General features: G+C 31.7%; 48 protein-coding genes (1 of these 48 only partly in view). 25 read left to right on the plus strand and 23 right to left on the minus strand.

All coding sequences use genetic code 11. The features are described from left to right. The 4 genes from BC961_RS13480 to BC961_RS13495 all read left to right on the plus strand — a co-directional run. On the plus strand, positions 1 to 301 hold the end of the coding sequence (locus BC961_RS13480) for an Ig-like domain-containing protein (protein ID WP_121926385.1). Its footprint begins 1,478 nt before the window's first position; the window shows 301 of its 1,779 coding nt (coding positions 1,479–1,779); its start codon lies beyond the left edge, outside the window; it ends in the stop codon at positions 299 to 301. A gap of 69 nt (positions 302 to 370) precedes the next feature. After that, a complete protein-coding gene (locus BC961_RS13485) occupies positions 371 to 2,404 on the plus strand; it encodes an outer membrane beta-barrel protein (RefSeq protein ID WP_121926386.1) in 2,034 nt (677 codons plus the stop codon). Positions 2,405 to 2,628: 224 nt separating this feature from the next. Next, complete coding sequence (locus tag BC961_RS13490) at positions 2,629 to 3,099, plus strand: nuclear transport factor 2 family protein (RefSeq protein WP_121926387.1); 471 nt, start codon at positions 2,629 to 2,631, stop codon at positions 3,097 to 3,099. Continuing rightward, on the plus strand, positions 3,089 to 3,535 hold the full coding sequence (locus BC961_RS13495; RefSeq protein WP_121926388.1) for a DUF1572 family protein: 447 nt from the start codon (positions 3,089 to 3,091) through the stop codon (positions 3,533 to 3,535). The genes BC961_RS13490 and BC961_RS13495 overlap by 11 nt, the downstream gene beginning before the upstream one ends. Positions 3,536 to 3,600: 65 nt before the next feature. Here the strand turns inward: BC961_RS13495 and BC961_RS13500 are convergent, their stop codons facing one another. The 7 genes from BC961_RS13500 to BC961_RS13530 form a co-directional block, all read right to left on the minus strand. Next, a complete protein-coding gene (locus BC961_RS13500; protein ID WP_121926389.1) occupies positions 3,601 to 4,644 on the minus strand; it encodes an o-succinylbenzoate synthase in 1,044 nt (347 codons plus the stop codon). Between the two features lie 106 nt (positions 4,645 to 4,750). Next, the gene (locus tag BC961_RS13505; protein WP_121926390.1) at positions 4,751 to 5,956 is read right to left on the minus strand and encodes a tetratricopeptide repeat protein; all 1,206 of its coding nucleotides are present in this window, start codon (positions 5,954 to 5,956) and stop codon (positions 4,751 to 4,753) included. 125 nt (positions 5,957 to 6,081) lie between these two features. After that, on the minus strand, positions 6,082 to 6,759 hold the full coding sequence (locus BC961_RS13510; protein WP_121926391.1) for a metal-dependent hydrolase: 678 nt from the start codon (positions 6,757 to 6,759) through the stop codon (positions 6,082 to 6,084). Positions 6,760 to 6,909: 150 nt separating this feature from the next. Continuing rightward, positions 6,910 to 7,869 (minus strand): 1,4-dihydroxy-2-naphthoate octaprenyltransferase, encoded by a 960-nt coding sequence (gene menA / locus BC961_RS13515; protein WP_121926392.1) that lies wholly within the window; start codon positions 7,867 to 7,869, stop codon positions 6,910 to 6,912. Positions 7,870 to 7,982: 113 nt separating this feature from the next. Further along, entirely contained in the window at positions 7,983 to 9,485 is a 1,503-nt protein-coding gene (locus tag BC961_RS13520; RefSeq protein WP_121926393.1) for a PH domain-containing protein, read from the minus strand. After that, the gene (locus tag BC961_RS13525) at positions 9,485 to 10,006 is read right to left on the minus strand and encodes a PH domain-containing protein (protein ID WP_121926394.1); all 522 of its coding nucleotides are present in this window, start codon (positions 10,004 to 10,006) and stop codon (positions 9,485 to 9,487) included. Before BC961_RS13525 ends, BC961_RS13520 begins: the two co-directional genes overlap by 1 nt. A 161-nt stretch (positions 10,007 to 10,167) precedes the next feature. Then, complete coding sequence (locus BC961_RS13530) at positions 10,168 to 10,998, minus strand: 1,4-dihydroxy-2-naphthoyl-CoA synthase (protein ID WP_035671944.1); 831 nt, start codon at positions 10,996 to 10,998, stop codon at positions 10,168 to 10,170. Between the two features lie 259 nt (positions 10,999 to 11,257). Here BC961_RS13530 and BC961_RS14920 point away from each other — a divergent pair, with 259 nt between their 5' ends. Next, positions 11,258 to 11,383 carry a hypothetical protein gene (locus BC961_RS14920; RefSeq protein WP_262706569.1) on the plus strand — a complete coding sequence of 42 codons (126 nt, stop codon included), beginning with the start codon at positions 11,258 to 11,260 and terminating at the stop codon, positions 11,381 to 11,383. Between the two features lie 348 nt (positions 11,384 to 11,731). Here the strand turns inward: BC961_RS14920 and BC961_RS13535 are convergent, their stop codons facing one another. Beyond that, positions 11,732 to 12,586 (minus strand): CvfB family protein, encoded by an 855-nt coding sequence (locus BC961_RS13535; RefSeq protein WP_121926395.1) that lies wholly within the window; start codon positions 12,584 to 12,586, stop codon positions 11,732 to 11,734. A 213-nt stretch (positions 12,587 to 12,799) separates the two neighbouring features. On the opposite strand from BC961_RS13535, the gene BC961_RS13540 reads away from it, so the two are divergent. Further along, entirely contained in the window at positions 12,800 to 13,138 is a 339-nt protein-coding gene (locus tag BC961_RS13540; RefSeq protein WP_121926396.1) for a cupin domain-containing protein, read from the plus strand. A gap of 155 nt (positions 13,139 to 13,293) precedes the next feature. Further along, positions 13,294 to 14,646, plus strand: coding sequence for a M28 family metallopeptidase (locus tag BC961_RS13545; RefSeq protein WP_121926397.1), 1,353 nt, complete (start codon positions 13,294 to 13,296; stop codon positions 14,644 to 14,646). 100 nt (positions 14,647 to 14,746) lie between these two features. Here the strand turns inward: BC961_RS13545 and BC961_RS13550 are convergent, their stop codons facing one another. The 5 genes from BC961_RS13550 to menD all read right to left on the minus strand — a co-directional run bounded on the left by BC961_RS13550 (position 14,747) and on the right by menD (position 21,176). Further along, entirely contained in the window at positions 14,747 to 15,088 is a 342-nt protein-coding gene (locus BC961_RS13550; RefSeq protein ID WP_121926398.1) for a DUF2853 family protein, read from the minus strand. Positions 15,089 to 15,191: 103 nt separating this feature from the next. Further along, positions 15,192 to 15,431 (minus strand): hypothetical protein, encoded by a 240-nt coding sequence (locus tag BC961_RS13555; protein ID WP_147440546.1) that lies wholly within the window; start codon positions 15,429 to 15,431, stop codon positions 15,192 to 15,194. A 192-nt stretch (positions 15,432 to 15,623) separates the two neighbouring features. Next, a complete protein-coding gene (locus BC961_RS13560) occupies positions 15,624 to 18,614 on the minus strand; it encodes a sensor histidine kinase (RefSeq protein ID WP_121926400.1) in 2,991 nt (996 codons plus the stop codon). Next, a complete protein-coding gene (locus BC961_RS13565) occupies positions 18,598 to 19,350 on the minus strand; it encodes a LytR/AlgR family response regulator transcription factor (RefSeq protein WP_121926401.1) in 753 nt (250 codons plus the stop codon). Before BC961_RS13565 ends, BC961_RS13560 begins: the two co-directional genes overlap by 17 nt. Before the next feature lie 164 nt (positions 19,351 to 19,514). After that, positions 19,515 to 21,176, minus strand: a complete 1,662-nt coding sequence (menD, locus tag BC961_RS13570; protein WP_121926402.1) for a 2-succinyl-5-enolpyruvyl-6-hydroxy-3-cyclohexene-1-carboxylic-acid synthase — start codon at positions 21,174 to 21,176, stop codon at positions 19,515 to 19,517. 112 nt (positions 21,177 to 21,288) lie between these two features. Here menD and BC961_RS13575 point away from each other — a divergent pair, with 112 nt between their 5' ends. From BC961_RS13575 to BC961_RS13585, 3 genes are all read left to right on the plus strand, one after another. After that, a complete protein-coding gene (locus BC961_RS13575) occupies positions 21,289 to 22,464 on the plus strand; it encodes a thioredoxin family protein (RefSeq protein ID WP_170151323.1) in 1,176 nt (391 codons plus the stop codon). 5 nt (positions 22,465 to 22,469) lie between these two features. Then, the gene (locus tag BC961_RS13580; protein WP_121926404.1) at positions 22,470 to 22,967 is read left to right on the plus strand and encodes a GNAT family N-acetyltransferase; all 498 of its coding nucleotides are present in this window, start codon (positions 22,470 to 22,472) and stop codon (positions 22,965 to 22,967) included. 106 nt (positions 22,968 to 23,073) lie between these two features. Next, complete coding sequence (locus BC961_RS13585; RefSeq protein ID WP_121926405.1) at positions 23,074 to 24,024, plus strand: tRNA dihydrouridine synthase; 951 nt, start codon at positions 23,074 to 23,076, stop codon at positions 24,022 to 24,024. 77 nt (positions 24,025 to 24,101) lie between these two features. Here the strand turns inward: BC961_RS13585 and BC961_RS13590 are convergent, their stop codons facing one another. The 5 genes from BC961_RS13590 to BC961_RS13610 form a co-directional block, all read right to left on the minus strand. Next, positions 24,102 to 24,692, minus strand: a complete 591-nt coding sequence (locus tag BC961_RS13590; RefSeq protein WP_121926406.1) for a glutathione peroxidase — start codon at positions 24,690 to 24,692, stop codon at positions 24,102 to 24,104. 140 nt (positions 24,693 to 24,832) lie between these two features. Further along, positions 24,833 to 27,046, minus strand: a complete 2,214-nt coding sequence (locus BC961_RS13595; RefSeq protein WP_121926407.1) for a TonB-dependent receptor — start codon at positions 27,044 to 27,046, stop codon at positions 24,833 to 24,835. 7 nt (positions 27,047 to 27,053) lie between these two features. Beyond that, entirely contained in the window at positions 27,054 to 28,349 is a 1,296-nt protein-coding gene (locus BC961_RS13600; protein WP_121926408.1) for a tetratricopeptide repeat protein, read from the minus strand. Positions 28,350 to 28,446: 97 nt separating this feature from the next. Next, positions 28,447 to 29,001 carry a DUF4331 family protein gene (locus tag BC961_RS13605; protein WP_121926409.1) on the minus strand — a complete coding sequence of 185 codons (555 nt, stop codon included), beginning with the start codon at positions 28,999 to 29,001 and terminating at the stop codon, positions 28,447 to 28,449. Positions 29,002 to 29,073: 72 nt separating this feature from the next. Next, positions 29,074 to 29,724: a DUF4331 family protein gene (locus BC961_RS13610; RefSeq protein WP_121926410.1), complete on the minus strand. Its 651-nt coding sequence runs from the start codon at positions 29,722 to 29,724 to the stop codon at positions 29,074 to 29,076. Between the two features lie 230 nt (positions 29,725 to 29,954). Between BC961_RS13610 and BC961_RS13615 the strand changes: the two genes are divergently transcribed. Continuing rightward, the gene (locus tag BC961_RS13615) at positions 29,955 to 30,485 is read left to right on the plus strand and encodes an RNA polymerase sigma factor (RefSeq protein WP_121926411.1); all 531 of its coding nucleotides are present in this window, start codon (positions 29,955 to 29,957) and stop codon (positions 30,483 to 30,485) included. After that, positions 30,485 to 31,273, plus strand: a complete 789-nt coding sequence (locus BC961_RS13620) for an anti-sigma factor (protein WP_121926412.1) — start codon at positions 30,485 to 30,487, stop codon at positions 31,271 to 31,273. Before BC961_RS13615 ends, BC961_RS13620 begins: the two co-directional genes overlap by 1 nt. A gap of 136 nt (positions 31,274 to 31,409) precedes the next feature. Here the strand turns inward: BC961_RS13620 and BC961_RS13625 are convergent, their stop codons facing one another. From BC961_RS13625 to BC961_RS13640, 4 genes are read right to left on the minus strand one after another with little or no spacing between them, the layout of a single operon-like run. Next, a complete protein-coding gene (locus tag BC961_RS13625) occupies positions 31,410 to 34,112 on the minus strand; it encodes a hypothetical protein (RefSeq protein WP_147440547.1) in 2,703 nt (900 codons plus the stop codon). 37 nt (positions 34,113 to 34,149) lie between these two features. Further along, positions 34,150 to 38,043 carry a beta strand repeat-containing protein gene (locus BC961_RS13630; RefSeq protein WP_121926414.1) on the minus strand — a complete coding sequence of 1,298 codons (3,894 nt, stop codon included), beginning with the start codon at positions 38,041 to 38,043 and terminating at the stop codon, positions 34,150 to 34,152. A gap of 10 nt (positions 38,044 to 38,053) precedes the next feature. After that, positions 38,054 to 38,665, minus strand: a complete 612-nt coding sequence (locus tag BC961_RS13635; RefSeq protein ID WP_121926415.1) for an outer membrane beta-barrel protein — start codon at positions 38,663 to 38,665, stop codon at positions 38,054 to 38,056. After that, positions 38,662 to 39,138 carry a T9SS type A sorting domain-containing protein gene (locus BC961_RS13640; RefSeq protein ID WP_121926416.1) on the minus strand — a complete coding sequence of 159 codons (477 nt, stop codon included), beginning with the start codon at positions 39,136 to 39,138 and terminating at the stop codon, positions 38,662 to 38,664. Before BC961_RS13640 ends, BC961_RS13635 begins: the two co-directional genes overlap by 4 nt. A 266-nt stretch (positions 39,139 to 39,404) precedes the next feature. Between BC961_RS13640 and BC961_RS13645 the strand changes: the two genes are divergently transcribed. Then, the gene (locus tag BC961_RS13645) at positions 39,405 to 40,577 is read left to right on the plus strand and encodes a helix-turn-helix domain-containing protein (RefSeq protein ID WP_121926417.1); all 1,173 of its coding nucleotides are present in this window, start codon (positions 39,405 to 39,407) and stop codon (positions 40,575 to 40,577) included. Positions 40,578 to 40,628: 51 nt separating this feature from the next. Here the strand turns inward: BC961_RS13645 and ccsA are convergent, their stop codons facing one another. Next, a complete protein-coding gene (ccsA, locus tag BC961_RS13650; protein ID WP_121926418.1) occupies positions 40,629 to 43,850 on the minus strand; it encodes a cytochrome c biogenesis protein CcsA in 3,222 nt (1,073 codons plus the stop codon). Positions 43,851 to 44,048: 198 nt separating this feature from the next. On the opposite strand from ccsA, the gene BC961_RS13655 reads away from it, so the two are divergent. The 12 genes from BC961_RS13655 to BC961_RS13710 all read left to right on the plus strand — a co-directional run bounded on the left by BC961_RS13655 (position 44,049) and on the right by BC961_RS13710 (position 57,427). Continuing rightward, the gene (locus BC961_RS13655) at positions 44,049 to 44,822 is read left to right on the plus strand and encodes a Rossmann-like and DUF2520 domain-containing protein (protein WP_121926419.1); all 774 of its coding nucleotides are present in this window, start codon (positions 44,049 to 44,051) and stop codon (positions 44,820 to 44,822) included. Continuing rightward, positions 44,806 to 45,333, plus strand: a complete 528-nt coding sequence (locus tag BC961_RS13660) for a KdsC family phosphatase (protein ID WP_121926420.1) — start codon at positions 44,806 to 44,808, stop codon at positions 45,331 to 45,333. Before BC961_RS13655 ends, BC961_RS13660 begins: the two co-directional genes overlap by 17 nt. Positions 45,334 to 45,555: 222 nt before the next feature. Continuing rightward, positions 45,556 to 46,476: a geranylgeranylglycerol-phosphate geranylgeranyltransferase gene (locus BC961_RS13665; protein WP_121926421.1), complete on the plus strand. Its 921-nt coding sequence runs from the start codon at positions 45,556 to 45,558 to the stop codon at positions 46,474 to 46,476. After that, positions 46,469 to 47,053, plus strand: a complete 585-nt coding sequence (locus tag BC961_RS13670; RefSeq protein ID WP_121926422.1) for a Maf-like protein — start codon at positions 46,469 to 46,471, stop codon at positions 47,051 to 47,053. The genes BC961_RS13665 and BC961_RS13670 overlap by 8 nt, the downstream gene beginning before the upstream one ends. A gap of 1 nt (position 47,054) precedes the next feature. Continuing rightward, a complete protein-coding gene (locus tag BC961_RS13675; protein ID WP_394345454.1) occupies positions 47,055 to 47,591 on the plus strand; it encodes a mechanosensitive ion channel domain-containing protein in 537 nt (178 codons plus the stop codon). Positions 47,592 to 47,885: 294 nt separating this feature from the next. Next, the gene (locus BC961_RS13680) at positions 47,886 to 49,085 is read left to right on the plus strand and encodes an AI-2E family transporter (protein WP_121926423.1); all 1,200 of its coding nucleotides are present in this window, start codon (positions 47,886 to 47,888) and stop codon (positions 49,083 to 49,085) included. An 86-nt stretch (positions 49,086 to 49,171) separates the two neighbouring features. Next, positions 49,172 to 50,992 carry a BamA/TamA family outer membrane protein gene (locus BC961_RS13685; protein ID WP_121926424.1) on the plus strand — a complete coding sequence of 607 codons (1,821 nt, stop codon included), beginning with the start codon at positions 49,172 to 49,174 and terminating at the stop codon, positions 50,990 to 50,992. 166 nt (positions 50,993 to 51,158) lie between these two features. Further along, on the plus strand, positions 51,159 to 51,476 hold the full coding sequence (locus tag BC961_RS13690) for a hypothetical protein (RefSeq protein WP_121926425.1): 318 nt from the start codon (positions 51,159 to 51,161) through the stop codon (positions 51,474 to 51,476). Positions 51,477 to 51,684: 208 nt separating this feature from the next. Further along, entirely contained in the window at positions 51,685 to 52,170 is a 486-nt protein-coding gene (locus BC961_RS13695; protein WP_121926426.1) for a hypothetical protein, read from the plus strand. A gap of 179 nt (positions 52,171 to 52,349) precedes the next feature. Continuing rightward, entirely contained in the window at positions 52,350 to 52,874 is a 525-nt protein-coding gene (locus BC961_RS13700; protein WP_121926427.1) for a hypothetical protein, read from the plus strand. Positions 52,875 to 53,035: 161 nt separating this feature from the next. Beyond that, positions 53,036 to 55,567 (plus strand): PIG-L family deacetylase, encoded by a 2,532-nt coding sequence (locus BC961_RS13705; RefSeq protein ID WP_121926428.1) that lies wholly within the window; start codon positions 53,036 to 53,038, stop codon positions 55,565 to 55,567. A gap of 120 nt (positions 55,568 to 55,687) precedes the next feature. Continuing rightward, complete coding sequence (locus tag BC961_RS13710; protein WP_121926429.1) at positions 55,688 to 57,427, plus strand: sodium:solute symporter; 1,740 nt, start codon at positions 55,688 to 55,690, stop codon at positions 57,425 to 57,427. Positions 57,428 to 57,671 lie beyond the last annotated feature (244 nt).

Here is a 57,671-nt window from a genome sequence, read left to right on the forward strand (position 1 = left end):
TGCAACGTGGATATTTCAAACTGCAGCAGGACTTACGGTAGGAATTGCTGGACCAACAGGAGCGAAAAGCATTATAATGAAAAATGGAGCTTTGGCTAAAAATGTATTCTGGTATGTAGGTACTGCGGCAACTATCAACGGAGCTGGTGGCGGAGTTATGGTAGGAACTATAATCGCTAACGCAGGAGTTACATTCTCAACTGCAGGAAATGCTGCGCAAACTGTTCTAAATGGTAGAGCAATTTCTTTAGTTGCATCTGTAACAATGGTAAACACAACAGTAAACGTTCCAAATAATTAAAAAAAAGTAATAATCCATCCCACTCAAAGTTGGGATGGACTTCTTAAAACTTTATAAAAAATAAACGACATGAAAAATATAACAAAATACAAAAAGGCGCCGCGACAAGCATGGTCAGCTAATACTTTACCCATCAAAAGTCTATCATTAGCATTTTTGACAATTCTAAGTATTCAAAATGAAATAGTAGCACAACAAACGCAAGAGCTTAAGTATGCAAAACCTTCATGGTTCTTTGGTGTTGCTGGTGGTGCTAATTTTAATTTCTACCGCGGATCTACAAATCAGTTGAATGCTAGTTTCACACCTCCTGCAACATTTCACAATGGAGACGGTGTTGGTCTTTTCGTTGCACCTCTTTTAGAGTATCGCCCTGCTAATTCTAAATGGGGCGTGATGTTGCAAGCTGGTTATGATAGCCGTAAAGGTACTTTTGATCAAGTAAATACAGCATGTGACTGTCCTGCTGACCTGACCACTAAACTTAGTTACATCACTGTAGAACCTAGTTTGCGTTTCGCTCCATTTAAATCAAATTTATATCTTTATGGAGGTCCACGTTTAGCTTTCAACCTAGATAAATCTTTTGAATATCAATTAGGTATAAATCCTGCTTATCCAAATCAAACTCCCTCAGCAGCAGTGACGGGTGATTTAGACAACGTTGAAAAAACGCTTATTTCAATGCAAATTGGAGCAGGATATGATATTCCTCTTTCTACAGATGCTAAGAAAACACAATTTGTTCTTTCTCCTTTTGTTTCGTTTCAGCCTTATTTTGGTCAAAACCCTCGTTCAACTGAAACTTTGAACATTACGACAATTAGAGCCGGTGTAGCTCTTAAAATGGGACAAGGAAAAAACATTCAAGAAGCGACTGATATAGTTAAAGATCGTGAAGTTCAATTTACAGTAAACTCTCCGAGCAATGTTCCTGGCGAAAGTAGAATGACTGAAATTTTTCCACTAAGAAACTATGTTTTCTTTAACGAAGGATCTACTGAAATTCCAAATCGTTACGTAACTTTGAATAAAACTCAAGCCGCTAATTTTAAAGAGGATCAATTAGAATTGTTTGCTCCTAAAAACTTAGCAGATCGTTCTAAACGCCAAATGACTGTTTATTATAACGTTTTAAACATTCTTGGACAACGTATGCAACAGAATCCGTCAGCAACAATAACTTTGATAGGTTCTTCTAACAAAGGGAATTCGGATGGTATTGTAATGGCTGAATCAGTTAAAAGTTACCTAGTGAACGTTTTTGATATAAACTCTACTAGAATCGCGACTAAAGGTCAAGAAAAACCAAATATCCCATCAGAACAACCAGGAGCAACATTAGAATTAGTTTTATTGCGTGAAGGTGATCGTAGAGTCTCTATTGAAAGTAACTCTCCTGACTTATTAATGGAATTTCAAAGTGGTCCTGATGCACCATTAAAACCAGTACAAATCATGACATCGCAAGAAGCACCAGTTGAAAGTTATGTAACTTTTAACAATAAAGGAGCTGGAGAAGCATTATCTTCTTGGTCATTACAGATAGCAGACGAACACGGAAAAACAAAAGCTTTTGGACCTTACACTGAAGATGAAGTTAAAATTCCTGGAAAAGCAATTTTAGGAAGTCGTCCAGAAGGTGATTACTTAGTAAAAATGATTGGTCAGAACAAAAGTGGTAAAATTGTTGAGAAAGAAACTCCTGTTCACATGGTACTTTGGACTCCAGCAAAAACTGTAGAAGGTATGAGATACAGTATTATCTACGAGTTCAATACTTCAAAAGCAATTACGATTTATGAAAAATACCTTACTGAAGTAGTAACACCTAAAATTCCTGTTGGAGCTACAGTACTAATAAAAGGACATACTGATATAATTGGTGACGAAACATACAATCAAACACTATCTCTTTCTCGTGCAAACGATACAAGAAAAATTATTGAAAATGCTTTAGCTAAAACCGGGCGAAAAGATGTGAAATTTGAAGTTTCTGGTTATGGTGAAAATGAAAACAGTGCACCTTTTGAAAACAAAACTCCAGAGGAACGTTTTTACAACCGTACTGTAATTATTGATATAATTCCTGCTAATAAATAAATCTCTTATTTTAGCGTAAATTTTAAGAATGAATAAAAGGATAGAAATTTAAAAATCTATCCTTTTTTTTGTACCAAAAATTAAAATTAGAAACTACTCACTTCACAATACACATAATTCGTCGCATCTTCCTTTTCGAATAAAGTTATCTTTTTTAAATTTTATAACAAATATTTTACATTGCGATAAAAAGAGTATTTTTACTTTCTTCTTTATTTTAACATATGAATTCTAACGAAAAAATTCTCAGTAAATTCTACACTGCTTTTGCAAATGGTGATGCGAAATCTATGTGCAAATGTTATCATTCTAACATTAAATTTACCGATCCTATCTTTGGATTATTAGTTGGAAATGATGTTTGCCAAATGTGGAAAATGCTATTTGTAAAAAGCAAAGAGACTATCAAAGTTGAATTTTCAATTGGAAAAATAGATCAATACCGTGGTTCAGCTACATGGATAGCCACATATAAATTTGGCAAAAAGAATAGAAAAGTGATAAATAAAGTTTACTCTGAATTTCAGTTTAAGGATGGATTGATAATCAAGCAATTTGATCATTTTAATATATGGTTGTGGTCTAAGCAGGCTTTTGGAATTATAGGATATCTTTTTGGTTGGACGGGCTACTTCCAGCGAAAAATAGAAGAAAAAGCTTCGCTGTCATTAAAAAAATATCAAAATGCTAGTTGAGTCACTAAAAACTTTATTTAATAGAGATCTCAATAAACTTCAAGAGGAAATTGAGTTATATAAAAATGAGGCTAATCTTTGGAAGATTGAAAAAGGAATTAGTAATTCTGCGGGGAATCTTTGCTTACATCTAATAGGCAATCTCAATAGTTATATAGGATCTGAACTCGGAAAAACAGATTACATTAGGAACAGAGATCTTGAGTTTTCATTAATAAATGTTTCAAAAGCAGAATTATTAAATAGAATTGAAAAAACTAAAGTAGTAGTGAATAACGCACTAGAAGTAATAACTTCCAAAAAACTTGACGAAGAATATCCTCTTTTGGTATTCGAAAATAAGACAACAACAGCATTTTTTCTAATTCATTTGAGTACTCACCTTGCTTATCATTTAGGCCAAATAAATTACCACAGGCGCTTGCTAGATTCTTAAATAAATACAATTTTATTCAAGCAGTAAATGAATGAAAAATTTGCTACTTATAAATTTCAAATGAATTAAAAGTCATTAAAGTCAAACTGCCACTTTATAGTTTTATCATACCATAATTGCCCTTTAGAAACTGTCAAAGGACAATCAAAATTATTCGTATAAAGAGCTCCAGTTCCTAATCCTTGTGGCATCAAATTGTGCTGTAAAAAAGTCCATTGTGCAATTGCATTTAGACCAATATTACTCTCTAAAGCTGAGGTAATCCACCAACCAATATTGTGCTTTTCAGCTAAAGAAATCCATTCTTGGGTTCCTCTAAAACCACCTACAAAACTTGGTTTTAAAATGATATATTGAGGCTTAATTTTAAGTAATAATTCTTCCTTTTCAGCTAAATTAAAAACACCTATTAGCTCTTCATCTAGCGCAATGGGAAAAGGAGTGATTTTGCATAGCTCTGCCATCCTGTCAGTGTTGTTTTTTTCAATTGGTTGCTCAATACTATGTAATTTAAGTTCAGATAGTTGAAGTAATTTATCTAATGCTAAATTTGAAGTAAATGCACCGTTAGCATCTACTCTAATTTCGATTTGTTCTGGTGAAAAATACTGCCTAATAAAACGTAATAATTGCAACTCTGTATCAAAATCAATAGCTCCAATTTTCAATTTTATACAACGAAATCCAGTAGCTAATTTTTCCTCTATTTGCTCCTTCATATAAGTTTCTGTACCCATCCATACGAGTCCGTTTATATTGATAGATTTTTCACCTGAAGTAAATTCAGATGGAAAGAGTAAAAAAGGGTTTTCACTCCCTAGAGATTGAAACGCCATTTCAACACCAAACTGTATCGAAGGATACTCTAATAATGCTTCCCAAAGCTTATCCTTTCCTAAATTAATATTAGCACAAGTCCACTTTAATTTCTCTTCATAATCGGGTCTGTCGTCGATACTCAAGCCACGAAGAATTCCGCACTCCCCTATTCCCTTTTTACCATCCTTTTCTAAGATGATAAACCAGGTTTCTTTTTCATTCATTACACCTCGAGAAGTTCCTGATGGTCTTTTAAAATTCAATATGTATTTATGGTAGGATGCTTTCATATTATACTCAAACCCGAAGGATGTTTTAGATTACTTATAAGATTATAAAAACAATTTTTAATTACGCTATCGTCAATTTTAAAATAGACAACTTATCTATAAAGCGCTACTTCAAAAACTTTAAAACTCTATCAAAATCCTTGTTTTGAATTCCTAATTTTTTAAATGTTTCAAAGTCTTGTTTTATTTTTTCGCTCCAACTTAAATTATCACTTACATTTTGCGCCTCGTATTCTTTGTAGATAACTTTAGCAGAGGAATAATTATCGTTTAAGAGATAAGCATGCGCTAAGTTTAATTTTATTAATAATTCAGTGTCATCAAGCTTCTCACCTTCTTTAAGAAACTTAATTGCCTTTCCGTATTGCTTAGTTAAAATATAATTGCTGCCGATTGAATTGTAGTCTAAAGCCGTTGCCTTACCATCATTTATCACTACCATCAATTTAGTTATTGCCTCACCAATCTTACCCTCTTTTGAAAGTAATGCCGCTTGCTTGCGCAAATCTTCGTAAATAGCAGTTGAAAGATTGCTTTCGCTAAAACAACTAACACCAAAATCTTTAAAAGCTTTAGCACGCTCTACAGCTAACAATTTTTGAAATTCCTTAAACTTATATTTAGATTGAATTTTATCCAATACACAGACGCAAAAATCATCCGAATTAGCCATCTTTTGAGCTAAATTAGAAGTTTTACATTGATCAATTATATATTTTCTATTTTCAGTTGTCCATCCTCGACTGAGTTTATTATCGACCCACGGCACAACTTCCAGAACAATTTTCTGATTCATAATCCAATTCTTGCTTTCAAAACCAAACCATAAATTGCCGGAATTCGATTTCATACAAGATATTTTATCATCGGAAAGCAATTTTGCATCTTTGCTCACCGGCGTATCTTGCACGAAACAAGCATTCTCAGTTTTTCCATCTTCTTTATATTGTGCAGCGAGAACTGCAGACGAAAAAATGGCGTATTTACACTTATCCTCACCTGAGATTTTTGACAATATAAAGACAGCGCCAGCAGAACCTTGCGAAATACCCGTGTGATCAGGAATAGCTTTTAAAACTGAAACTAAACTACTCGCCATTTGTTGGTTTTTATCCAAGAGCGTAATTCTGAAAACAACTTCGGTGGTTCCTTCTGGGAAGTCTTGGGTTTTGACAACAATTCTATTTCTTGCAGAAACGGTTACTTCTTGGACTGTAGCTCGAGTTTTATCCCAGTAGCCATCTTTTTGCGCCAAACTCACTTGGAATGCAAGTGTTATCAAAAGTAGAAACAAAACTTTTGTAGTATTCATATCGTTTATTTACTTTTTTTTAGCCCAGATAGAAGTGGAAATCCTTTTATAAATCATCTAGCCATTTTAAGGCTAGATGATTTATAAAAGATTGAAACGGATAGCTGGAATAGCTCCATATAAAACTATAACTCAATTGAACTTCCTATTTCAAGTAGCATTAAATCTTTTCCTTTGTTAAAGAATTTTCGAATAGCGTCTTCATGATCTATTTCGATGTAACCAAAAGTATCATAATGATATCCTAGAATTTTGTCGCAATCAACAAAATCAGAAGCAATGATCGCATCTTCCACATCCATAGTAAAATTATCTCCTATAGGCAAGATCGCTAAATCAAGCTTAGTGCGCATAGGAATTAGTTTCATATCCATTGTCAATGCAGTATCACCAGCAATATAAATATTTTTGTGTTCGCCCTCGATAACAAATCCTCCTGGGTTTCCACCATAAGATCCATCAGGAAAAGAACTTGAATGTATTGCATTTACGTATTTTAGTTTACCAAAATCAAAGTTCCAACTTCCACCGTGATTCATAGGATGTGATTGAAATCCTTTAGCGCCATAATATCCCGCAATTTCAGCATTAGAAACAATTACCGCATTGGTTCGCGTAGCTATTGCTTCAACATCAAGAATGTGATCGCCGTGAGCATGCGTTAAAAGAATAAAGTCAGCTTTTAATGAATCAATATCGATATGTGCTGCCTTATCATTTGCAGAAATATAAGGATCTACTAAAATGTGCGTACCGTTAACTTCGATACCTAACGAGGCGTGACCATAAAATGTTATTTTCATTTGAATAATTTTTAAAATCCTTTTAATTTACATGTACCATGATATCATTTATATGAAAACGGTCTGAAATTAAAAAGGATGATTATATTTTATTTTAATTTTTGCTAGCAGTTTTTAAAATTGCGACTCATTTATTTCACAATAGAATCGTTATCTACCTCCCAAAAACAGATTTACGATTAAATCTGGAATTAATGAAACCATACATAAAGCTAATAAAATAGAAAGTGCAAATGTACTTAACGCTAATTTTTTTAACTCAGGATCAAGAGCTCTCGGATCTTCGTTTCGGTAAACCGTATTAAGATGCTTAACCAAAGGGATATAAGCTAATAAAAACAAATATTGATCTAAACGGTAATCACTTAATATTGCGAAAACTAAAACTAAAATCATTGCAGTAATGATTAAAAAGTAATGATATTTCTTAGCCTTTGCTCCACCTATTTGAACAACAATTGTATTTTTATTTGATTTTCTATCAGAGGATTCATCACGCATATTATTCAAGTTCAAAACCCCAGTACTCAGTAATCCTATTGCTGCAGCGGGCAAGAATAAGTCAAAATCTAGTTGCTCTGAGTATAAAAAATTAACTCCAAGTGTGCTTACCAAACCAAAAAACACAAACACGAATACATCACCAAATCCCCTATAACCATAAGCAGTATTCCCAACTGTATAGCGAATCGCCGAAGCGATAGATAAAATACCAAGCAAAAAGAAAAATAAAGAATACCAAATATTAGTATCGCTGAAAGCGAAGTATATCAAAGTAACAGCCGACATCAAAGTTAAAAATGAAGTTATCGCAATTCCAGTTTTCATCGCTTGAGGCGAGATTGCACCACTTTGTATCGCGCGTAACGGACCTACTCGATCTGCATTGTCAGTACCTTTTATTCCATCTCCATAATCATTTGCGAAATTTGAAAGTACTTGCAAACCCAGCGTTGTTAAGATTGCTAAACCAAAAATGGTCCAACTAAAAACTTCAGTCGGAGTTTCAATATTGTCTGTAGGTCGCAACGCATACATACTTCCCACAATAATTCCAGATACTGATAATGGCAAAGTTCTTAATCGCGCTGCTTCAATCCAATGTTTCATTTTATTCAATTTGTTTTATACCACGAAGGTAACTTTTATTTCTATTTTATTTTCTACCTAATATATCCTTCTACTCCCATTTTTAGGTCATAATTGTAACAACTTTTGAAACTTTACATCCAATTACTATCAGAAGTCTCAATTTTATACAACCACTCGTTTACATGGTGTTTTATAGTTGTAAAATTACCTAATTGAAAAGCTAAATCACCACCGGCAGTATGTATTATTATCGAACCAATGTCGGCATTTTTATGCCAAAAAAGTTGCGAAGTAGTTACTCCTTGTATTTTTGCAGTATCGATAATAGAATTATCAATATCCCACGCACCACTTTGTTTGATTACAAAATCATCACTAATATAAAGTCTGTTGTTTAGATATCCAAAAAATACAATTAGCCCGATAAAGACGACATAGATGGGAACTACAAAAACATAATCCAGCAAAGAAGAATCGACATAATTAGCTAGTGCAAAAAATAGTAACGCTGGAATGACAATAAAAAGGAAGAGTGAAAATACTAATTTTCTATAATTTGGCTTTAGCTGTATTCCTTTTTCAGGGATGTTTCGAAATAAAAACTTAAAAATAGCAGCTTTTTCATTTTCATCGCAACCAGGAATTTCGATAATAGACTTGTTATTTTGTCTATCCCCGCTTGTTGCTTGCTTAATCTTGATCTCCAATGTATCCATTTTCTTTTGGAAATAGTTTCTACTAATAGTTACAATTTGCACCTTTTCGGGTTTCACGATTGTACTTTTAGTACTCAATAATCCGAAGGAAAGCACAAGCGAGTCATTATGCTTAGTCACTTGGTAATCAAAGTACTTGAATATAACCCGAATTAAATTGATCATTAAAATCAAAGCGATTAAAACAAAGAATACAAAGCCAATAGATTTTAGAGCTAAACCTTGATCAATATAACTTTCAAGGTCTTCATCACTAAGATCATATTCTGGTATAATCTTTTTTACATTATCAAAAATTGTAATCAAAAAAGCTAAAACTAAGCCGAATGTTTTGACATAATTAGTTGTAATTCCGACCTTCAATAAACTTAAAAAACTAATTTTCACAAGTGGTTTGTCATCCTCTACTGAATTAACTAACGCTTCTTCGTGACTTGGTAATTGATCTTTACTAATTTCATTTACTAACAATCTTGTTTTTAAAGCGACTGCGAGAGCATGTGAAACGGCTTTAATTCTTCCCTCTTTCTTTGCACTTCCAGCTGTGTCAACATTAAGTTCATAAACACCAATTATTCTTTGAATTAAGGATTGATTAATGTCTACTTGCTGAATTCTATTCAGCTGAATAATAGTTCTTTTTTTATTTAGAACTCCTTCATTAATAATAAACTCATCATTATCGCTATCTAAGTAAAAAGTAAAAGTCAAGTACTTCAGATAAGCAATTAATGCAACAATTAATAGAAAAGCAGCTACGCCTAAAAAAAGATAAACTGAATTTAAATCTTTAAACTTAACAATATAAATAAGTAAAACCGGCCATAAACCGCGTGCCCAAAGCTGCAACGTATCAAAAAACATTACTAGTACGCCTATTGGTGATTGCCTTTGAGGAAGGTTAAATTGTTGATCCATTATAATTGCTTTTGAATTTTACCCATTAGCAATTGTTTAATTTTTTCCGCTTGCTCTTTTTCGATTCCAGGAATTTCGATATCGCTAGAGCTTCCACCAGCGGTAAATATTTGAATTTTGGCTAAATCAAAAATACGTGAAACAAGACTTTCATGTAATGCTACGTGCTGTATTCTATTATAAGGTATTACAACAGTATTATTCGAAATAAGTCCGAACTTATACAATACATCGTGTTCTCTAAATGCATATCCTTTTTTGTAGAATCCCGCTATTGACACGAATGTAACAAATAAGCAAAACATTGAAAGCATAATTCCAATTATCAACCAAATTCTTCCTGAAAATATTTCGTCATTATAATAAGAGAAAAAAACAAAAAATAGAATTAGAGATGCACAAAAGATCACTAAATTAATAATAACAACTCGAAGATATTTAGGATGTAAAGATGTAAAAACAACTTCCTCAAATTTAGGAAGTTGCTTCGTATCAATTGTGTCGTTTGTGAAATTTTCCATTTAGTTTTATTAATTTACTGATGCAGTATTTTTAGAATTCAAAAAAGTTTTGAAACTTTAAATATTTATATTAGTTCAGCTTTAAAAAATGACTGTGTTTCCTCAATATTAAAAATTTTTAATTTCGAATTGAAAAATGATTATTAAGAAAGCATATTATATTATGGCAACCATTTTTTTTCAAAATTCGGTTTTCTTTTTTCTAAAAAGGCATTTCGACCTTCTTTAGCCTCTTCAGTCATATACGCAAGACGAGTTGCTTCTCCAGCAAAAACTTGTTGGCCAACCATTCCATCATCAGTAAGGTTCATAGCAAATTTCAACATTTTTATAGCCATAGGCGATTTCTGCAAAATTTCTTGAGCCCATTCGTAAGCAGTGTCTTCCAGTTCTGCATGCGGAATAACAGCATTTACCATTCCCATATCCATAGCATCTTGCGCTGAATAATTGCGTCCCAAAAAGAAAATTTCGCGCGCTTTTTTCTGCCCGACCATTTTTGCTAAATATGCTGAACCGTATCCACCATCAAAACTTGTTACGTCAGCATCTGTTTGTTTAAAAATCGCATGCTCTTTACTTGCTAAAGTTAGATCGCACACGACATGCAAACTATGACCACCACCTACAGCCCATCCAGGAACAACAGCAATAACTACTTTTGGCATGAATCGAATCAAACGCTGTACCTCGAGTATATTCAAACGATGTTGTCCATCTTCGCCAACATATCCTTGGTGACCTCTTGCATTTTGATCACCACCACTGCAAAATGAATATACACCATCTTTTGAAGAAGGACCTTCAGCAGAAAGTAAAACTACTCCAATAGAAGTGTCTTCTTGCGCATCATAAAATGCATTGTACAATTCCGCAGTAGTTTTAGGACGAAAAGCATTTCGTACATCAGGTCTATTAAAAGCTATTCGAGCAACACCATTGCACTTCTTATAGGTTATATCTTCATATTCTTTAGCAGTAATCCAATCCATAATCGTTGATTTAAATTATTTTAGTGTAAAAATAAATCATTTTTTGCAGTATATCTATTCTATCGAAAGAAGCTTGTGGTACTATTTATCTGATGAATTATGCTAAAATGTTAAAAATCAACACTTAAAGACTAAATTAAAGTATTTGAATGTAAAAGTTTTTTATATTTATGGTAATCAAGATTGATAAATACAAATTATGTAATTCATTAATTTTTTTTAATTAACACTGATTTATTAACTCTAAAAAAAGAATGTATTGAGTACACTAAAAAATGTTGTCGCTCCTTTTTCTAAGGCAGTAATTAATCAATCGATTACAAATACTTGGAGAAATGAGATAATGAGAAAATCATATGTCATTTTAATAGATTCTGATAAGTAACTCCTACGGTTGAAACAAAGATTAATTTTTCTTGTTCTTGCATTAGCGAGACATTAATAAAAGAATGTTTAGAAAATAATCTTAAAATTTATATATAAACCAAAGGCTAACTGTGAACTTGGATATCAAATTACATAACTTTTGATTTCACATTTTAAGACATAAAAAAAATTAAGGTAAATTACGCTTAAGTTAATCTAGTAAAGGTAATATAAGTATATAGTATCGTTTTAAAGGCGCATAAATTTACTTTAAACTTCAAATTATTTTATTGCTGATCTAATTACAATTTTAAAAACAGCACTAAAAAGAGAAAGACTAATCGTTTTTGATTAGTCTTTCTTTTTATTATTCTTTTACAAGATAAATTCCATCTTCTTTTATTTCAATTAGTTTCTCTTTATAAAGAGAACCTATCGCTTTCTTAAAAGTTTTTTTACTCATTTTTAAAACGGTTTTAATATCTTCAGGATGCGAATTATCAGTGAGTCTTAAAAATCCTCTACTTGCTCTCAATTCATCCAGAATTTTTTCAGCATTCGGTTCAATGCTTTCATATCCCTGAACTTGCAACGCTACATCTATTTTATTGTCTGGACGAATGGTTTTTATAAAACCTCTCATACGATCACCAGTTCGAATGGCATCATCATAAACTTCGTCTTTATAAAGTAAGCCTTTGTGCTTTTCGTTTATGATTACATTAATTCCTATCTCTGTTATATGAGAAACGATCAAATCTACTTCCTCCCCTTTTTCGACAGTAAGTTCTTCATTTTTAAGAAATTGGTTTGTCTTACTTGAAGCAACTAAACGATTGGTTTTTTCGTCCATGTATAGATAAACTAAGTATCGTTTTCCTTTTTCCATCGGACGAGCTTGCTCTTTATAAGGAACTAAAATATCTTTTTCCATTCCCCAATCCATAAAAGCACCTATCTGATTTACGTAGTTCACACGCAATAATGCAAATTCATTTAACAAAATATAGGGTTCTAGAGTTGTAGCAACAGGACGCTCTTCGTGATCCAAATAAACAAAGACAATAAGCTCCTCACCTATTTCAAAATCATTTGGCACATATTTATTGGGTAAAAGTATATCATGTAATCCTTCTGGATCCGTATCCGGTGTCCCTAAGAACAAACCGACTTTAGTATCTCTTAATATTATAAGCGTATTGTATTTTCCTATTTCAATCATTATCTTAGAATTCTTAGTCTTTATCAACTATATAAGGCGTAAAGGTACAAAGATTTAATTATAAATTAATTTTGATTACCACTTATAAAACTCTAATTTTATAAATAATACGGTCTTCGACGATAACTATTATTACGAATTTTCCACTTAATAGTTCGAAATCGCTGTAGCAAATAAAAATTTTTAATTAATTCAAATACAATAGTCAAAATAATGAAAACAGCCTCATTAACAAAAGATCTTCAGTACAATGAAGAAAAAGTAGCAGTAAAAGTACTAATGGAAACAGAAATATCTAAGGAAATTAGAATCCTTTTTAGAAAAGGACAAGTGATGAAAGAGCACAAAGCTGGATTTCCAATAACGGTCGCAATTCATCAGGGAAATATTAATTTTGGAGTGAATGGTGAAAAAATGATCTTACAAGCTGGAGATTTAATTTCGCTAGATGCAAATGTACCACATGATTTGCATGCTGAAGAAGATAGTATCGTGAGATTAACGTTATCCAAGTTAGATACAATCGATAGAGTTAAAAAAGTAATTGAATAAGTATTAAATTTTACATTGTAACGTTATACAATTATTTTTTCGAGAATTATTTTGAATCTGAATTAAATTTTAAGATTCAACAAATCCTAAAACTTACTTCTAACACTTTATTTTTTATTGATTTTACTAACTTTGAGAAAACTAAAAAACCACTAATGAAATCAAAATCTATTTTCTACTTATTAATCTTTACACTACTCTCTCAAACTAATTTTGCACAAGCAACAGTAGATGATCCTGAAATAAAAAAAATGGTATCCGAAGTAAAGTCGGAAAACCTCGAAGCTACAGTTCGCAAACTAGTTTCTTTTGGAACAAGACATACTTTAAGCGATACTAAAAGTAATACTCGCGGAATTGGAGCAGCTCAACGTTGGGTAAAATCTGAATTTGACAAATATGCTTTATCTTCTAATGGTAGACTAACTTCAAAAATTGATTTCTTCACTATTAAAGCCGATGGAAAACGTATTGCGGTCGATAGTGAATTAGGAAATGTAATTGCTACCTTAAAAGGAAGCGATCCAAATGATGATCGCGTAATGATTATAAGCGGTCATTTAGATTCTCGTGCTTCTAATGTAATGGACGCAAAAATCGATGCTCCAGGGGCAAATGATGATGCATCAGGAGTCGCGGCGATGATGGAACTCACAAGAATTATGAGTAAAAGAGAATTTCCATTTACACTAATTTTCGTTGCCGTAGTTGGTGAAGAACAAGGATTGTATGGCGCAAAACATTTAGCAGATGTTGCAAAAGAATCAAAATGGAATGTAGTTGCCATGATTAATAATGATATGATTGGTAATAGTTTATCCAGCGGTACATTATTTAGAGACAACATGCAAGTGCGTGTATTTAGTGAAGCGACTCCTTACCTAGAAACAGAAGCAGAATCTAAAATGCGTAAATCGACGAATCGTGACAATGATAGCCCATCGAGACAGCTAGCGAGATACATTAAAACTGTAACTAACCAATATATTGATCAATTAGATATTAAGTTAGTTTATCGAAATGATAGATTTTTACGAGGTGGAGATCACACTCCTTTTAGCCAAAATGGATTTACAGCAATTCGCTTTTGCGAAATGAATGAAAATTTTGATCACCAACATCAAGATGTTAGAAAAGAAAACAATGTACAATTTGGCGATCTTCCAGAGTTTATGGATTTTGAATACCTTAAAAAAGTAACTACTTCGAATCTAGCAACTTTTAGTAATTTAGCTTGGTCACCAAAAGCACCTACAAACGTAGGAATAGAAGTTAAAGATTTGACTAATTTTTCAACTTTAGTTTGGAAAGCACCTGAAGGAAAAGAAGTTTACGGATATAACATACTTATAAGAGAGACTTCCGCACCTCATTGGGAAAAGACAATTTTTGTTAAAGATTTAAAAGCAGAAATTCCTTATTCTAAAGACAATTTCTTTTTCGCTGTACAAGCTGTAGATGCATTAGGGCACTCAAGCTTACCTGTTTTTCCAGTACCAGTTAGATAAATAATTAACTGATACCAGCTTACAAGTGGCAATTTAATATCAAATCAAAAAAAAGCGTTCAACTAATTAAGTTGAACGCTTTTTACATTTAAAAAATTTATTATTTGTAGATACTTTCTTTTTTGAAATGTACGGTTAATAGATAGTAAACTACCGCTCTATACTTACTTTTATTAGACCGACCATATTTATCCATAACGGCATCAATTCCAGCATCTAAATCTGCACCGTCAGTCAGTCCTAATTTTTTAACTAAAAAATTATTTTTCACCGTTTCTAATTCTGCCTTTTGACTTCCAGCAACGGTAGCAGCATCTGCGTTATAAATAGATGGTCCACAACCAATGGTTACTTTTGTCAATAAATCCATGTCTGGATTAACACCACATTTGTCTTTCAAATCTGCAGCATACTTAACAATTAATTCTTCTCTTGCGCTCATAATAATAGTTTAATAAAGGGTTAGTGTTTAACTCAAATTTAATCAATTATTTCTAATAAGAAGACTATTTTAATTGTTTATAAAGGGAAAAATAGGATGATTTTTAACTCTCTAATTCTATAATTTTATTCAACCCTGTAAACCAAATTATCTGAGTCCAAAGAAAACGATACGTTAGAAAAATAACAGAAATACATACTATCCAGTACAAAACTTCACTTTCATAACTAAATGCTGAAAACAAAAAATCCAACAACCAAAAAGCGCCAAAAGAAACTGGTAAAACAACAGCAAATATTCTAAAAATAAATGCAATAATTTGTAGGCTTTTTTGAATAATCATGATTGGCGATTTAGAAAGTTTCATAGAAAACTCGTTACGATAGATTCATATTTAATTAATTAAATATGATATCGAAGAATTTAGAGCTAAAATAAATCAAACATTTTGAATAAATATAAGTGTTTTATGAACGCCTATTTTAAGTTGACAAACACCCCATTCTATCTAATAAAAAAACCCCTACACCAAAAACTAAACTTTTATTTTAATAGTTACACAAGTTCCCTTAGTATCTTTGTACTCAATTTCAATAGGATTTTTTATCTCTGGCTGTAGAAGAATCAACCTCTCCTTTGTCAATTCAACGCCTTTAGATTTATGAAGTTTCACTTTATCAAAAGACGAATTGCCTTTACCATTATCGATAATTTTGCACTCTATAATACTTTTAGACAACATCGAAAATGAAATAACAAGTTTAGGCTTTACTGAATCATCGTTAAACGCATGGACAAACACATTTTCGACAAATGGTTGTAAAGTCATTGTTGGGATTTTGCACGACTCTAAATCTATTGCTGAATCGATTTCAAATTCTATAGCAATATTATTTCCAAAACGTATATTTTCAATCTCGCTGTACGCTTTCAAATATGTGATTTCATCTGAAATACTAATTTTATTTTGCAATGAATTCTCAAATGTTTGTCGCATTAAAGTAGAAAGCTTACTAACAAAATCAAGTGAGCTGTCAACTTCATTACTAATAATAAAATGCTGAATTGTATTTATTGAATTAAACATAAAATGAGGATTCATTTGGTTCAATAAAACATCAGCTTGCGTTTCAGCAATTCGCTTTTCTACTCGTGCCTTCTCTTTTTCTTTACGTTTATATAATAAGAAAACATAAAATATTACTGCAGTTAAAACTAAAATAGATATTGTTAAAAACCACCATGTTAACCAAAACGGTGGCAACACTACTATGTTCAACAACTTGAAAATACTGTGCTTTCCCGCATTTGAATCAAAAACTTCGATTTGGACATTATAACTGCCTGGGGGTAGATACGATAAATAAATGTTTGGTTCCTTGCTATATGGACTCCATCGATTTGTGTTTTCTAATCGATATTTGAATTGTAATTTTTCAGGAAACGGATGTCCTTTTGGAATAAAATTAATTGAAAAGGAATTGTAATTATAGGCTGTTTTTAATTCGTCGCTAGAGTACTGAAACCAATTATATTTGCCTTTACTAATTTTCACTCCATTAATTGCAATTTCGCTTATGGCGATGGAATTTACTGTAGTTTGTTCTCTTAAAACTTTTTTTAGGTCTACGACAAAATAACCTTTATTTGTACCCAACCATAACTTATCGCTAAAAATCTTTGAGGTTGTTACGGCAGCATCAGCTAGTCCCTGCTCCTTATCTATTAGTCTTACTACACCGTTTTGGTATACGTTCATCCCTTTTTCGGTTCCTAAAAGTATACAGTCTTTGTACGCTTCTAAGTACAAAATGGTATTACCAATTATTTGATTTTTGAAAATAGTTTTAACGACTTTGAAAGATGGATTATCTTCAACGATAAAAATGCTACCAAATTCGGCACCAAGAATAAGTCGGCCTTTATCATCAACTGTAATGTGCTTAAACTTTTCTTCTTTCCAAATTCCGTCCGCTAAGTAAGATTTAAATTTACCTTTTTCAAAAGTGTACAAACCATTAAAAACAGATAATAAATATGTTTTGCTATTACTATTTAAAATTTTAACAATAAACTGAGGCGTATTTTTATCTAAATTATAATAATTTTTAGCTTGTAGTTTGGAAACATCATCATAAACTCGAACACCTGCGTACGGAATGGTTTCAATAAGTTGACCGTCACTTCCAAAACCGAATTTCAAAGTATGCTTCGGTAAATAGGAAATAAAATTTCCACTACCATCCATTTCGAAAACGCCAATATTACTTCCAATCCAAAGCCTGTCTTCTTTACGTACTATTTCGTAGAACGCAATTTCAGTAGCCGGAATATTAAAATTTAGTTTATAATCTAAAGAATTTACGCCTCTATTTCTATAGATAAATTTCTGCTTTTCTAAAAATGATAGTTGGGCAGTTTTAAAATCTGATAATGTAAGTCGTCTTGAAATTATCTGGTTATTATTTAAAACAGTTAGTCCAGCATTATCTAAAATTATAGTTTGATTCCCAAATTTTTCAAAATCTATAATTGACTTATCTTGAAAAGAATAATAGTCAATCATTTTATCTAAACGTATTTCGTAAATACCTTTGTCGTTAGAACCAACGTATAATATATCTTTAGTTTTATCGTAAACAACATTAAGAATGATTTTAGAATCAATTCCATAATATTTGGAAACGTTAATCATTTTTTCATTTTCAATACGGTACAATCCTCCATCTGGATTGTAAATTCCCCAGGCTGCAGCATATATATTTTTACGCTTATCACCTGCAAATTGCCAAACTATAGAATTACCAAATTTTGTGGAAGTAAAATTTCGCTTATTTAATTCTCGAATATCATATTTATCAATAAAGCCTTCATTACCACTGTATAATGTAGAGTCAAAAATGCCTAAAGAATAAGAGTTTTTATTTGCATTAACAGAAATTATTTTAAAAGTACCATTATCTTCTTTAATTTTAAATAAGCCATGAAAAAGTGACGTAAAAAAAACTTCATCCCTGTATTCGAAAAAAGAAATACAGATAAAATCCTCATTATGCTTTGGTATTTCCGGCGTTATAACTTTATTTGAATTGATGTCAATTATTGAAACGCCTTGCTCTGTTCCAACGTATACATTATTTTTAAAGGGAAATACTTTGCGAGTTTTGTTGTGCTTGAGTCCATTTTTAGTAGTAAATACTTTAAAACTAGTTCCATTATATTTAGTTACTCCGCCTCCGTAACTGGCAAACCACATATTCCCTTTTGTATCTTGAGAAATATCCCAGCAACTATTATGGCCTAAACCTGACGATGTATCAATATTGTAAAAAGAACCATTTTCCATTCTTGAAACTCCATTCTCAGTTCCAATCCAAAGAACGTTCTTTGAATCGAAAAATAAAGTTCTAACAGCATTGTTTGGTAAACCATCTGCTGTGGTATAATTTTTAGATGGAAAATATTGAGCAAAGGTGAAGTTTACAAATAGAAATAAAGCAACTAAAATTCTAATTCGTAATTGCATCTATTAATTTCTTTTTGGTAAAAAAAGTATCAGAGACTGGTATAATTGATCCATTAATCATCTCCAGATTATACTCCTCTGATTTAAATCCTTTAATGTAATTTCGATTAACTAAATAACTTTTATGTATTCTAATAAACTGTGGTTCAATTAGTAGCTCGGAAATATCTTTTAAACTTTTTGTTATTAAATATTCCTTTTCAATAGTAATAATATTGGTATACGAACCATCTGATTTACAGTAGACAATGCTATTAGCTTGTATCACTTCAAATCCATTTTTCACGGGGAAAACAATTCTTTGCTTATCGCTAAACTGATTATTAATATTTTCAGTTAGTAATTTGAATCTATCGATGCTTATTTTTAATTCTTTTTTTGACTCGTAACGCGTTATGGCAACTTCAAAATCTTCCTTGTTAATAGGTTTAACAAGATAATCTAATGCGCTATTTCTAATTGCTTTAATAGCAAATTCTTTGTGCGCTGTAGTAAATATAATTTCAAAATTTATTTTGTCGAAATACTTTATAAGCTCAAATCCATCTTCGTCAGGCATGGTTACATCTAAGAAAATTAAATCAGGCTGATTTTTTTTTATGGATCGAACACCGCTCTCAACAGAATTACACTCGTCAATTACCTCAATTCGATCACCAAAATAACGCTCGCAAAATTTTCGTAAAAAACTACGCGCGTGCATTTCATCATCAATTATAATTACTCTTATTTTCATGGTGAAAATTGTTTTAGTATGCTAAAACACTAAAATAGTATATTATTCTCTTCAGCAACAAAATTTCTTATGAAAAGGCATTAAAACGATATGAAAGCACAAATATGACTTATGAAAGTATTAATTATTAAAAAAATTACTTAACGTTAAAAACTATCAATAATCTAAACTAACTCTTTGAAATATTGCAATAAGATTTTATCATTTTCTAATGTAGGAGTAAAAACTTCTAAGATGGAAGGTTTATCATTTTGATTATAGAAAGCAATCAAACTTGCACTTAAGCTTTTCTCGTCGCTAGCAATACTATATTCAAAACCATACATTTTAGCTAAATGCTCAGCAGTGAAACAATGAGAAGTTTCAAAGAAAGTATTAAAAACTGCAGATTCTTCGTGACCCGGTAAAATCCTAAAAATTCCTCCACCACCATTGTTCACTAAAATAATCTTAAAGTTTTTTGGAATATATTGATTCCACAATGCATTGCTATCATATAGAAAGCTAATATCTCCTGTAATAAAAACCGTTTGCTTATTATTGGCAACAGCCGCACCAATAGCAGTTGAAGTACTTCCGTCAATTCCGCTTGTGCCCCGATTACAATACACTTCAATCGATGGATCGATATCAATTAATTGTGCATATCGAATGGCTGAGCTATTACTAATTTGTAATTGACAGTCCTTTGGTAAATTTTTTATCACTTTCTCAAATACTACAAAATCTGAAAATGGAAGTTTTCTTAAATAAATTTCATGCTTTTCTTCACGTAAAATTTTAACTGCATTAGTTTTCTTAAAATAGTCGCTTTTAAAAACTTTAACTAAAGGCATAAAAGCTTCAAAAAAACTATTTGGATTAACTTCAAAATGCTTTGTTAGTGATCCAAAAGTATCGTAAGCTCGCAAGGTATCTATATGCCAATGATGTTTCGGTTTATATTTTCGAAGAAACGCTTTGATGCGCTTTGAAACGATCATACCTCCAAAAGTCACAAGAATATCTGGACAAAAGTCTTCATATTCCTTAGTAGTGAAAGGTGTAATTATAGTATCGATATTATTTATAAAAGTAGGATGATGAAGGTTTGATGTTGTTTCTGTCATTACCACAACCGATTCGTCTTCTCCTAAAGCAGCTCTAGTAGTGTCATTTATTGCGTAAGGTTCATTGACACCTACTAAAATCATTTTTCGAGTGGATGAATTCCAAATCTCTGCATATTCAGATAGATCTTTAATAATTGGAACTGGAATAAATGTTGCAAATCCATTTACTAAAACTTCAACAGAAAGTTCAGATGTCGTTTCGTATAACGGTTCTTCAAAAGGTGCATTGATGTGTACAGGACCTTTTTCGTTTAATGATGTATCGATAGCCCGGTTGATTTTAGCATCGTTCTCTTTCGAAACATCCTCATCTAGATTAGCGTTATACAATGAATGATTTTCAAAAACATTTTCTTGACGAATGGTTTGACCGTCACCAATATCAATCTTACTTTGAGGACGATCTGCAGAAATAACAATAAGAGGAATTTGACTGTAAAATGCTTCTGCAAAAGCAGGATAATAATTTAATAATGCAGATCCAGAAGTACAAACTAATGCGACCGCTTGCTTCGTTTGCTGTGCGATACCTAAACCAAAAAATGCTGCTGAACGCTCATCAGCTATACTATAGCACTGAAATGCAGGGTTGTTCACGAAACCTATTGTTAAAGGTGCGTTTCTAGAACCGGGTGAAATTATAATTGTAGTGATTCCTTTCGCTAAACATATTTCGATAATACTCTGCGCCAAAGGAATTTTTGGATAAATCATGAATTCAAATTTTAAAGAGGTAAAGATACAAAGTTGGCACGCTTATTCCTTATTCTAGATTAGTTTTCTTATTTTTGAGAATCATTTCAAATAACCGTTAATATTGATGAATATGCGTTTTTTCTATACGTTTCTAATATGTTTTATTTTCCAATTTAGTTATTCGAAAATCAACAACGCACCAGTTGATATAAGTTATGAGCAAGCGATACTTCTAGCCAAAAAAGAAAACAAGCCTATTTTAATTATGCTTTATGCTAATTGGTGTCCGCATTGTAATACAATGAAATCAACTGTTTTAAAGGAACCGAAAATTGTAGATTTCTTGTCAAAAAACTATATCTATATTTGGAAAGATGTCGAGACTGAAGAAGGGTTGAAAATAAAAGACAAATATAAAACTCAAGGCTTGCCCACTTTCTTATTTTTAGATGCTAACGAAACTGTTTTATATAGCATAAAAGGTAAAATGACATCAGATGTATTTATGAAAGAGGTAAATAATGCCTTAAATCCTAATTTACAATTACCCTATTTAAAATCGCAATTTTTAAAAGACCCAAGTAATGCGACTGCTTGTTTAAATTATATTCAAACATTAAGAAAAGGTGTTGAAAGAACGGAATTGGCTGAACCAACTCACTTGTATTTAGCAACACAAACAGACAAACAATTACTAAGCGAAACTAATTGGCGTATTATTGCCAACGGAGTTTCTGATATAACTTCGAGGGAATTCCAATATGTATTAAAAAATAGAATGGAATTTGAAAAACTTATTTCAGTAAAGCGCGTAGATGCAAAGATTACAAATATTGTTTCAGAATTGTTACAACCGTACACTTTAAGTTTAGACACTACAGCCTATTTCAAAAACAGGTTAATTGCAAAAACAATATTTTTAGAAAATATACAATCCTTAATTTTTTCTTATGATCTACTAATTGCAGAACGAAGCTCCGATTGGGATTTTTACAAAAAAATAACTTTAGAAGGAACAAAAAAGTACTTTTGGGATTCAGATAATAAACTGAAAGAAATAGGGCAAATTTATTACAAAGAAATAAGTGAACCTTCAGCTTTGCAAAGTGCAATTTTATGGGTGAAAAGAGCCCTCGAAATCAATAATGCTGCAGATGGAAATTTATTAATAGCGCGTTTGTACTCGAAAATAAATGATAAGAAGTCAGCACAATTCTACGCTAAAAATGCCCAAACTATTACTAAGGAGATGGGTTGGGACAGCAGCGAATCTGATACGTTTTTAAAGGAATTAAATACTAAATAAAAAATATGTCTGTTAAAATTAGACCATACACCCTAAATGATACTCAAGCGATTTTAGAAATTATTAACTACAACATTTTAAACTCTACCGCAATATACGACTACACCATTAGAACGTTCGAGCAGCAAAAATTAATTTTAGAGGATAAAATTGCGAAAGACTTCCCTGTTATTGTAGCAGAGATTGATGGAAATGTAGCGGGCTTTGGAATGTATAGTGAATTTCGTTTTCGAGAAGCTTATAAATTTACAGTGGAGCATTCTGTTTATGTAAAGCAAGAAAATCACGGTCAAGGCATTGGGAAAGTCTTACTTAAAGAACTAATCATTCTTGCCAAAGAGCAAAAACTTCATACGATGATTGCTGTTATAGATGAAGAAAACCAAAGCAGTATTGAATTTCATGAAAAATTCGGATTTAAAACTGTTGGCATAATTAAAGAATCAGGATATAAATTTGATCGCTGGTTGCATTCCGTTTTTATGCAATTAATCTTAGAATAGATAAGTTAAGAATTGAAGTGAAATGAAAATTTAAATTTATTACACTATAAAAATTTTCATTTTATCACTTGATACTTTACCGTATATTTGCATAACTAAAAATTTCATGGACTACACCTTACTTTCATCGCCTTTACAGGGATTTACCGACTTTCGTTTCAGAAATGCACAGAATAAACTTTTTGGAGGAATCGATACTTTTTATTCGCCATACATTCGATTGAATGGCAAAATGGTTATCAAACCTTCTTACCATCGTGATCTTCTTCCTGAGAATAATCTTGATTTAGAAGTAATACCGCAAGTTATTACAAATGATGCTGATGAGTTTTTATTTGTTGCTAAATATGTCCGTGAATTAGGCTATAAAGAATTAAACTGGAATTTAGGTTGTCCGTATCCTATGGTGACCAAATCTGGAATGGGTTCTGGTATGATCAGTAATCCTGAAAAAATTAATCATGTATTAGAAAGAGCTCACACAGAATCTGATATTATCGTATCTATGAAGATGCGTTTGGGATATGAGAACAGCGAAGAGATTTTAGAGGCATTACCTGTGCTAGATAAATACCCAATTAAAAATATTGCTATACATGCACGCATTGGTAAACAGCTCTATAAAGGCGGCGTAAACCTTGATGCTTTTCAGCATTGTATTGATAATACAAAACACAAGTTATATTATAATGGCGATATTACTTCCGTAGCTAAGTTTCATGAGATGCAGCAGCGTTTTCCAACTATTGATCACTGGATGATAGGAAGAGGTTTAATTTCTGATCCATTTTTACCAAGCATGATTAAAAATAACACTACTGAATATCCTGAAAATAAAATTGAATTATTCAATGCATTTCACGACACTCTTTATGCTATTTACAGCGAATCTTTATCTGGTTCTACTCATATTCTATTAAAAATGTATCATTTATGGGAGTATTTTTCTGCGACATTCTCAAACCCGCACAAGGTTTTAAAGAAAATTAAAAAAGCACAAAGCATCCGAAACTACGAAGCAGCCGTTACTGAAATTTTTAGAAACGAAAAGTTTTAAGTTACAAATTACATATAAACAAAAAAGCGATTTTCAGTTTTTCCTGAAAATCGCTTTTTTATTTTGAGCAAAAGTACTTATGCTTTAATCCAATCCATTACTTCTGGTGATGTAACTAAAGTTTTTGGAGAAATAACTTTTTCTAACTCTCCATTTTCATTGATTAAATATTTTTGAAAGTTCCACTCTACAGTAGAATCTTGTAAACCGTTTTTGGATTTTTGAGTCAAAAACTGATAAATAGCAGCCATATCATCACCTTTCACAGAAATTTTATCCATCATAGGAAAAGAAACTCCGTAGTTTTGTTCGCAAAAAGCAGCAATCTCTTCATTACTTCCTGGCTCTTGTGATGCAAAGTTATTTGCAGGAAAACCTACAATAACAAAACCTTTATCTTTATATTCTTTATAAGTAGCTTCAAGATCTTTGTACTGTGGAGTCAAACCACATTTTGAAGCAGTATTTACGATCATTACTTTTTTACCTTTTAAAGAAGCAAAATCAAAAGTATCTCCCGATAAATCTTCCACTTTAAATTGATAAATATTCTCTTTTGCCACGGTTGCTGTTGCACTCATATTTGTTTTTGTTTTTTTTGACTGAGCCTGATTTTGGCAGCTAAACATAAATAAAGCGCAGGTTGCAATTAATACTAGATTTTTCATATTCAAATTTTTTATAAAATTAAACAATTATTTGTCTCAACAAAACTTATTTTAGTTAAACAGTCGTTAAAAAAAGGAGCCTAATATTTTGCAATATCAGACTCCCAAACAAATAAACAACAAATCTTAAAAAAACAAACTTAAAAAGTATAAGTTATTTTTCCTTTCATGAAGAATGGCGTTCCTGGAGTAAAGTGAATTTCCTCCACGCTATTCGGTTCGTTTTGTAATCTTGATTCAGTAGCAAACTGAGTTTCATTCCACTCTGTATTAAATATATTTTCTACAGCGACACCAAAATTGATATTTTTGTATTGGTAATTAACGTTTAAATCAGAAATAAAATATCCTTTTGCAACAATTGAATTATCCTCATTAGCAGGACGATTCTTTAAATACCTGTATCTAATTCCACCTGAAAATCCATTTATTTTCTGAAAACTTAACCCTCCCGTTGTTGTGAAATCAGGAGATAACGGAATATAATTTTCTCCTTTTGGCTCATCAATGCTTCTTGCATACGTATAATTAGCATCAGCATCAAAATACAACCAATCATTTAATTGATAGCGAAGTCCTAACTCTGCTCCCATACGTTTTGATTTTCCGCTTGGTTCAACAATACCAGCATCACCTACATAAACAAACTCTTGTTCTAAATATAAATACCATAATGCAGAGTTAACGATTAATCGTGGGAACGGTTTCCAAATTGTTCCAATATCTGTTCCAATGGCAGTAGGCAAAATCTCTTTCCCATTATTTGCAACAACTACTCTAGCATCGTTTGAATGAAATCCAATTCCAGACTTTACAAAAAACTGTAAATTATTATTCTCTGAATAAATGAAATTTAATTTTGGAGAAAATTTAACTTTCGATTCTGATTCGTTAGTGTAATTAACGTTTAACTTATCTTGGTAATTGAATTTAAAATAATCTAATCGAATGGCTGGATTAATCATTAGTTTTCCAAAATTGAATTCTGAATTAACGTATGAAAACATATTCGACTCGTCAATATCTCCTAATTTAATATTTTCAAGAACAGTTTTTCTATTTAAAGTATGTGAAAGCTCTGAATCTGTTGTGGCGTCTGATCGGAAACCTACACCATATTGTAATAAAACATTTACGTCATTCCATTTGGTTTTTCTATTCAATTCTGCATTCAAACCGTAGATATCTCGGTACTCTTTCTGTTTGATTTGATCACCATTAATAGGATCTTCTAAGAAAAATGTAAAATTAGAATACAATTCAAATTGGTAATTAGAGTAAAAAGCATTTGCTTTAAAAAATGTATTTTCATCAATAGGCTTGCTCCAACTCACATTAAAATTTGTTCTAGAAGTTTTACCACCTTCTGTATCATCAACTGATCCAAATCTTGAAATTGTTCCGTTGTCAATAAGACGTTGCGGAATTTGACCTGATGCATCCCATTTACTGTTGAAGCGAGATCCCATTACAGAAAGTTTGCTGTTATCACTTAAAATAGTTGAATACTTACCTAATAAATTGATTCTATTAAAATTTTGTGGCGAGTCAAACGGACCGTCTGTCAAGATATATTCAGTCGCTATATAAGCACTCTGATTTTTCTGATTTCCTAAAAGATTAAATAAACCAACTGTACGAAAAGTATTGAAATGACCAACTTCTACACCAATACTACTTTTTTCAATTTTATCTTTAGTTTGAAAAGCAACGTAACCCGCTGTTGCAAAATCACCTTTGTTCGCGTAATACGTTCCTTTACCAAAATCTATTTTCTCTACCGTTTCTGGAATTACAAAATGTAGATCAGCATATCCTTGACCATGTGCGTGAGAAACCATATTAACTGGCATTCCATCTACAGAAATTGCAATATCTGTCCCGTGATCAATATCAAAACCTCTCAAAAATATTTGTTCTGCTTTTCCTCCTCCAGCATGTTGACCAATGAACAAACCTGGTACTTTTCTTAAAATTTCTTGTGACGAATTTACAGGTGTAGTTTGCAAATCAATTTTAGAAATAACATTCATTGCTGAAAGCTTAGGTTGAATAACAATTTCATTTAGTCTAAAAATATCATCTTCCATAACAATGATATTATCTGAAGCCATCATTGTGAAATTTGATTTTTTATATCCTAAAGCGGTAACTTTAATAATATTCCCTTCAACGGTTTTATCTAAACTAAATGCTCCAAATTCGTTTGTATGTGCATGACTCTCTGAATTAGTGTTCACTAAATATGCATTTTCGACTGGATTTCCATCACTGTCTAATACTTTACCCTTTTGAATTTGGCTGTAAGCCGAAAAACCTAAAAGCGTTATAATTGTTAAAATAAGATACTTCATAATACTACTATAATTGATTTACTTTGTTTTCAAAATTAGGTCCCAGTTCATACAAACTGCCACTTAATTCTTGTTTAATTGGTGCTATTTTTGCGGCTAAATTATTTGATTTGTAAATCATTGCCAAATGATATTGAACCTTTGGTTCAAATGATTTCCCAACTACATGACGCTGAACAATCTCTAGCGCTTTTTTAGGTTCACCTACATTTAGATAAGACCAAGCAAGTAAATCATAAGAGTCAGCAGTAGGGCGGTGATCGACTTCAATCTTAGCAATATCAAGCGCTTTTTGAGCAGTATTTTTGTCATCTGCGTAAATCAGTGTATTATACTTATTATACATTGCACCATAATTGTTTTGTTCCATCATAGAAAAATAAGCATTACGGTTTTTCAATTCCTCTTGTTTATTTCCTTCAAATTGAGCAATTTGAGATTTCAATAGATAGAAATCGGGAGTATTATGATTTGCTGCAATCGCATCAATAATTCGGTTTGCTTCCTTAGTATTTCTTTCTTTCGAAAATACAATCCAAGCAATTCCCTTTAATGCATAAGTATAATTAGGATCTAGTTCTAAAGTTTTTAAGTAAGAATTATAAGAATCTTCAATTCTACCAGCGTGACCGTAAAAATCACCTAAATTAGAATAAGACCATATTTTTAAAGACTTATTATCATATTTTTCAGCGATGTCCTTCGCTTTTTCCATAAATGTGATTGCAGTCTCTAAATCTCCCTTATGATCATTCCATTTCGCTAGGCGAATTAAATAATCAAAATCCTGATGATCTTTAATCGAATTTAAATTTTTAACTGCTTCAGGATAATTACCTAGTTCCATTTGAACATCAAACAAAAGTTTTTCAGTTTCTTTTCTCCCCTCACCTATTGCAAGTGCTTTGTTAGCAAGAACTAAAGCTTCTTTAAAACGGTGCTGAGAAATATAATTTCTAGCTAAAGAACGGATAGTAGAAACTCTCGAATAGTTATATTCTTCATTTGCTTGTAGGAGTAACTCTTCTGATTTATATAAATTTTTTATATTCCCAGTATATTCGAATAAAACACCATAATTTGAAGCGAGTTGGCCTAGATAGCTAGGTTGGTTAGGAGCAGCATCATGTTTTTTTTGCCAAAAATCAATTTCATTATTTGCAAATGTGACTGATTTATTATCTTTTATATTTAGGTATTTACTATAATCTTCTATAGTGGTAATCTGTTCTGATTTTTTCTCGCAACCGAATATAAATAGGGTTGTGAAAACCAAAAATGGAATTATTTTTAAAGTTTTCATACTCTAATTGTTTTGTTTGTTTGTTTGTTTGTTTGTTTTTGTTTTAAAAAAAAACAGAGCGTAAATTAAAAAAACGCTCTGTTCCTCTCTATGAATATTACCAAGCAGTTACTAGGTAAGGGAAAGCTGCTGCAAAAGGTTTGTCGTTTGCGTTTACATTATCTTTAGTAAGACCTGGATTTGAAGTTCCTGCTGATCCACCGAAAATTAGCAATAATTCTACGTCAATTACATCGTCCGCTAAAGCTCTACCTGTTAAAACATTAGTTCCGTCAAAGAATGTAGTTTTCTTTGTTTTGTCTACGTTTAAAACGTCAGTCGCTAAAAGACCTGATAATTGCGAAGCATTCTGACCTAATGCATTAGTTGTGAAAGCCGGGTTTAAAGCCATCAATCTCGTTTGAAAGATTGGTTGATATTTAGCTCCCATTGCTGAAGGAATCGCAGCATTAAAATCATCTTTAGGTTGGCCTGCGGCTACAAATACTGTATTAATAGCTGGTCTAGCTGTTTGATCTTGTTGAACAAAAGTTCCTGAAAAATCAGGGTTTGTCATCGAGCTTCCGTTAGAATCGCTATCGTCGCAATTCACAGATACAACTGCAGCTACTAGCGCGATTGTAATAATTTTGAATTTATTTGTTTTACTCATGATATTTGAATTTAATTTGTTTCGAAATCTCTAAAAGCAGATTTCCTGTTTTTACTTTTTTAATAAAATACTTTATTGTTTTTTCTTAGTTTCAGACCAAACATTAATAGTGCTTGAAGATCCTAACATTGTTTTTGGAACTTCAACAACAACTGCCATTACGTTAGTTCCTGCAAAAGTATCAACTCCTGGATTGTTGAAACCTGTAGCTGTTCCTCCAAGAATTTTTTGGAATTGACCTAAGTCGAAGAAAAATGGATCATCTCTAGGACCAGCAAAAAATTTCATACCATTTTGTTCTGCAGTGATTGCAGTACTACCATAAGATGAAATCGCTACACTTCCTGCAGCTGCATTTGTTTTAATTGTACTTTTTGTTCCAGGCGTTCCTGGAGCAACAGGTCCAAAGAAGTACATTTTGTCATTTTTTCTAATCGCTTGGATTACTAAATCTTCAACATTGTCACCATTGTTGTCAATGTTAATCTCAATCATCATGTTTTCGTCAAATTTTGCAGCTCCTGTTGCGTTAGGACTTAGCAATCCTTGCGTAGTTACAGCAAATACCATATTACTAGTATTTTGACCTTGAAATGCAAACATATCAGCAATGTCTGCAGAATTACCTGTTACTGCTGGAGCATCTATGTGATCCGCTGCAACTAAAACTAAGCCTGAAATCGCCACCAGCGATAGACCTAAAATCATTTTTGTTTTGTTCATTTTGTTAATTTTTAAAAGATTATAAAGTCATTTACGCAGAAGTAGTCGATATGGTTTTAAAAAACTTAAAAAAAAACTAAATTATTTTTTAAATAACTACAAATCAATTACTTAAATACTTAAATAAAATACAAAAAATTTTAAACTATAATTATTTTAGTAGTGATTGTTACATAATTCAGTATTGTTATTAAGAATGTATTAAGTTTGCATTAGTAAAATTAAAGTATATGAGTCAAGATGAACTATTAGTATTAATTTACAAAAAAGACGAGAGAGCGTTTACACATTTATATGATATGTATTCTAAGAGTCTATTTTCTGTTATTAATGTTCTTGTAAAGAATAGAGAGGAAGCAGAAGATGTTCTTCAGGAAGTATTTGTAAAGATTTGGAAAAATATAGATTCTTATCACGAAAGCAAAGGACGTTTCTATACATGGATCTTAAACATAGCTAGAAATACATCCATAGATAAGTTGCGTTCAAAAAACTTTAACAACAGTCAAAAAAACCTTTCCTCAGATAATTTCGTAAATCACTTTGAAGACAGTTCAAAACTAGTCGACAAAGTGGATACAATAGGATTACAGGAATTTGTAAAAAGACTGAAACCAAAATGTATTCAAATAATAGATTTACTGTTTTTTAAAGGCTACACTCAACAAGAAGCTTCGGACGAGTTAGAAATTCCTTTAGGAACAGTAAAAACGCAAAATAGAAATTGTATTAACGATCTACGAAATTATTTGAAAGTATAATGGAAACAAAAGAATATATTGAATCAGGTGTCTTGGAACTCTATGTTTACGGTTTACTAAGTGAAACTGAAAGCGAAGAAGTTGCTATTATGTCAAAAAATAACCCAGAAATTAACACAGAGATTATAGCGATTGAAAAGGCAATTATTGCTTTATCAGCTAGCTTCTCACCGTTTCATTCTGTGGCCAATTATGAAAAAATTAAAGAAAAATTAGAGCTGAAGCATAGCCCAAAAGTTATTGAATTAGAACCAACAAGAAACTGGTCTCAATACATTGGTTGGGCAGCTGCAATTGTTCTAATGGTTGGTATTGGTTTGCAATACAATCAGATGCAATTGACATCTAATCAAGTAGCGAGTGCAACTAGTGATAAAGCTAAATTAGAAAAAGATCTAAAAATGCTTGAACTTAAAAATGCAGCAAGCGAAAATAGTTTAGCGGTTGTTAGAGATACTAAGAATACTATTGTCGCTCTGGGAGGACAAGCAGTTGCTCCAGAATCAACTGCAAAAGTATATTGGAATCAAGATACAAAAGTAGTGTACATTGATGCCGCTGGTTTACCAGAACCTCCAGAAGGAATGGTTTACCAAATTTGGGCTCTGAAATTAAGTCCTTTAACTCCAACAAGTATTGGGTTACTAGAGAACTTTAATTCAAATGACCAAAAATTATTTGCAGTTAATAATGCTGATCAAGCGGAAGCATTCGGAATTACGTTAGAACCTGCTGGTGGAAGCTTAACTCCCACAATGGAAAAATTATATACTTTAGGAAAGGTATAAAGAAAATATAGTTTAATAAAAAAGGTTCAACCATCAAGTTGAACCTTTTTTTTATATTGTAAAATAAAATTAGCATAGTTTGTTAGATACTTTATAAAATAAGACCACATAGTATATCTTCAATTCAATTGTTTATTTATAATTGAGTTTTCACTTTTACTTCTTTTCCATTAGCATCAACAGCATTTATGGTTCCTATGCTCCCATTTTTATTAACATAATTAGTATCAGTTTCAGAAATAACGCCATATTTTGATACTACTTTTACACCAATTACTGTTAGTAAAGCAGAAATAGAACCGCTTTCATAATTAGCATCTGCATCTTGATTTCCAGTAATATTTGCCGTTCCAATCCCCGTAAAAGTGATTGTATTACCATTTATTGTAGCCACGTTTGTATTGTCACTAGTATAAGTAAACGCACCAGTGCTATTACTGTGGGGATTAGTTATCGTAAATGATTGGTCGAAATAATAGTTATTAATAGCGGCAAAATTTGATAAATCAGGATTTAGAGCCACCATTTTTGTAGCTATAATTTTTTTGCTTTGATCGTCAGAAAAATATATATTTCCTAATGTATCATTATATAATCCTTGTCCTAAAAAATCAGTATAAGAAACTATAATTCCGTCTGAACTCAAAATGTTTATTGATCGCTGAGCTGTATTATAGTTATAGGTTGAAAAAAACAACCTGTTCATCGTACCTATTGCTATACTTTGGATATATCCGTTATTTAATATAAATAAATCAGTACCAATTCCCGTAGTGGAAATCTTTTTTAATTGATAAGAATTAGAACTATTATTATTACAAACAATATACATATTTCCTATACTATCGAATTTGATATTTTGAATATAACTATTATTTTCACTGTAGAAATCCGAAATGTTTCCATCACTTGTCATTTTTTTTATTGTACTAAAAGTATTGTCATTGTACACAAAATATACATTTCCCAATCCATCAATAGTCAAATATTGGTAATATCCAGTTGAATTATTTTCTAAAGTTATTAAGGTTCCATCCGAATTAATTTTTTTTAAGGATGTAGTATTTGTAATATTATCATACAAAGACAAATAGACAACACCCAATTTGTCTACTATAAAATCTTGAATATATGCATTACTAAAATTGTAAATATTGATTACCTCCTCCTCCTGATTAATTTTCTTTATTTCAGAAGAATTACTAGTATAGTTGTAACATGAAATAAAGATATTATTTAAGCCATCTGTAGTTAATTTTTCTAAATTTAATACTGTTGATGAAAACACCTCCGACAAGACTTTTTGAGGGGTCAACTTTTTTATAAAAGTATTCCAATTGCTATCATAACCTAATAAATACAAATTGCGATTTGTTGTAGAAGTAAAATTATTAAGATAATTAATAGAGTAAGAATTATAATCAAAATAAGTTACAAAAGGATAACTAGTATCCTCACAACCATTATTTGGATAAACTCTTACGCCCGCTTGCGTATTAGGACAAATATCTAGAAAATTAGAAACACCATCGGAATCATCATCCAAAAAGTTTAATATTACCGTATTATTTCTTTGACTGTTCCCTGCAATATTGAAACTGCTATCAAAAATAGAATTAGATACAGGAGAAACAGTAAGCACTTCTTCACCAGAAATCTCTCCTATCAATTCAATTCCTAATGTATAAGTATTTCCGCTTGCATTAATACTAGAAGGTGTTTGAGAGGCTAAAATTGCATTACCGCCAACTATTGAAAGCTCAAAATCCGTAGTTTCTAAATTTCCAATTTCAGAATTTGTATTAAAAACAGCTCGATTCATGGTAATACTCACCGTATTTTGAGATACAGAATGTACAATTGAATTGAAGAAATTATCTAAACTATTATTAGTAATTACAGCTGGAGTTCCTGAATACGCAGTTCCGTTATTGATGAAAATATTATTTTTTATTGTGGTTAAACTTTGTTCATTAACGCTTCCTGTATTTATGATTGTACCCGAGTTATCTTTAAATGTATTGCCTTCAAATAAGTGCTGATTTGTACCTAGTGTTGCCAAAAAAGTACCATTAACTATATCTGAATAAAAAGAAAATAAAGACCATGCAGAATTATTAATAAAGGTGGAATTTAAAACTTGGTATCTATTTAGACCTCGAAAATTTCCTATTTGACCCGTATTATCGTAAAAATTGCAATTATCTATCTTTACGTAACGTTCTGTATTAAATATAGTTCCAGAATTTGCAGTAAATGCGCATCCTAAAACAGTTATTCTATTGGAATAATCCGTTTCAATATCTGATGTAGTATTAGGTGTGCTTCCATAATCACTTCCAAATAAAACACTAGAGTTAGAGATAAATGTGCTATTAGAAATAGTTATTGTAGATGAATCATTCGTATAAAAAGCATAAGTATTGACATTATCTATTATGTTTATATTGCTCGCCATTACAGCAGAATTATTATTCTGGGCTCTAAAAATCGAACCCATTCCAGCTGCATTTTTTGTAAAAGTAATGTTAGAAATTGTCAATAATGCACCATTAGTAACCTGAAACATTTTATAAGAATTATTACCAGATAAGATCAAATTACTAGTTCCATTTCCTGTTATTGTCATATCTCGAGAAATAGTGGGTAAATTACTGGTTAAGGTCAAAGTTCCTATAAGATTTGAATCAAAATCAATCGTATTGGCTGTAGTATTTTCAATAGCATATCTCAAACTTCCAATAGCACCATCATCATTTAAATTAGTAATGGTATAATTCCCTTGAGCATAACTCATTAGCGAGAAAAATAAACCTATTATTAAATAATATTTTTTCATTTTTTTCTGATTTTTGTTTTGATATCTCTACCCCTATTTAATAAAAATAATCAAACTGAATTCTATCAGTATCACTCAATATAGCATTTCCATTATTAGCTGGAATGTAGGTCAAAACGTCATTAGTAACACTATAGGCCGTATTACTGATCCTAATACCATTCACATACATTTTTACTTTGCTTTTTATAGATGGAATTTGTGCAAGCGTAAAAGTTGTTTGAGATAAGGTTGATAAAATTTCTTCGGATGCATCAGTAATTTCATGTGCAGTATTAACCCATACAATTTTACCAGTTCCATTAGTAGACAAAACTTGTCCGGTTGTTCCGTCTGTATTGGTATAAGTGATGGCTCCAGAAGTTAAGGTTCCTGTCGTTTTTACATTTTCTATATTACTATTCCCTAGTTGGATGGTATTCGAAGTAGTAACAATTGCCTCAGACCCAATCGCAATAGAATTAGAAATTCCATCTACGGATACATCAGCATTGTGACCAATTACAGTATTCTCTGAACCATTATTATTTAATAATAATGCTTGAGAACCTATAGCAACATTATTATTTCCAGAAACATTATTTCCAAGGGATAAATAACCATAAGCTGTATTACCATTACCATCCACATTGGCTGGTAAAGCAGCCCTTCCCACAGCAGTATTTGCGTAACCAGCATTATTTTGTAAAGCACCTAAGCCTATTGCAGTATTAGAATTTTCATTAAAATTTCCCCTCCCTACTGTAATGCCATTTACAACCATATCTTTATCAAAAGATTTTACTCCAAGAATAGTTTGTGCAGTTGTTAGATCTACAAAATCGTTATTTGTAGGTACTGTTGGCGTCATCCAATAAGTAATTCCAGAACCATCTGTAGCTAATACTTGACCAACTGTTCCATCAATATTTGTATAGGTAACTTCTCCAGCAACTATTTGATTTGTTGCTTCAATTCTTCCATTTGCTCCTAATGTAATTACAGTAGCACCTCCTTTATTTGCATCAGTAACTTTTACACCAGACGAGAACCTTAAAGTTCCATATCCATCATTCATATCTACAAAATCACCATCATCAGATAAAACAAGACCTTTTCCGGTAACTCCAGACTCGTTGACAGTCATACTTCCTTTAGAGGAAACTTCCCCATTAGATTTTACCATAAATTGATTAAAATCAACACCAGATTGCGAAAATGAAATGTCATCTCCAGAGGAATACAATTCCCATTTTACCGCTCCAGAAGTATTTAAAAAGCGTAATTGATCCTGTATTTGAATAGAATTAGAAAACGTTTTTGTACCTGCAATGGTTTGATCAGATATTATATCAACAAAATTTCCGTTAATGGCAGTATTTACGGCATCTCCAACAAAAGCAGTTGTGGCAATTGCTGTAGAATTATTTCCTGCAGACTGTGTTGCAGCTATTGTAGTTGCTGGTAAGTTAGGAGTTCCGGTAAAAGAGGGAGAATCGATATTCGCTTTTAAATTTAAAACTGTTTGCGTAGCTGTTGAAACCGATTTATCTGCATCAGCCGTATTTTCAACATTTGCTAATCCTACCATCGCTTTATCAACTCCGGTAACCGTTCCGGTAAAAGAAGGAGAATTGATATTCGCTTTTAAATTTAATGCCGTTTGCGTAGCGGTTGAAATCAATTTATCTTCATCGGCCGTATTTTCTACATTGGATAATCCTACCATTACCTTATCAATTCCGGTAACAGTTCCCGTAAAAGCGGGAGAGTCGATATTCGCTTTTAAATTTAATGCCGTTTGCGTAGCGGTTGAAATCAATTTATCTTCATCGGCCGTATTTTCTACATTGGATAATCCTACCATTACCTTATCAATTCCGGTAACAGTTCCCGTAAAAGCGGGAGAGTCGATATTCGCTTTTAAATTTATAGCTGTTTGTGTAGCCGTTGAAACCGATTTATCTGCATCAGCCGTATTTTCTATATTTGATAATCCAACCATCGCTTTATTAATTCCGGTAACTGTTCCCGTAAAAGTGGGAGAATCGATATTCGCTTTTAAATTTAAAGCTGTTTGCGTAGCTGTTGAAATCAATTTATCTGCATCAGCCGTATTTTCTACATTGGATAATCCTACCATGATTTTATTAATTCCGGTAACCGTTCCGGTAAAAGCAGGAGAATCGATATTCGCTTTTAAATTTAATGCCGTTTGTGTAGCCGTTGAAACCGATTTATCGGCATCAGCCGTATTTTCTACATTAGATAAACCCACCATCGCTTTATTAATTCCGGTAACTGTTCCAGTAAAAGCAGGAGAATCGATATTCGCTTTTAAATTTAATGCCGTTTGTGTAGCCGTTGAAACCGATTTATCTGCATCAGCCGTATTTTCAACATTTGATAATCCAACCATCGCTTTATTAATTCCGGTAACTGTTCCAGTAAAAGCAGGAGAATCGATATTCGCTTTTAAATTTAATGCCGTTTGTGTAGCCGTTGAAACCGATTTATCTGCATCAGCCGTATTTTCAACATTTGATAATCCAACCATCGCTTTATTAATTCCGGTAACTGTTCCAGTAAAAGCAGGAGAATCGATATTCGCTTTTAAATTTAATGCCGTTTGTGTAGCCGTTGAAACCGATTTATCTGCATCAGCCGTATTTTCTACATTTGCTAATCCTACCATTACTTTATCAATTCCGGTAACCGTTCCGGTAAAAGCAGGAGAATCAATACTCGCTTTTAAATTTAATGCCGTTTGCGTAGCCGTTGAAACCATTTTATCTACATCAGCCGTATTTTCTACATTTGCTAATCCTACCATTACCTTATCAATTCCGGTAACAGTTCCCGTAAAAGCAGGAGAATCGATATTCGCTTTTAAATTTAATGCCGTTTGCGTAGCTGTTGAAATCAATTTATCTGCATCAGCCGTATTTTCTACATTTGCTAATCCTACCATTACTTTATCAATTCCGGTAACAGTTCCCGTAAAAGCGGGAGAGTCGATATTCGCTTTTAAATTTAATGCCGTTTGTGTAGCCGTTGAAACCATTTTATCTACATCAGCCGTATTTTCTACATTTGCTAATCCTACCATTACCTTATCAATTCCGGTAACTGTTCCAGTAAAAGCAGGAGAATCGATATTCGCTTTTAATAACAATCCTGGTACTTTAGGAAGTGCTGCAGTACCAGCTAAATCACCAGATAATTGTATTTTACCTTTGTTTGTAGCATCTGCATCTACCACTACACCATTTGAAAATTGATTGTCTACATAGGTTTTTAATGCCTTAACAGTTGGATATTTAACATTTGAAGAACCATCAACAATAACATTGGTTGATTTATTAAGTAGCACTTCTTTTAAATCTAAAACACTTTGAGTAGCATTACTTATGGGTTTATCAAAATCACGAGTGTTATCAACATTATTTAGAATTAAATTTATTTTGGCATCCACAATATTAGATGCGTTAGTTCCTCCGTTCTCAATACCCACAATTCCACTTACCGTTTGAGCTGAAAAAGCAAAAGGAACAGCATTGAAAACTTGATCACTAACTTCCATAAAAGAAGAACAATTACCTGTTGTATTTACACCAACTTTTAATTTTTTTAAACCCGAAATCCAATTTACAGCTTTAAAATTAATAGCATAACCTCCCGTTTGATTTCCTAAGCCAATTACTAAATTAACCATACCCATTTCATCTGTAACAGCGCTAATAGTCTCTTTATATTCTAATTGCTGCGTTTCATCTTCAATACTAAATTGCAAACAAACTGACTGATTTATTAATGCTGTATTAGCAGGATTTATACCTGGTATTTTTTGAGCATTTGGATTCAAAATTAAGGCTTGATAGCTGATTCCATTTGTTTGTGAATGCGCAATGGTACTAACTATAAAAACTAATATTAAGTAGATTTTTTTCATAATAAGTTTTTTATAAAGGGAAATGAAGTCCAAATTGAATTTGATTTGTAATAAAGGCTAACTTCTCATCGGTAGGATGTGAAAATTTAAAGGCATTCGAAAAAGTATAACCTAAATTAACTAAACAATTATCATTTATAGGATATTTTAAATCTAAGCCAATACTGGGTTGAAAAAATAAACCTTTAAATTCTGGAAGTTTTTTTATATCATAAATAACGCCGTTAATCTCCTCCTTACCATCAATTATTGTTGCAAGATTTACTGCTCCTTTAAGTTCAACTGAAAGATTTTTTTGATTTTTAAAAAGAACATATCCAATACCATTTTTTAAGCCTATATAAGTAGTATTCCAAGAATAGGTTTGTACTTCATTTGTACTAAAACTATTAAATTGGTTTAAGGTAACACTGGCTTGATAACTGAACTTTTCTTTGAAATTTTCTTGATATCCAATTTCATAATTAGCTCCAATTTTACTTTTTAATTTCAAAATTTGATTTTCAGCGGAACTACTATAACTATAGGAAGTTAGATTTTTTCCAGCTTTAAAAAATATTTCTTGAGCAGATGCCAACTGACTTAAAACAAGCAAATTAAATAAAAGTAGTTTTGTTTTCATAATGATTTTTTAATGATTTTAACGTATTGATTAATTTCACTATTGGTAATTTTAACTAAATAAAGAGAGTTTGGTAACCCCGATAAATCTAATGTTAACATACCTTCCCTAACTTCTTTAAGTTGATTGAATAATAAACGACCACCAATATCAAATACAGTTATAGAAATTTCTTTGATAGGTTTAGAAAATTCAAAATTTATGCTAGTAATAAATGGATTAGGATAAGTAGTAACAACTAGATTTCCTTTTATGGGAACATCTATCAACAATTTTGCCCAATAATTCTGTTGAAAGCCTTGTATGATAATAAAATCACCCTTCAAATTTCCAATTACACTTTGTTGACCAACGGTTTGTTTGACAAGCATACCATTAGATAAAGTTGCAGATTTGCTTTGCGAAGAAATCATTTGATGATGCAATATTTGACCATAAAATGTAGAACTAAAAAGAAGTATTAAATATTTCATACAAATTAATTTAAGTCAATATTAAAATAAAATTAACACCTTTGTCGATAAAAAATGCTTTTAAACGAATATTTGATTAATTAGTAAAAACTTTTCAGTTATTAGTAACTCTTAAATTAGTTTTTAATGGTCAAAAAAAAGAATAAAGGAAAAATGATCTCCATAGAATCAATTTCTATTTGAAAGAAATATAGTGTTATTAAATACATTACATTTATTGTTTTCTGTAACGGCACATTTACTTTATAAATTAATAGAACAAGAAAATGTTAACAAGCTCACTTTTTATTGTAACGGGTATAATTGGTTTTACAACAGCCTTTCTAATTTTTAGAAACTACACTGTAAATAGAATGATGAATCCATATATCATTATTCTAATTCTTATTATTTCACTTCGCTTTTTATTCTCGGGATTGACCTATTTTATTTTTGAACCTTCTTTTAAAAGTACTTTTTCAAAATACTCTAATGCTTCGATTATAGTGATACCAATATGTTATCTCTATTTTAAAAATTTAGCACAAAATAAAAACAAAATTTATTCTAAAGATCTTTTGCATTTTATCTTTCCAATTGCTTTGTTATTGGTAATAAATAGTCAAGATCTAATTAATCTCGGAAGTCATTCCTTAGAAATAGTATTATATATTTTGTTTTTTATTTTTGCGATAACATATATATATTTATCTTTTTACGTTCTAAAAACAAAAATTTGGAGCAGAAGAGGAGAAATAAAAGTACTTCAAAAGCAAAATAAATTAATAAATAATTGGACCTTATTTCTATTTGTTGGTCTAATCTTAACGCTCATAAGACTTTTTATATCCGTTTGCGTAGAAATATATTCAAATGAAAGCATTAAGGGATTTTTGTATCAGTGGATCTCTGCATTAATTTGGGCTGTAATACTATTCAAAATTCTAATTTCTCCCGAAATTCTTTTTGGATACAATTTATTACATCAAAAGTTTAATGAGAATAAAAATAATAACTTAGCACTAAAAGATATTTGGAAAATCAATTCAGATATCGAACTTAGAAACTGCCAACATTCAATTCTTAAAGAAAAAATAGATTTAAATATAATGGTTTATATTTCTCAGATTGAAACAGTAGCACTACAGTTTGAGTTGTTTAGAAATGCCGATTTAAGTATTACAGATTTGTGTACAAACTTAAAAATACCAAAAAGCCACATTTCATATCTTTTTAAGTACCACTCTTTTCTGTCTTTTTCTGAATTTAAAAAATTAATCAGAATTCACGATGCCATTCATCTTATTGAATTAAATTTCCTTAGTAACAATACCTTAGAATCATTGTCGAAAAAAGTTGGTTTTACATCCTATAATCCCTTTTTTACTAGTTTCAAGGAAATAGCAGGAATGCCACCTTTAGAATATTATAAGCTCTATAAAAAAGAATTAGAAGCATAAAAAAAGGTTCAACCATACAGTTGAACCTTTTTTTATTAAAACTATAACTGCTTATTTCTTATAGAACTTTTTATACTTAGGATATGATAAAGCTCCTATAACGGTAATGGCTCCTAAAGAATACCAAATCCAATTAAGTGAATGTGCTTCTCCACTAGCATAAGAGTGCAAACCAACTAGATGGAAATTTACACCGTAATAAGTGAATAAAATAGATACAAAAGCAAACATGCTCATCAAGTTAAAGATCCATTTACCTCGTAATGCAGGAACAAACCTCATGTGTATTACAAAAGCATACACCATGATACTAATCAATGCCCAAGTCTCTTTTGGATCCCACCCCCAGTAACGTCCCCAACTTTCGTTGGCCCATTGTCCTCCTAAAAAGTTTCCTATTGTTAACATGATTAAACCAATAGTAAGTGCAAGTTCATTGATATAAGTAATCTCTTGAATGTTCAAATCCATTTTAGCTTTGTTTTTCTCATTCGTAAAGAAAATTAAAAGCAATGAAACAAATCCTAAAATCATTCCCAATGCAAATGGACCATAACTAGCTACAATAACTGCAACGTGTATCATTAACCAATATGAGTTAAGTACAGGTTGTAAATTAGCGATTTCAGGGTCAATCCAGTTCATGTATGCTGCAGCTAAAATCATTGCCGTAACAAATGCTGAAGACGCTACAGTAAGCTTCGATTTAATATCGAATGCTAAACCAAAAAACATCGTTGCCCATGCAACATATATAATAGATTCATATGCATTACTCCATGGCGCGTGTCCTGAAATATACCATCTCGCTATTAATCCTCCGGTGTGCAAAATAAATAATACAAGCACTACAATATGCATGAAATTAACTAAATAATTTAATGCTTTTCTTTCTTTAAATATCTTTAGAATAGTAAAAAACAGCATCAATATTGCAGCAAAAACATACCAATAAGGTAATTTTTGGAATACATCATACTTATTATACAAAACCTCTGAAGTAATTTTTTCTTCGCTGGGCCTTACTTTACTTCCAAAACGCTTTTGGAAACCATTGATACTTTCTAATAATTCATCAGCGGTTTTGTAATCATTAGAATTAGCTGCGTTAGCTAATGATCCAAAATACAATGGCAACACGTTTTTAGTATACGTTGCTTCCATTCCTTTTAATCCAGCCTCATTCAGCTCTAAAAACGAAACCCACTTGTTATTTTTATCTTCTGGAATTGGGAAAATCTTTAGGATTCTACCACTTAAAGCAGACTCCATTAAATTTACCTTTTTATCCGTTTCAATAAAATCTTTCTCAAATTGATTTGGATTCGCTGATTTGAATGCTTCTTCCAGATATTTAGAAAGTTTATAATTTCCTTTATCATCAAAAAATGATACAAATGGAGCAAATTCTGCATTTTTGTCAATTCCAATAATCTTTCGAATACTGTCATTTCCACTTTTGATATAAATAATCGGAATCTCTATCCAATAACTAGCATATTGTGTCATCGACATGAAAACTTGATCAGAGTTCATTCCCTTGTAGCTATTAGCATGGCTAACTTTTCTCAGTAATTCAGATGAAAAAGTATTAATAGGTTTCATTCTACCGCCTCCATCTTGAATTACAAGACGACCAAACTTTTCAGCATGCGCTTCTGGAACTTTAAATTTTGCAATTAAAGCTTGAAGCTCGTCTTGACTTAATGTTTTCTTCGAATGATTTTCATGTGTTGTTGCTGCAGCTTCTTCAGGTGCTGTGGCTGCTTCAGTATGTGCATGTCCTTCATGGTCGGCATGATCATGCGCAGGTTCTTGAGCAAAGCCACTAAAACATAACAATAACATTAAGAGTGTTAAAAGTTTAGCCTTTTTTATTTTAACAACATCTAGCTTTCTTTTAATATCTGCAAAGCGAGAATGCTTCGTAAACATAATAGCCATCATGGCAAAATATAATAAAAAGTAACCGATATAAGTTAAAGCTGTTCCCCAAAAATCATGATTTACAGATAAAATTGTTCCTTTTTCATCTGGGTCAAAGCCCGACTGGAAAAAGCGATATCCTTTATGATCTAATACATTATTCATATAGATATGAGCGTCAAATGGTTTTTCATCTTCGACAGTTACTTTACTTTCAAAAGAAGAATAACTTTTTTCTGTGCCCGGATATTTCTGCGCAATAAAATCATTCAATTTTACCTTAAATGGTAAAATGTAAGCTTTACTTCCGTAGAAAAAAGTATAGTCAATGTTCCCTATTTTTACCGTTTTAGAGTCTCCTATTTTACCTTTCGAACCAACTAACGTTACTATTTTTTCTTGACCTTCAGCCATTAACTTCACTGTTAAAGCGTCTTCATGAGTTTTAGCTTTGTAATCATTATCTGATTCATAATCCATAATACCTTTCACGGCTTCGTCCGGAAAAACAAAACGCATCTCGCCGATGGTGTATAAAGATCGCATCATTAACGGCTGTACATTGTCCTTTGTAACTGTTCCTTCTAGCTTGTCAGCCATTCGCATAAAGTTACCTTCAAAAGGAGTTTGAATCGTGTATGCACTTCCAGTGGTTGTAATATTTATCGCTCCATCAGTTGGTTTATTCAGTGCAAACAAAACATTATGTATATTTTGCACTTCACCTTCTTTTAGAAAATGTTCGTGACGTCCACCGTCGCCGGCTTCTACAATTTTCAAATATAAAATACCTTTTGCGTCAGGCTTGATATATTCCTTGGCACCCATAATAAAGTTCTCATACTCTACTTCAAACTTAGTATCTGCAAAATTTTCAGACATACTAAAATTATTGTTTGTAGCTGGAGAAAGCAAAACTTGCTTTTCAAAAACTCTACGCTTCATTTCGCCTTTATACTCTCCATCTGCAAAAACAGTTAGGAAAGTTTTATCAGAATAAATTTGGTTTTCCGAAGCGCCTTCGCGTATCGGCATCATGCCCTCATAGCTAATATAACGGGTTACGGCAGCACCCAAAATTATAAAGATGAAAGATAAATGGAGTATTAAAGTTGCCCACTTTTCTTTCTTCAATAATTGGTATCGTTTGATATTACCAATAAAATTGATGACAAAAAACAAATGAATAGCTTCAAACCACCATGCATTGTAAATTAAAATTTTCGCGGTATCTGTATTGTATTTACTTTCGATAAAAGTTCCAGTAGCCATCGCAACGGCATAGGATATAAATAAAAAAGCCATTAATCGTGTAGAAAACAAAAAAGAAAATATTTTTTTATCCATTTTTATGGGATTACGTTTTTTAAATTGCCACAAAAGTACTCAAAATTGTTGACTTCCATATTCTGACATTTGTTAATTTAAACCAAAATTAAGACTTCCATTAATAACTGTTATTCCATAATTTTAGTACCATTCACGAATTTTAAATAGAGTAATTTTCAATTAAAAATCTATCATTTTTTTTGCTAATTTTGGCGCATGGTCAAAATCATTATTATCGGTTCTGGAAATGTTGCACAGCATCTCATTTTCGCTTTCGAACAAGCAAAGAAAGAAGGTGGAACGATCGAACTAATTCAAGCTTTTACTCGAAAAAGAGAAACGCTTGTACATTTACTCGATTTTGATCGAATCGCTACTGAATTTAGTGATTTAGTAGAGGCCGATTTGTACATCGTTGCTGTTTCTGATGATGCAATATCTGAGGTGGTCTCACAACTTCCCTTTAAAAATAGATTAGTAGTTCACACCTCCGGAAGTGTTCCGCTGACTGCTTTGAATGAAGAAAATCGAAAAGGAGTTTTTTATCCATTGCAAACTTTTACTAAAAACAAATTAGTCGATTTCAGCAGCATTCCTATTTGTTTAGAAAGCGAAAACGCAACTGATTTCCAACTTTTAGACAAAGTTGCCAAATCAATTTCAAATTCTGTTTTTGCAATTAATACCGAGCAGCGAAAAGCATTGCATGTCGCAGCCGTTTTTGTCAATAATTTTACAAACCACCTTTATCAGATAGGAAATGAAATTTGTGATGAAAACCATGTGCCATTTGACATATTAAAACCTTTAATTGCCGAAACAGCTAACAAAATCATGATGCTTTCACCTATAGACGCGCAAACAGGCCCTGCTAAGCGCAATGATAAAGCAACTATTGATGCGCATGAGCAATTTATTTCGAATGAAAACCAACTAACTATCTACAAAATACTAACACAATCAATACAAGAAAATGGCAAAAAGTTATAAAGAAATAATGAACGACATCACAACCTTTATTTTTGATGTCGATGGTGTATTAACCGATAGTTCTGTTTTTGTAACCAATGAAGGTGACATTTTAAGAACAATGAATATTCGCGATGGTTATGCTATGAAAGCAGCTGTAGAAAGTGGTTACAATGTTTGCATTATCTCTGGCGGAAGCAACGAAGGCGTTCGCGTACGATTAAGAAATCTTGGCATAACAGATATTCATTTGGGCACCCCAGATAAAGTGGAAACCTTTGATGAGTATACTGATGTTTACAATATTAAACCAGAGCAAGTACTTTATATGGGTGATGATATTCCAGATTACCATGTGATGAAATTAGTTGGTTTACCAACTTGCCCGCAAGATGCAAGTCCAGAAATAAAGAATATTTCCAAGTATATTTCACATAAAAATGGTGGAAAAGGTGCCGCAAGAGATGTTATTGAACAAGTGATGAAAGCACAAGGAAAATGGATGGCTCATTTTAATGGAAAACACGATTAATTAAAGAGCAGTGTTTTGTGATCAGTTTCTAATTTATTGGTCAGTGGTCAGTTTGTATTGATAACTTGAAGAATAGTACTATTAACATTAATGCTTTAGCTCTAAGAAGTTAAGTACTCAAATTCTGAAAACTAATCATTGAACACTGAAAACTAACCACTGAAGACTGAAGACTGACCACTGAAGACTGACCACTGAAGACTGACCACTGAACACTACTAAATGAAATTCCTAAAACTAATTCGATATCAAAACTTATTAATGCTTGCTTTTATGCAGCTTGTTTTTAGATATGGATTTTTTAAAATGCAGAACATTCAGTTAGCATTATCTGATTTACAGTATGGGCTAATGGTTTTGTCTACCGTTTTGATAGCCGCGGGTGGTTACGCTATTAATAACATATATGATCAAGAAACAGACAACTATAATAAACCGGAAGATGTTATCGTTGGAAAATCAATTTCAGAAACCACAGCATATAATATTTATATCGCCGTTACTGTAATTGGAGTCAGCTTAGGATTTTATTTATCGAATGTTATTGAAAAACCAGGCTTTGCCGCTATTTTTATATTAATCGCTGCTACATTATATTTATACGCGACAAGTTTAAAGCAAATGATGTTAGTAGGGAATATAGTTGTAGCTATTCTACTTTCATTTAGCATAATTATCGTAGGAATATTTGATTTATATCCTGCAACGATTGCTTCCAATCAACAAGAGATGAGATTGTATTTTTCAATTCTACTTGACTATGCAATTTTTGCTTTTATCATTAATTTAAATAGGGAAATAGTTAAAGATATTGAGGATATAGATGGAGATTGCAATCAGTCAATGAACACAGTAGCAGTTGCGATAGGAAAGTCAAAAACTGTAAAACTAGTTTTCATCCTGAGTTTCATCCCTCTAATAACTCTTATTTATTACCTTAATAGATATTTATTAGACTTATTTTTTCTAAGTATCTATCTGTTACTTTTTGTTTGTGGTCCACTACTCTACTTTACAATTAAAATTATCAGCGCAAAATCTAAAAAAGATTTTCATTCACTCAGTACAGTTTTAAAATACATACTTTTTTTCGGAATTTTGTCTGTCGTAGCCATTACTTTAAATATGAAATACAATGCTTAAAAATAAATTAAAGAAATACCGTTTAATTCTTGCTTCGGGCTCACCGCGTCGCCAACAATTTTTTACAGATTTAGATTTGGATTTTGAAATCCGATTGAAAGAAATTGAAGAAATTTATCCGTTAGAACTCCAGGCAGAAGAAATAACAAACTTTTTAGCAGAATTAAAATCGAGCGCTTTTGAAGGAGAACTAAAAGATGGCGAAATTTTAGTTACTAGCGACACTATTGTTTGGCATAACAATAAAGCTTTGGGTAAACCCAAAGATAAAAAAGATGCTTACGAAATTTTAAAATCACTATCTAATAGCACGCACGAAGTTATTACTTCAGTATGTTTCAAAACAAATCAAAAAATTGATTTACTTCATGAAGTCACAAAAGTGACTTTTAACGAACTGAACGATGAAGCTATTTATTATTACCTAGAAAATTTTAAGCCGTACGATAAGGCAGGATCTTATGGAATTCAGGAGTGGATTGGTTTTATAGGCGTTTCAAAAATAGAAGGTTCCTATGCTAACGTTATGGGAATGCCAACTGATAAAGTATACGAATATTTATCTAAATTAACATAATATGGAGATTTTAGCATTACAAGAATACTCAAAGGAATTGATCGCCAGTGCAATTTTATTAGTGACGCTTCTTTTCTTTAGAACGGCAACAACAAAACTCGTACGACGTTACGCTAAAACAAACCAAACACTCGAGCATAGAACTAATTTAGTTGTCAAGTATATGCACTTGTTTTTATATATTTTGGCAGCTATCGCGCTAATAATTATTTGGGGTGTTCAAACTAAAGATATTATTTTAGCATTTTCGTCTGTAACTACAGTTGTGGGTGTGGCATTAATTGCTCAATGGTCCATACTGAGTAATATAACTGCTGGCATTATTTTATTTTTCTCCTTTCCATTTAAAATAGGCGACGTAATTAAAATTCATGATAAAGATTTTCCAATTATTGCAGAGATTGTGGATATTAGTGCCTTTCATGTTTTTTTAAAGACATATGATGGTGAGCAAATAATTTATCCAAATAATCTACTTTTACAAAAAGGTATTTCGATTTTAAAAGATCATTTTAAGGATAAGGAATTTGTGGATTAATACTCAGATCGAATACTATAATCGTGCTAGTTAAATATAAAGTACGGCTGACTTAAAATGTAGTGGATCCATTTTAAATATATATGTGATTAACATCTAAAACTATCAAGTACTAACATCGATTTTTAATTCACTTTGTTTTGTAAAATTTCGTACTTTATACAACTGTTAGCAAAGTGTTAATTATATAAGTATTGGGCGAAAATATATAATGCTTGTCTTTTGATTTAATCACATATTTGTCAATTGATAACAACTGAAAATTAGTTCGTTTTAACGAAACACAAAACTACAATGGACGAGAACTTGAAACTACCGTTTTATGCTAAATTGACTCTAGTTTTACTAGGATTAATTTCACTGACTTTTATATTTTATATCGCACAAGATATATTGATACCAGTGATGATGTCCTTTTTGTTTGCCATATTACTTTATCCTGTCGTTCAGTTTTTCAAATCAAAAATTCGTTTACCACATGTGATAGCAGTTATGTTAGCGGTCGTGATATTCGTATTAGTTTTTATTGGACTTTTTGTTTTTTTATCTTTCCAAATTAGTGATTTCGTCAACGATTTTGATAAGATTGAACGCAATTTTAATATTCATCTTAATAGCATACAAGGCTTTATAAGAGATAATTTCCATTTAAGTTCTAGCGAACAGAAGAAATACATTGACACAGCCACTGAAGATTCTATGGCAAAAGGTAAAGAAATGATAGGCAGTACGTTGATGTCATTCACAGACACTCTTGTAAACTTGACTTTAATACCTATTTATACTTTTTTAATTCTTTTATATAGAACTCACTTTTTACTTTTTTTATCTAAATTAATTAAAAAAGAAAATCACGAACAATTAAAAAATATATTGACAAACATAAGAGTAGCAATCAATAGCTACATTGTTGGACTTATAATTGAAACAGTTTTGATCGCAATCATGACTACCGCTGGTTTCATGTTAATTGGTTTAAAGTATGCTGTATTACTAGGAATTGTTACTGGAATACTAAATCTTATACCGTACATAGGAATTCTTTTTGCTGGATTACTTAGTATTTTAGCATCACTTACTGGCTCGCCAGATCTCTCAATAATTATAGGTGTGATTGTGATCACGATAGTCGTTCAGTTAATTGACAACAACATTCTTGTCCCAATAATCGTAAGTTCAAAAGTAGAAATCAATGCCTTTATTTCAATCATTGGAATTATTATAGGCGGAGCAATTGCAGGAGTTTCGGGAATGTTTTTGGCATTACCTATAATAGCAATCTTGAAAGTTATTTTTGATCGCGTAGAATCATTAGAACCTTGGGGTTATTTAATGGGAGACCATCTTCCCAGAACGTACACTTGGCGTAAAATTAAGTTGCCACTTTTTGATGAAGAGCAACAAAGTGAAGTTAACTTTATAAAAGCTGATGTTATAGTTCCAGTTTTTACTGAAACTACGACTGAAAATAATCCTGATAGAACGGATCAATAATTTTCTAGGAATTATAGATAGTTACTCTGACCGTAAAGAACTTTTTTTTCTACTTATTATATTATTTTTGAGTTTATAATTAGACTATGCAAAATAAAATAAATTTCTTTTTCCTTGTAATTCTCCTCAGTTGTTTCCAAGTATCTTTTGCCCAGGAAACAGCTGCAAAGAAGGATACGTCTAAAGTTTACGACAACATTAAAAACTATTCAAAAAAGAATAAGTTTACAAAGTTGATGCATAAGCTCGTATTTAGATCTCCTAATTTAAACAAGAAAGCACTTCAAGATATTCAAAAAGATTACACCAAATTTGACGGTAAGATTATTAGAAATATAAATATCATTACGTTAGATCCTTTTGGATATTCAGAAATTGATACCTTAAGAAAACCTAAAAATTGGGCTGAAAGAACTGGTAATAAAGCACACCTAAAAACAAAAAGATTTGCAATAATGAATTTGTTGCTAATTAAAAAGAATGAGCGTTTTGATTCCTATTTAGTTAAAGAGTCAGAACGTTTAGTGAGATCGCAACGCTATATTAATCGTGTAGATATTGCACCTGACTTAATAAACAACAATAAAGATTCTGTAGATATTACAATACGCGTTTTAGATTCTTGGAGCCTTATTCCTAAAGGTTCTGTTTCTAGTTCGAAAGTAAATCTAAAAATTATAGAGCGTAATATTTTAGGAACAGGTCACCAATTAGAAAATCAATTTAAAAATAGATTTAGTGACGGTAAAAGTGCTTACAATGTTGCTTACACCGTACCAAATATTAAAAATACTTTCATTAGCACTAAAATAAGTTACCAAATAGATTTAGATAATTATTACGGTAAAAGTATTGCTATTGATCGACCATTTTATTCACCGCTCACAAAATGGGCAGGAGGAATTTACTTAGATCAGCAATTTAGAAAGGACAGTTTACAAGATTCGAATTCAGTTTATGCTTTCCAGAACTTTAAATATAGTACACATGACGTTTGGGCTGGACATGCTTTTAAACTTTTTAAAGGAAACACCGAGAGAGAACGAACTACGAATTTAATTACGTCAGCGCGCTTTTTAAATGTTAAGTATCTAGAAAGTCCGACGTTCGAATATGATAATACCGACTTTTATTCAAGCGAAAAATTGGCATTAATAGGTATTGGTATTTCTTCTCGTAAATTTATTAGAGATCGTTATATATTTCAAAACGGAACAATTGAGGATGTACCTATTGGTAAAATATACGGCTTGACTGGAGGTTATCAATATAAAAATAACAAAGATCGATACTATTTAGGAGCCAGAGCAGCTTTTGGTAACTTCTATTCATGGGGTTTCTTAAGTGCAAATTTTGAATTTGGTAGTTTTTTCGAAAAGTCAAATGCTGAGCAAACTGCTTTTTCTTTTCAAGCTAATTATTTCACAAATTTAATGACAGTAGGTAGATGGAAACTAAGGCAGTTTGTAAAACCACAGCTTGTTCTGGGTTCAAATCGTGTAGAAATAATGGGCGATCAAGTATCTATCAATGACGATTATGGTTTAAATGGATTCAAAATGGCCGAATACGGAACTAAGAAGGCTATTTTAACTTCGCAAACCCAGTTTTATTCTCCTTGGGATTTATGGGGTTTCCGAATTAATCCTTATTTCAACTACTCAATTGCTATGTTGGGAACGGCAACGAGAGGAATATTACAAAGTAAAGCGTATTCTAAAGTGGGTATAGGCGTTATAATAAATAATGATTATTTAGTATTTAGTTCGTTCCAAATTTCACTTAGCTACTACCCTTCAATTCCGGGTGATGGAAAAAATGTTTTTAAAACCAATTCATTTGAAACCACAGATTTTGGTTTTCAAGATTTCGAATTGGCAAAACCACGAACTGTTATCTATAAGTAATAGATTAAATTTTTAAATAGCAGACAATTAAACTAATAAAAAACTATTTTACGTTTTAATTATAAAATGTAAATTATATAACGAAATCCCTTAATTATATAAAAAATATTAAATTATTATTAACTACTTTTATGTGATTAAAATTCATAATTAAAACCCAAAACAAATGAAAAAAGTTACCTTTTATTTAATGATGATGGTATTATCATTAGGTGTTATTCCAACTCAAGTATTTGCAGCTGAAAAAAACCCTACTTCTATTAGTAATACTCCGAAGGAGGTTCCTGCAGAAGTTAAGGTAATGCTTAATCGTCTGGAAGAAATTAAGGCTATGGATAAGTCTTCTTTGAATTCAGCAGAAAGAAAAGAGTTGCGTAAAGAAGTACGCACTATTAAAGCAGACTTGAAATCATCAGGAAATGGTGTTTATTTATCTATTGGTGCGATTATTATAATTGTTTTATTATTGATTTTGTTACTATAATCGGAAAACAAATGCATAAAAAAAAGGAAATGATAAATCATTTCCTTTTTTTTATGCATTATTTTCTGTGTTAATAATTTACTAGCTCTCGAACTGATTTAAACTAAAATTCGATTTTTAATTATTAGTCACTATAATTTAACATGGCATGGTTATTGGCTTTGCAGTAGAATAAGAAAACAAAATTATTAATCAAAAAATATAAGAAATGAAAACAATAAAATTATTAGTACTAGGTGTACTATTTATAGCAGGAGCTAATTTAGCGCAAGCACAAGTATCTGTAAATGTAAATCTTGGTGCTCCTCCAGCTTGGGGTCCTGCAGGATATTCGGCAGTAGATTATTATTATTTACCCGACGTTGAATCATACTATGATGTAAAGAATTCCCAGTTTATTTACCTTGGAAATGGAAAATGGATTCGTGCCAAAAATTTACCTACTCGTTATAGAAATTATGATTTGTACAGCGGCTACAAAGTTGTTCTAAATGACTATCATGGTAGAACTCCTTACAATCACTTTAAAAATCATAAAGTGAAATATTACAAAGGATACAAAGGTAAACCACAAAAAAATATTGGTTATTACCGCGGACACAAAAGTAAAGCGCATAAAAATAGCGATTACAATAAAAACAAGAATAAAAGTTATGAGAAAGGAAAAAAAAATCATGACAAACACAAAAATTAAATCTAAAATACTACGCACAAAATGAGAACCTTAGCTTAAGGTTCTTTTTTTTTACAATCTAATATTTGTTTTATAGTTCTTAAAAAAATGTTAATTCTACCACCTTGGCATGCTTGTTGAAAAGTAAAAATAGATATATCGTTTTGCTAAAATAAGTTTCCCCATTAAAATAAAGAAAGATGAAAACATTAAAACTAATCGCCTTAGGAATTATCCTTTTTGCCTCAAGTACAATTCAAGCACAATTTTCAGTAAACGTTAACATTGGTAGAGCTCCAGCATGGGCTCCCGTTGGTTATGCCGATGCAGATTACTATTATTTACCAGATGTTGAAGCCTATTATGATGTACGCGCTACACAATTTATCTACTACGGAAATGGTAGATGGATGCGCTCAAGATACCTTCCTGGACAATATAGAAATTACGATTTATACGGTGGATATAAAGTAGTATTAAATGACTATCGCGGATCAAGACCTTATAATAATTTTAGAAATCATAAAGTAAAATATTATAAAGGTTATAGAGGTAATGATTATAGACATAACGGATATAATAATAACCGTCGAGTTTATGTAAGCAATAGACATGACAACAGAAAAAGATACGATCACGACGATAGAAAATACAAAAAACATGGAAATTATAAAAGAAAAGATAATGATCATGATAAACGCAGAGGTCACCACGATAGAGACTAATTTTTAAAGTTATTTTATTAAAATAAATAGAGAGAAAGCTAATTATAGTTTTCTCTCTTTTTATTTTAATTCATTTCAAAATAATAAAGAAATTAAAAAAGATTTCTAAAAAAAACATTTAATACTTACATTTGAAGCTATTGCAAACTAAATTTTAAATAATGCCGAAAAAACAAATTCTTACGTTCACAGCGTTCCTTTTATGTTTACACATTACAGTTGCACAAAATCCTAAAAAACTTAATTCAGTTGAGATATTCAATAAGATCGAGAAGCTTAACTTTCTTGGTTCGGTATTATATATTGCAGCGCATCCAGATGATGAAAATACTAGATTAATTTCATATTTATCGAATGAACAAAAAGCTAGAACAGGCTATTTGTCACTAACTCGTGGCGATGGAGGACAAAACCTTATAGGAACTCAATTAAGAGAATTATTAGGAGTTATCAGAACTCAAGAACTTATCGAAGCTCGAAAAATAGATGGCGGAGAGCAATTTTTCTCAAGAGCAAATGATTTTGGTTTTTCTAAAAACCCAACAGAAACCTTGCGAATTTGGGATAAGGAAAAAGTTTTAGCTGACGTTATTTGGGCTATTAGAAAATTTCAACCCGATGTTATTGTAAATCGTTTTGATCATCGCTCACCGGGAACAACTCACGGACATCATACTGCATCTGCTATGTTGAGTGTCGAAAGTTTTAACTTAGCTAATAATCCAACTATTTTTCCTGACCAACTTAAATTTGTAAAGCCTTGGCAAAGTAAACGCCAATTTTTTAATAGTTCCTGGTGGTTTTATGGAAGCATAGAAAAATTTAATGCAGCTGACAAAACCAACCTAATCGCTATAGAAACAGGAGTATATTATCCTGCAATTGGAAAATCAAATCAAGAAATTGCGGCATTAAGTAGAAGTCGTCATCAATCACAGGGCTTTGGCTCAACAGGAGTGCGAGGCGAAGAAACTGAATATTTAGAATTTATAAACGGTGATGCATTAAAAGATAAAAAATCACTTTTTGAAGGAATTGATACCTCTTGGAATCGTGTAAAAGGAGGAAAACCGATTGGCGATTTATTGACAAAGGTTGCAAAAGAATATGATTTCAAAAATCCCTCAGAAAGCATTCCGAATTTGGCGAAAGCCTACTCAATGATTCAAGCATTAGATGAAAATCATTGGGCTCCATTAAAATTAGCAGAGATCAAAGAAGCTATTGCTTCATGCGCTGGCTTGTATCTTGAAGCGGTCGCTCAAATTCAAGAAGCAACACCAGGAAGCACTATTAAAGTGAAAATTGAAGCTATTAATAGAAGTTCTAATTCCATTGAATTAACAAGTATAACTTCATTGCCAAACAATAGTACTACAACACAGAATCGCGATTTAAAAAATAATATTGTAAATAATATTAGCTTGGATTTAAAATTGCCCGAGTCTCTAAATTATACACAACCGTATTGGCTAAAAGATAATGCAACGGTGGGAATGTACACTGTAAATGATCAAGAAAATATTGGGGTTCCAGACATAATTCGTGATGTAAAAGTAGTTTTTAAATTAAAAATAAACGGAATAGCAATTCCTTATGAGCGTACCGTAATTTACAAGTATAATGATGATGTAAAAGGAGAAGTATACAATTACCTTGATATTGTACCTCAAGTCACAACTTCAATCGAAAATAAAGTTTTACTTTTTACAGATAATATAGCTAAAACTGTGGTCGTAAAAATCAAATCAGGTAAAGAAGATGTCAAAGGAAATTTACAATTAGAGTTACCAAAAAACTGGCAAGTCTCTCCTCAATCTATTCCTTTTACGATTGCTAAAAAGGGAACAGAACAAATCGTTTCTTTTCAAGTAACTCCGCCGCTTTCAGCGGATGAAGCTGTATTGAAAAGTGTCGCTGTTATCGATAATAAAAGATTTGATAAAGAACAAATTTTCATCAATTACGACCATATTACGAAGCAGCAAGTTTTACAATCAGCAGAGTCTAAATTGATAAGAACTGATCTAAAGACCAATAATGAACGTATTGCTTATATTATGGGAGCTGGCGATGAAGTTCCAAATAGTCTTCGTCAAATGGGCTACACGGTGACATTAATAAAAGCAGACGAAATTACCGCGCAGCAATTAGAAAACTTTGATGTTGTTATTACTGGCGTACGCGCTTACAATACTATTAACGCTTTAACTTTTAAACAAAATATTCTTTTTGATTTTGTGAAATCAGGGAAAACTATGGTGGTACAATACAACACTAATGGAGATTTAGTCACTGATAATATTGCTCCTTATCCATTAAAACTATCTAAAGATCGAGTTACTGAAGAAGATGCAGAAGTTAGATTTTTAGCGCCTAATCACACTGTCTTAAATTTCCCTAACAAAATTACTACTGCAGATTTCAAAGGTTGGAAACAAGAGCAGGGACTTTATTATCCTAATGAATTCGACAAGGCCTTCACTCCTATTCTTTCTTCAAATGATACGGCTGAAACACCTAAAAATGGCGCATTACTTATTGCTCAATACGGAAAAGGGAATTATGTTTACACGGGCTTAAGTTTTTTTAGAGAACTTCCTGAAGGAGTTACAGGAGCATATAAATTACTAGCTAACATTATTTCGCTTTCTTCCGTGGAGAAAGATTCGAAATCAAACACCAAGAAATAATAAAATAAGATGGAACCAAAAAAATTAAAAACCTGGAAAAAAAACTATACATGGGTGCTGGTGGCTAATGCTATCTATATCATGTTTTTTTATTTTATAATGAAATTATACTCTTAAATTATGCAGTTATTTGATTGGATTATACTTATCGTTACTTTATTATTTATTGTAATTTACGGTGCGTGGAAAACTAAAGGAAGTAAGAATGTTGAGGACTTTATTTTAGGTAACAATGAAACACCTTGGCACGTTGTGGGACTCTCTGTGATGGCTACACAAGCAAGTGCAATTACGTTTCTTTCTACTCCGGGACAAGCATACCACGACGGAATGGGGTTTGTTCAATTTTATTTTGGACTTCCTATAGCGATGGTAGTTATTTGCGTAACTTTTATTCCGCTGTATCATAAATACAAAGTGTATACCGCCTACGAATATCTTGAGAAACGATTTGACTTAAAAACAAGATCTCTTGCCGCCATTCTGTTCTTGTTTCAAAGAGGATTGGGAACTGGATTAACCATTTACGCTCCCGCCATTATTTTGTCAGCAATCTTAGGTTGGAATCTTACTTATATGAATATCGTAATAGGAGTTTTAGTAATTATCTATACATTTTCAGGAGGAACGAAGGCGGTAAATGTTACCCAAAAACAGCAAATGTTTGTAATCATGTCCGGGATGTTTATTACTTTTTTCTTGATATTACATTATCTACCTAATGATATGACTTTTACAAGCGCCCTTCATATTGCTGGTGCAAATGACAAAATGAATATTGTAAATTTCTCTTTTGATCCAGAAGAAAAATATACTTTTTGGAGTGGTATAACAGGTGGTTTTTTCTTGGCTTTAGCCTATTTCGGAACAGATCAATCGCAAGTGGGACGATACCTTTCTGGTAGATCGGTAAAGGAAAGCCAAATGGGATTGATTATGAACGGACTTTTAAAAGTACCAATGCAGTTCTTTATTTTACTAACTGGAGTAATGGTTTTTGTTTTTTTCCAATTCAATCCTGTACCATTAAATTTCAATCCTAACAATAAAGCGATGATTGAGAAATCAGCTTTTAAGGGCGAATATAATGATTTAGAAAAAAAGCTTGACGATCTGTCTGAAGATAAAAAAGTCATCAATTTATTGTACATCGATCAATTGAACCAAGATTATGACAATCCAATTCTTCGAAAAGAGTTGGTTGCCTTATCGAATAAAGAAAAAGATTTACGCGATCGCGCGAAAGAAATTATTCTAAAAGCTGACAGTAACAGTGAAACTAACGACAAGGATTACGTGTTTTTTCACTTTATTTTAAATTATTTACCACGAGGTCTTATTGGATTATTGCTAGCAGTAATTATATCAGCTGCGATGTCTTCCACAGCATCTGGATTAAATGCCCTTGCTTCCACAACAGCAATTGATATCTATAAAAGAAATGTAAAGGGAGAAAAATCAGATCGTCACTACTTGTACGCTACTAAATTTTTCACGTTGTTATGGGGAGTTATTGCAATTCTATTTGCTTGTGTAGGAACTTTGTTCGAAAATTTAATACAGTTAGTAAATATAATTGGTTCCATATTCTACGGAACTGTACTTGGAATTTTCTTAGTTGGCTTCTATCTAAAAAATGTACAGTCCAAAGCTATATTTTACAGCGCTTTAATAAGTCAATCTACAATATTCATCATCTATTACTATGCGATTTATATTTATCCAAGCGGACAAGAAAAACTAGGTTACTTATGGTTGAACTTTATAGGTGCGACTTTGACAATAGTTATTTCGCTACTGCTACAATGGACAATTTTCAGAAAGCAAAAAGCTAATCTACTAGACCCAAATGTTATCTAAAAATAGCTTTTCTAACATACAATAATTAAACCGCAGATTCACATACAGTAAGTATTGAATCTGCGGTTCTTTTTTGGAATAGCTTGTGGTCTAGAATTATGCATGATTAAGCTGATTAGCTCAAAGTTCTAAGAATACTAGTATTATACTTTAATTTAATAAAATAGTACTATTCCAACTTAAATTAAAAAGCTGCAACTATTTAAATAGCTAATTTAATTTGGGACAAAAGATTGCAGTTGTA

This window comes from Flavobacterium weaverense (assembly GCF_003688495.1).
GTDB lineage: Bacteria > Bacteroidota > Bacteroidia > Flavobacteriales > Flavobacteriaceae > Flavobacterium > Flavobacterium weaverense.

Bases quoted from the DNA above. Each gene is read 5' to 3' on its own strand.
- BC961_RS13485 (WP_121926386.1), top strand. From the start codon at position 371: ATGAAAAATATAACAAAATACAAAAAGGCGCCGCGACAAGCATGGTCA.
- BC961_RS13490 (WP_121926387.1), top strand. From the start codon at position 2,629: ATGAATTCTAACGAAAAAATTCTCAGTAAATTCTACACTGCTTTTGCA.
- BC961_RS13495 (WP_121926388.1), top strand. From the start codon at position 3,089: ATGCTAGTTGAGTCACTAAAAACTTTATTTAATAGAGATCTCAATAAA.
- BC961_RS13500 (WP_121926389.1), bottom strand. From the start codon at position 4,644: ATGAAAGCATCCTACCATAAATACATATTGAATTTTAAAAGACCATCA.
- BC961_RS13505 (WP_121926390.1), bottom strand. From the start codon at position 5,956: ATGAATACTACAAAAGTTTTGTTTCTACTTTTGATAACACTTGCATTC.
- BC961_RS13510 (WP_121926391.1), bottom strand. From the start codon at position 6,759: ATGAAAATAACATTTTATGGTCACGCCTCGTTAGGTATCGAAGTTAAC.
- menA (WP_121926392.1), bottom strand. From the start codon at position 7,869: ATGAAACATTGGATTGAAGCAGCGCGATTAAGAACTTTGCCATTATCA.
- BC961_RS13520 (WP_121926393.1), bottom strand. From the start codon at position 9,485: ATGGATCAACAATTTAACCTTCCTCAAAGGCAATCACCAATAGGCGTA.
- BC961_RS13525 (WP_121926394.1), bottom strand. From the start codon at position 10,006: ATGGAAAATTTCACAAACGACACAATTGATACGAAGCAACTTCCTAAA.
- BC961_RS13530 (WP_035671944.1), bottom strand. From the start codon at position 10,998: ATGGATTGGATTACTGCTAAAGAATATGAAGATATAACCTATAAGAAG.
- BC961_RS13535 (WP_121926395.1), bottom strand. From the start codon at position 12,586: ATGATTGAAATAGGAAAATACAATACGCTTATAATATTAAGAGATACT.
- BC961_RS13540 (WP_121926396.1), top strand. From the start codon at position 12,800: ATGAAAACAGCCTCATTAACAAAAGATCTTCAGTACAATGAAGAAAAA.
- BC961_RS13545 (WP_121926397.1), top strand. From the start codon at position 13,294: ATGAAATCAAAATCTATTTTCTACTTATTAATCTTTACACTACTCTCT.
- BC961_RS13550 (WP_121926398.1), bottom strand. From the start codon at position 15,088: ATGAGCGCAAGAGAAGAATTAATTGTTAAGTATGCTGCAGATTTGAAA.
- BC961_RS13555 (WP_147440546.1), bottom strand. From the start codon at position 15,431: ATGATTATTCAAAAAAGCCTACAAATTATTGCATTTATTTTTAGAATA.
- BC961_RS13560 (WP_121926400.1), bottom strand. From the start codon at position 18,614: ATGCAATTACGAATTAGAATTTTAGTTGCTTTATTTCTATTTGTAAAC.
- BC961_RS13565 (WP_121926401.1), bottom strand. From the start codon at position 19,350: ATGAAAATAAGAGTAATTATAATTGATGATGAAATGCACGCGCGTAGT.
- menD (WP_121926402.1), bottom strand. From the start codon at position 21,176: ATGATTTATCCAAAAATTCCTTTGGCGCAGAGTATTATCGAAATATGT.
- BC961_RS13575 (WP_170151323.1), top strand. From the start codon at position 21,289: ATGCGTTTTTTCTATACGTTTCTAATATGTTTTATTTTCCAATTTAGT.
- BC961_RS13580 (WP_121926404.1), top strand. From the start codon at position 22,470: ATGTCTGTTAAAATTAGACCATACACCCTAAATGATACTCAAGCGATT.
- BC961_RS13585 (WP_121926405.1), top strand. From the start codon at position 23,074: ATGGACTACACCTTACTTTCATCGCCTTTACAGGGATTTACCGACTTT.
- BC961_RS13590 (WP_121926406.1), bottom strand. From the start codon at position 24,692: ATGAAAAATCTAGTATTAATTGCAACCTGCGCTTTATTTATGTTTAGC.
- BC961_RS13595 (WP_121926407.1), bottom strand. From the start codon at position 27,046: ATGAAGTATCTTATTTTAACAATTATAACGCTTTTAGGTTTTTCGGCT.
- BC961_RS13600 (WP_121926408.1), bottom strand. From the start codon at position 28,349: ATGAAAACTTTAAAAATAATTCCATTTTTGGTTTTCACAACCCTATTT.
- BC961_RS13605 (WP_121926409.1), bottom strand. From the start codon at position 29,001: ATGAGTAAAACAAATAAATTCAAAATTATTACAATCGCGCTAGTAGCT.
- BC961_RS13610 (WP_121926410.1), bottom strand. From the start codon at position 29,724: ATGAACAAAACAAAAATGATTTTAGGTCTATCGCTGGTGGCGATTTCA.
- BC961_RS13615 (WP_121926411.1), top strand. From the start codon at position 29,955: ATGAGTCAAGATGAACTATTAGTATTAATTTACAAAAAAGACGAGAGA.
- BC961_RS13620 (WP_121926412.1), top strand. From the start codon at position 30,485: ATGGAAACAAAAGAATATATTGAATCAGGTGTCTTGGAACTCTATGTT.
- BC961_RS13625 (WP_147440547.1), bottom strand. From the start codon at position 34,112: ATGAAAAAATATTATTTAATAATAGGTTTATTTTTCTCGCTAATGAGT.
- BC961_RS13630 (WP_121926414.1), bottom strand. From the start codon at position 38,043: ATGAAAAAAATCTACTTAATATTAGTTTTTATAGTTAGTACCATTGCG.
- BC961_RS13635 (WP_121926415.1), bottom strand. From the start codon at position 38,665: ATGAAAACAAAACTACTTTTATTTAATTTGCTTGTTTTAAGTCAGTTG.
- BC961_RS13640 (WP_121926416.1), bottom strand. From the start codon at position 39,138: ATGAAATATTTAATACTTCTTTTTAGTTCTACATTTTATGGTCAAATA.
- BC961_RS13645 (WP_121926417.1), top strand. From the start codon at position 39,405: ATGTTAACAAGCTCACTTTTTATTGTAACGGGTATAATTGGTTTTACA.
- ccsA (WP_121926418.1), bottom strand. From the start codon at position 43,850: ATGGATAAAAAAATATTTTCTTTTTTGTTTTCTACACGATTAATGGCT.
- BC961_RS13655 (WP_121926419.1), top strand. From the start codon at position 44,049: ATGGTCAAAATCATTATTATCGGTTCTGGAAATGTTGCACAGCATCTC.
- BC961_RS13660 (WP_121926420.1), top strand. From the start codon at position 44,806: ATGGCAAAAAGTTATAAAGAAATAATGAACGACATCACAACCTTTATT.
- BC961_RS13665 (WP_121926421.1), top strand. From the start codon at position 45,556: ATGAAATTCCTAAAACTAATTCGATATCAAAACTTATTAATGCTTGCT.
- BC961_RS13670 (WP_121926422.1), top strand. From the start codon at position 46,469: ATGCTTAAAAATAAATTAAAGAAATACCGTTTAATTCTTGCTTCGGGC.
- BC961_RS13675 (WP_394345454.1), top strand. From the start codon at position 47,055: ATGGAGATTTTAGCATTACAAGAATACTCAAAGGAATTGATCGCCAGT.
- BC961_RS13680 (WP_121926423.1), top strand. From the start codon at position 47,886: ATGGACGAGAACTTGAAACTACCGTTTTATGCTAAATTGACTCTAGTT.
- BC961_RS13685 (WP_121926424.1), top strand. From the start codon at position 49,172: ATGCAAAATAAAATAAATTTCTTTTTCCTTGTAATTCTCCTCAGTTGT.
- BC961_RS13690 (WP_121926425.1), top strand. From the start codon at position 51,159: ATGAAAAAAGTTACCTTTTATTTAATGATGATGGTATTATCATTAGGT.
- BC961_RS13695 (WP_121926426.1), top strand. From the start codon at position 51,685: ATGAAAACAATAAAATTATTAGTACTAGGTGTACTATTTATAGCAGGA.
- BC961_RS13700 (WP_121926427.1), top strand. From the start codon at position 52,350: ATGAAAACATTAAAACTAATCGCCTTAGGAATTATCCTTTTTGCCTCA.
- BC961_RS13705 (WP_121926428.1), top strand. From the start codon at position 53,036: ATGCCGAAAAAACAAATTCTTACGTTCACAGCGTTCCTTTTATGTTTA.
- BC961_RS13710 (WP_121926429.1), top strand. From the start codon at position 55,688: ATGCAGTTATTTGATTGGATTATACTTATCGTTACTTTATTATTTATT.